This window comes from Phyllobacterium sp. SYP-B3895 (assembly GCF_009647635.1).
GTDB classification, from domain to species: domain Bacteria; phylum Pseudomonadota; class Alphaproteobacteria; order Rhizobiales; family Rhizobiaceae; genus Phyllobacterium; species Phyllobacterium pellucidum.
The window spans coordinates 173,015-214,687 of the sequence record NZ_WJIG01000005.1; the positions used below are offsets into that span (position 1 = coordinate 173,015).

General features: G+C 59.6%; 35 protein-coding genes, 1 tRNA gene and 1 riboswitch (1 of these 37 running past the window's edge). Of the genes, 9 read left to right on the top strand and 27 right to left on the bottom strand.

Translation table 11 applies throughout. From position 1 onward, the window contains the following. The 3 genes in view from GF108_RS21845 to GF108_RS21855 are tightly spaced (at most 3 nt apart) and all read left to right on the top strand, a layout consistent with a single transcriptional unit that may run on beyond the window. A protein-coding gene (locus GF108_RS21845) for an amino acid ABC transporter ATP-binding protein (RefSeq protein ID WP_153670426.1) crosses the window boundary here: on the top strand, nt 1–251 show its 3' end. 484 nt of this gene lie to the left of the window's left edge; only the last 251 of its 735 coding nucleotides appear in the window; the start codon falls outside the window, past its left edge; it ends in the stop codon at nt 249–251. A gap of 3 nt (nt 252–254) precedes the next feature. Continuing rightward, nucleotides 255–1,205, top strand: a complete 951-nt coding sequence (locus tag GF108_RS21850; protein ID WP_153670427.1) for an isoaspartyl peptidase/L-asparaginase — start codon at nt 255–257, stop codon at nt 1,203–1,205. Then, the gene (locus GF108_RS21855; protein ID WP_153670428.1) at nt 1,202–1,999 is read left to right on the top strand and encodes a transporter substrate-binding domain-containing protein; all 798 of its coding nucleotides are present in this window, start codon (nt 1,202–1,204) and stop codon (nt 1,997–1,999) included. The genes GF108_RS21850 and GF108_RS21855 overlap by 4 nt, the downstream gene beginning before the upstream one ends. 40 nt (nt 2,000–2,039) lie before the next feature. Here GF108_RS21855 and GF108_RS21860 read toward each other — a convergent pair whose 3' ends face one another. From GF108_RS21860 to GF108_RS21920, 13 genes are all read right to left on the bottom strand, one after another. After that, a complete protein-coding gene (locus tag GF108_RS21860; protein ID WP_153670429.1) occupies nt 2,040–3,038 on the bottom strand; it encodes a LacI family DNA-binding transcriptional regulator in 999 nt (332 codons plus the stop codon). A gap of 149 nt (nt 3,039–3,187) precedes the next feature. After that, nucleotides 3,188–4,207, bottom strand: a complete 1,020-nt coding sequence (galE, locus tag GF108_RS21865) for a UDP-glucose 4-epimerase GalE (protein WP_153670430.1) — start codon at nt 4,205–4,207, stop codon at nt 3,188–3,190. A gap of 57 nt (nt 4,208–4,264) precedes the next feature. Beyond that, complete coding sequence (locus GF108_RS21870; RefSeq protein WP_153670431.1) at nt 4,265–5,482, bottom strand: hypothetical protein; 1,218 nt, start codon at nt 5,480–5,482, stop codon at nt 4,265–4,267. Further along, a complete protein-coding gene (locus GF108_RS21875; protein WP_091924550.1) occupies nt 5,482–6,669 on the bottom strand; it encodes a polysaccharide pyruvyl transferase family protein in 1,188 nt (395 codons plus the stop codon). The genes GF108_RS21870 and GF108_RS21875 overlap by 1 nt, the downstream gene beginning before the upstream one ends. 45 nt (nt 6,670–6,714) lie before the next feature. Beyond that, a complete protein-coding gene (locus GF108_RS21880) occupies nt 6,715–8,043 on the bottom strand; it encodes a glycosyltransferase family 4 protein (RefSeq protein ID WP_091924546.1) in 1,329 nt (442 codons plus the stop codon). Beyond that, entirely contained in the window at nt 8,044–10,281 is a 2,238-nt protein-coding gene (locus tag GF108_RS21885) for a glycosyltransferase family 2 protein (protein WP_027232968.1), read from the bottom strand. It lies immediately after the preceding gene. Between the two features lie 16 nt (nt 10,282–10,297). Continuing rightward, nucleotides 10,298–11,074, bottom strand: coding sequence for a hypothetical protein (locus tag GF108_RS21890; protein ID WP_153670432.1), 777 nt, complete (start codon nt 11,072–11,074; stop codon nt 10,298–10,300). A gap of 11 nt (nt 11,075–11,085) precedes the next feature. Further along, nucleotides 11,086–12,342: a glycosyltransferase family 4 protein gene (locus tag GF108_RS21895; RefSeq protein ID WP_153670433.1), complete on the bottom strand. Its 1,257-nt coding sequence runs from the start codon at nt 12,340–12,342 to the stop codon at nt 11,086–11,088. Next, nucleotides 12,339–13,184 carry a class I SAM-dependent methyltransferase gene (locus GF108_RS21900; protein WP_153670434.1) on the bottom strand — a complete coding sequence of 282 codons (846 nt, stop codon included), beginning with the start codon at nt 13,182–13,184 and terminating at the stop codon, nt 12,339–12,341. The genes GF108_RS21895 and GF108_RS21900 overlap by 4 nt, the downstream gene beginning before the upstream one ends. Beyond that, a complete protein-coding gene (locus GF108_RS21905) occupies nt 13,181–15,442 on the bottom strand; it encodes a glycosyltransferase family 2 protein (protein WP_153670435.1) in 2,262 nt (753 codons plus the stop codon). The genes GF108_RS21900 and GF108_RS21905 overlap by 4 nt, the downstream gene beginning before the upstream one ends. Before the next feature lie 72 nt (nt 15,443–15,514). Then, a complete protein-coding gene (locus GF108_RS21910) occupies nt 15,515–16,174 on the bottom strand; it encodes a calcium-binding protein (protein WP_027232973.1) in 660 nt (219 codons plus the stop codon). Nucleotides 16,175–16,466: 292 nt separating this feature from the next. Continuing rightward, complete coding sequence (locus tag GF108_RS21915; protein ID WP_091951917.1) at nt 16,467–17,885, bottom strand: HlyD family type I secretion periplasmic adaptor subunit; 1,419 nt, start codon at nt 17,883–17,885, stop codon at nt 16,467–16,469. Further along, nucleotides 17,882–19,651, bottom strand: coding sequence for a type I secretion system permease/ATPase (locus tag GF108_RS21920; protein ID WP_153670436.1), 1,770 nt, complete (start codon nt 19,649–19,651; stop codon nt 17,882–17,884). The genes GF108_RS21915 and GF108_RS21920 overlap by 4 nt, the downstream gene beginning before the upstream one ends. Nucleotides 19,652–19,849: 198 nt before the next feature. Here GF108_RS21920 and GF108_RS21925 point away from each other — a divergent pair, with 198 nt between their 5' ends. Beyond that, complete coding sequence (locus GF108_RS21925) at nt 19,850–20,419, top strand: MarR family transcriptional regulator (protein WP_370462281.1); 570 nt, start codon at nt 19,850–19,852, stop codon at nt 20,417–20,419. Between the two features lie 71 nt (nt 20,420–20,490). Beyond that, the gene (locus GF108_RS21930) at nt 20,491–21,711 is read left to right on the top strand and encodes a glycosyltransferase family 4 protein (protein WP_153670438.1); all 1,221 of its coding nucleotides are present in this window, start codon (nt 20,491–20,493) and stop codon (nt 21,709–21,711) included. 5 nt (nt 21,712–21,716) lie between these two features. On the opposite strand, the gene GF108_RS21935 is transcribed toward GF108_RS21930, so the two are convergent. From GF108_RS21935 to GF108_RS21975, 9 genes are all read right to left on the bottom strand, one after another. Next, nucleotides 21,717–22,883 (bottom strand): type IV secretion system protein, encoded by a 1,167-nt coding sequence (locus tag GF108_RS21935; RefSeq protein WP_153670439.1) that lies wholly within the window; start codon nt 22,881–22,883, stop codon nt 21,717–21,719. Nucleotides 22,884–23,081: 198 nt separating this feature from the next. After that, nucleotides 23,082–25,511, bottom strand: a complete 2,430-nt coding sequence (locus GF108_RS21940; RefSeq protein WP_153670440.1) for a VirB4 family type IV secretion system protein — start codon at nt 25,509–25,511, stop codon at nt 23,082–23,084. Continuing rightward, on the bottom strand, nt 25,508–25,807 hold the full coding sequence (locus tag GF108_RS21945) for a type IV secretion system protein VirB3 (protein WP_153670441.1): 300 nt from the start codon (nt 25,805–25,807) through the stop codon (nt 25,508–25,510). Before GF108_RS21945 ends, GF108_RS21940 begins: the two co-directional genes overlap by 4 nt. Nucleotides 25,808–25,956: 149 nt before the next feature. Further along, a complete protein-coding gene (locus GF108_RS21950) occupies nt 25,957–26,256 on the bottom strand; it encodes a TrbC/VirB2 family protein (RefSeq protein ID WP_027232981.1) in 300 nt (99 codons plus the stop codon). A 5-nt stretch (nt 26,257–26,261) separates the two neighbouring features. Beyond that, the gene (locus GF108_RS21955) at nt 26,262–26,933 is read right to left on the bottom strand and encodes a lytic transglycosylase domain-containing protein (RefSeq protein ID WP_153670442.1); all 672 of its coding nucleotides are present in this window, start codon (nt 26,931–26,933) and stop codon (nt 26,262–26,264) included. Then, the gene (gene virB11, locus GF108_RS21960) at nt 26,930–28,027 is read right to left on the bottom strand and encodes a P-type DNA transfer ATPase VirB11 (protein ID WP_153670443.1); all 1,098 of its coding nucleotides are present in this window, start codon (nt 28,025–28,027) and stop codon (nt 26,930–26,932) included. Before virB11 ends, GF108_RS21955 begins: the two co-directional genes overlap by 4 nt. Before the next feature lie 33 nt (nt 28,028–28,060). Then, a complete protein-coding gene (locus GF108_RS21965; protein WP_153670444.1) occupies nt 28,061–29,398 on the bottom strand; it encodes a TrbI/VirB10 family protein in 1,338 nt (445 codons plus the stop codon). Nucleotides 29,399–29,402: 4 nt separating this feature from the next. Next, a complete protein-coding gene (virB9, locus tag GF108_RS21970; protein ID WP_153670445.1) occupies nt 29,403–30,206 on the bottom strand; it encodes a P-type conjugative transfer protein VirB9 in 804 nt (267 codons plus the stop codon). A 2-nt stretch (nt 30,207–30,208) separates the two neighbouring features. Next, nucleotides 30,209–30,931 carry a virB8 family protein gene (locus GF108_RS21975; RefSeq protein WP_153670446.1) on the bottom strand — a complete coding sequence of 241 codons (723 nt, stop codon included), beginning with the start codon at nt 30,929–30,931 and terminating at the stop codon, nt 30,209–30,211. A 439-nt stretch (nt 30,932–31,370) separates the two neighbouring features. Here GF108_RS21975 and GF108_RS21980 point away from each other — a divergent pair, with 439 nt between their 5' ends. Both GF108_RS21980 and GF108_RS21985 read left to right on the top strand, forming a co-directional pair. Next, nucleotides 31,371–32,606, top strand: coding sequence for an adenylate/guanylate cyclase domain-containing protein (locus tag GF108_RS21980; protein WP_370462278.1), 1,236 nt, complete (start codon nt 31,371–31,373; stop codon nt 32,604–32,606). 411 nt (nt 32,607–33,017) lie between these two features. After that, nucleotides 33,018–34,073, top strand: a complete 1,056-nt coding sequence (locus tag GF108_RS21985) for a nucleotidyltransferase domain-containing protein (protein WP_153670447.1) — start codon at nt 33,018–33,020, stop codon at nt 34,071–34,073. A 57-nt stretch (nt 34,074–34,130) separates the two neighbouring features. On the opposite strand, the gene gcvP is transcribed toward GF108_RS21985, so the two are convergent. Genes gcvP through gcvT form a run of 3 tightly spaced genes read right to left on the bottom strand, consistent with a single transcriptional unit; the run spans nt 34,131 to nt 38,430 of the window. Continuing rightward, nucleotides 34,131–36,932: an aminomethyl-transferring glycine dehydrogenase gene (gene gcvP, locus GF108_RS21990; RefSeq protein WP_153670448.1), complete on the bottom strand. Its 2,802-nt coding sequence runs from the start codon at nt 36,930–36,932 to the stop codon at nt 34,131–34,133. Nucleotides 36,933–36,937: 5 nt separating this feature from the next. Next, nucleotides 36,938–37,306, bottom strand: a complete 369-nt coding sequence (gcvH, locus tag GF108_RS21995) for a glycine cleavage system protein GcvH (RefSeq protein WP_027232989.1) — start codon at nt 37,304–37,306, stop codon at nt 36,938–36,940. Nucleotides 37,307–37,311: 5 nt separating this feature from the next. Further along, nucleotides 37,312–38,430 (bottom strand): glycine cleavage system aminomethyltransferase GcvT, encoded by a 1,119-nt coding sequence (gene gcvT / locus GF108_RS22000; protein ID WP_153670449.1) that lies wholly within the window; start codon nt 38,428–38,430, stop codon nt 37,312–37,314. A 154-nt stretch (nt 38,431–38,584) separates the two neighbouring features. Beyond that, a riboswitch (glycine riboswitch) is annotated at nt 38,585–38,682 on the bottom strand. Between the two features lie 183 nt (nt 38,683–38,865). Between gcvT and GF108_RS22005 the strand changes: the two genes are divergently transcribed. Then, nucleotides 38,866–39,105, top strand: coding sequence for a type II toxin-antitoxin system Phd/YefM family antitoxin (locus GF108_RS22005; protein WP_153670450.1), 240 nt, complete (start codon nt 38,866–38,868; stop codon nt 39,103–39,105). 128 nt (nt 39,106–39,233) lie between these two features. Here GF108_RS22005 and GF108_RS22010 read toward each other — a convergent pair whose 3' ends face one another. Next, on the bottom strand, nt 39,234–40,280 hold the full coding sequence (locus GF108_RS22010) for an adenylate/guanylate cyclase domain-containing protein (protein WP_246664078.1): 1,047 nt from the start codon (nt 40,278–40,280) through the stop codon (nt 39,234–39,236). 93 nt (nt 40,281–40,373) lie between these two features. Here GF108_RS22010 and GF108_RS22015 point away from each other — a divergent pair, with 93 nt between their 5' ends. Beyond that, nucleotides 40,374–41,312: a threonine/serine dehydratase gene (locus tag GF108_RS22015; protein WP_153670452.1), complete on the top strand. Its 939-nt coding sequence runs from the start codon at nt 40,374–40,376 to the stop codon at nt 41,310–41,312. 70 nt (nt 41,313–41,382) lie between these two features. Here the strand turns inward: GF108_RS22015 and GF108_RS22020 are convergent. Continuing rightward, nucleotides 41,383–41,459: transfer RNA gene (locus tag GF108_RS22020), tRNA-Met, on the bottom strand. Nucleotides 41,460–41,673 lie beyond the last annotated feature (214 nt).

Sequence of the window (41,673 nt, forward strand, 5' to 3'; positions counted from 1 at the left end):
TCACCAGTGCGCTCGACCCCGAGATGACCGCCGAGGTGCTCAATATTCTCGCGCGGCTTGCGCGTACGGGCACGACGATGGTGTTCGTCACCCATGAGATCGAATTCGCGCGGACGATTTCCTCGCGCATCGTCTTTCTCGACAAGGGACGCCTCGTGGTCGACCTGCCGACGGACCGCTTTTTTGCGGGCGATGGCGGAATGGCCAATCCCCGTATCGCCCAGTTCCTCTCCAAAATGCGCAAAGAATAGAACATGATCCTCATCGCAAATTCCGAGGCCTGGCCCGGTTTCGAAAAATCCGTCGAACTCTTGCAGCAGAATGCGCACGGCATCGATGCAATGGTCGCCGGCATCACCGAAGTGGAGCGCGAGGTCAAGGTGCGCAGCGTCGGCTATGGCGGCTGGCCGAACATGCTCGGCAAGATGGAACTTGACGCCGGCGTCATGGACGGCACAACGCGCGATGTCGGCGCGGTAGGTGCCGTGCCGGACACATTGCCCGTGGCCGCGCTCGCCCGCGAAGTCATGCGGCGGCTGCCACATGTGATGCTGACAGGCGACGGTGCGCGACGCTTTGCAACCGAGATCGGATTTCCGTTCGACAACGTTCTTTTCGACGACAGCAAGCGTGTCTGGTGGGAAAGGCTCGAAAAGGAGCTCTCCCGAGAACAGCTATCGGCGTTCCCCGACATAGCGCTCGCCGCCCTCAGCCGCGCCATCACCGACCCGGAACGGGTGCGCGACACCACAGTGTTCCTGTCGAAGGATATGGCAAGTGGCATCCATGCCGCCACCTCGACTTCGGGTTGGGCCTGGAAATATCCGGGCCGCCTCGGCGATTCGCCAATTGCCGGCGCAGGGTTCTATGCGGATAGCCGCTATGGCGCAGCCGCCTGCACCCACACGGGCGAAATGACGATACGCTGCGGCACGGCGCGCAGCATCGTGCTTTCCCTTCGCTTCGGCTACTCATTGCGAGAAGCGGTCGATATGGCGATCGACGATCTTGCCGAACTTGACACCGGTTTCCTGGCCGGGGTCGTCGTTCATGCAATCGATGCGGCGGGCAATCATGAAGTCGCAAGTTTCCGCTGCCCGGGAGAGATCAAATATTGGTTCTGGGAGCCACAATTATCCAAACCTGAGCTGCGGATTGCGAGGCAATACGATCCACGGCCCACAACACAAAGGGGAAATGCATGAAAACCATGATTGCAAGGATTGCCGCCGTTGCCCTGACCGCGGCAGTGGCATTTACCGGGGCCGCGCAGGCCGGCAAGCTCGAAGAGATACGCGACCGCGGCACGGTGCGCATCGGCGTTTCGCTCGGCGGCGAGCCGATCGGCTTCCGCGACGAAAAGAACAATCCAGTCGGATATGACGTCGATGTTGCGACGCAACTTGCCGCCAAGCTTGGCGTGCCGGTCGAATTCACCGACGTCTCCGGCGATGCGCGCATTTCCATGCTTGTTTCCGGCCAGCTCGACATCGTTGTCGCCAATACGTCCGCGACGCTTGAGCGGGCGAAGACGGTCAACTTCTCCATTCCCTATAACCGCGCCGGCCTGCGCGTGATCGTCCAGAAGGACGCTGGCATTGCTTCGCTTAAGGACCTTGCCGGAAAGAAGGTTGTCGTTGGCCGCGGAACGACCGGCGAAAGCTTTCTGAAAAAAGCCGTTCCGGATGCGGAGCTGGTCTATACCGATAATTTCTCGCCGGATGGCGTCCTTCTGCTGCAGCAGAAGCGTGCCGATGCAGCGATCGAGGATTCTTCGCTCCTCGATTACCTCGCGACCAAAAACGACAACCTCGTTACCCTTCCTGGCCTCTTTTCCAACGACCCGATCGGCATCGCCGTCGCGAAGGGCGACCCGGAATTTGTGCGCTGGCTCGACATGTTCGTTTCGGACTACATCCAGTCCGGCGCCTATGAGGCCAACTACAAGAAATGGTGGGGCGAAAAGGCCAACCCGCCGACGCTGAATCCGCTCTGGTAAAGACAGGGATGGGCCGGCTTGCCGGCCCAATTCATTTCGTTCAGGAACTGTCGCGCGCAACGAAATAGGTCGGAACCCGCACCAGAGTTCCGCCTAACCGAAAGTCTTTCGGGTGCGTCAGGAACCGCAGGATCTCCTTGATATAGATCGACTTGTCATAGCCTATGGACGAAATCGGATAGGCCTCATACTCGGCCAATGTCACGTCGTCGAAGCCATAGAGCCGAAAGGCTTTGGGACGGGTCTGCAGGACCCTGTCTCTGTGAACATCGAGCACGCCCATGGCCATCGCATCCGAAGTGCAGAATACGGCGTCCACCTCCTTCCAGTCCGGTGACGCCGCAAGGCGTCGCCCGCTCTGGTAGGAATAGTCGCCGCGCAACTCGCCGGCGAGCGCGATTTCGTTGCGTTGAAGTTCCGACCTGTAGTGTGCGACCCGTGCCTGCTCGACGGCCGATGCCGCACGCCCTGTCACGAGAAGAGCGGTGCGAACGCCTTTGCCGGCAGCATCCGCAACTGCGGCCGTGATTCCGGCCAATTCGTCGGGAATAATGGCGGGCGCGGCGTCGTCGCGCATGCCGTTCAGCATCAGCACGCTGTCATTGCGAAACATCTTGCGCACCGTGGCGGCATCGGCAAAATCTGAGAAAACCAGCGCAGCGTCGACGTGATAGGCAATGCCGTTGCGCAGGAACTCCTCGATCCCTTGCGAGGACCCGACCCGAACGAAAATCACCTGCTTGCCGATGGACTGGATCTCGCTGATCAGGAGATCGAACAGGTCGAGATCCGAAAGGTCGTGGATATGATTGACCACCACCGCAACGAGATTGACGGTCTTCGTCGTCAGGCTTCGTGCGAGGAGGTTCGGCTTGTAGCCGAGCGTCTGCGCCGCCTTGAGCACGCGTTCGCGCTTGTCGGCCGAGACCGGCCTCGGCTCGCTCGAAAGCGCGCGCGATGCGATTGCACGCGAAACGCCCGCAAGCTCGGCGACGTCGGCAATCGTCGGCTGTCCAGTACCCTTGCGCGGCTCGATCATGCAACAGCCCCCCTTACGGTCCAGGCTGCCCCCCATGTCGATCGGTGTGGGGTGGCGTCAGACCACCCTCCTGCTTAACCGGTTCGCCGCATGGGGTTCAATGATAAAAGCGTGATCGTCAGCCGCCCAGGCCTCGATTGGACACTCGTCTAGACGTTGGCGAGCGTCTTTTCACGCTGTTTGGCTTCCCGCGCCTGCAGTTGCCGTTCCCATGCAAGCGCGTCTCCGACGATCAGATCGAGATCGTCGCGTTTTGGGGCGAAGCCGAGCAGGCTGCACACACGCTCGTTGCCCGCCACCAGGATTGCCGGATCGCCCGCTCGGCGCGCCGCGAGTTTGACCGCAAAATCCACGCCGGAAACGCGCTTCACCGCATCGATGATCTCGAGCACTGAGTAGCCATAGCCGTAACCGCAATTGGCTGCGGTGCTGCGCCCGCCATCCTCGAGATAGTTGAGGGCGCATAGATGAGCCTGCGCGAGATCGCTGACATGGATATAGTCGCGCACACAAGTCCCATCCGGTGTCGGATAATCCGTTCCGTAGACTTCCATATGCGAGCGTTCACCCGTAGCGGCCTGGCTCGCGATCTTGATGAGGTGCGTGGCCCGCGGAAACGATTGACCGGACCGCAATTGCGGATCAGCCCCGGCAACATTGAAATAACGCAAGGCAACATAGTTGAAATCGGGATAAGCGGCGGCTGCGTCGCGCAACATCCATTCGGTCATCAGCTTGGACGTGCCATAAGGCGAGATCGGCTGATGCGGCATGTCTTCTGTAATCGGCGTCGTCTCGGGCTCGCCGTATACTGCAGCTGTGGACGAGAAGATGAAGTTCTTGATCCCTTCACCTATGGCGGTCTCGATCAGGTTTCGGGACTGGACCGTATTGTTGCGATAGTAGAAGAGCGGATCACGCACCGAATCGGGCACGACGATCGACCCGGCAAAATGGAGGATCGCTGTGATTCCATAGCTGCGAATGACATCGCGAACCAATGCCTGATCGCCGATATCGCCGCGCACCAGCGGCACGTCGCTTGGCACCAGCCATGGAAAACCGCAGCTGAGATCGTCGAGAACCACAACGGAACGGCCGGCATCCTTGAGCGCCAGCGTCATGTGGCTGCCGATGTAGCCTGCGCCACCGGTAACAAGAACAGTCATGGGAAGTACTCCTGAAGGATTGAGAAAGGTTTGGGGATAGACACGTCTGCCAATCGATTACTGCGCCGTTCCTCCTCCCTGTCCCTTCGCTGTTCCTCCCATTGAAATCGTGACCGGCACGCGCACGAGATCCCTGTCCCAGGTGACCTTGCATCCGGTCAACCGATAGCGTGTGAAATAGATGAAGGCATTGTCCCCGGTATCCTGGAAAGACGGTGCCTTTGCGTTGGGGTCGAGCAAGGCAGGGTAGAACACCCTGCCATCGGCCCCGCAACTCTTCTCCCACAGCAGCGGCGCTTCAAAAATGAGCCTTGGCTCCGACCAGTCCACCAGATCCTTCGAGGTCGATGCATAGATTCCGGAGGCGGTCTTGCCGGCCTCGGTGCGCCGGTCGCCGAAGACAGCAATGACTTCACCGCTGCCGCGATATTCGGATATCGAACCGATCATGCGGCCGATTTTATTTGTAGATACGGGCGCACAGACATGATCCTTAGCGTTTGCCGTCTGCTGGCGGAACGGATCGATGAATTGAACCGAGAATTCCTTGCCGTCCCAGGCGCGCCACGAAGACGGATCGCCAAGGTCGCGCGTGCGCAACACGCAGTTGCCGCGCTTCTGGTCGCGATAGCCATCCGCGAAGACCATGGCGTAATACCAGCCGTCACGCTGAATTATGTTTGTCGGATTGGCATAGCCGACGCGTGCATTGCGATCGTTCGGGAAAGGGTAGGGGAGGTTCGCCACCATCGGGCCGGCACCCGGGCCAGTTTCCGGTGCAAAGTTCTTGCCGCCATCGCGCGACACCAGGGCCGTGACCGTATTCAACAGACAGGAACTATAGGATTTGCTGCTGCAAAGACCAGGCGCGCGATTGCCGCGCAGCTCCATATGCGCCAGCGCATAGACGGTCTTGCCGTCGCCGGTCCACAGGCCGCTGATCCAGCCCATATCGTCATACTGGCCGAGGACATTGGATTTCCTCGCCTGGTAGATGACCGTACATTCGGGCTGCAGGTGATTGAGATCGGGGCCGCTGAAGCGGCGATTGTCATTGTGGCTGGCGATCAGGTGAACGTTGCCGTCAGAGTCGCGAAAGGCACGTGCCGGCGCATCGGGCACGTGCGACTTGACGCAGGCCTGCTTTGCCCAATCGAATACCGTTTCCTCCGGGCCGGAAACGCCGAGCGTGACGCTCGGCGTCTCCTGGCCAAGAGCAGGCCCAGCCACCGCCAGCACGAGTGCGGCGGCGGCTATGGCGAAGCAATTGCGCATCAGGCAACCTTGCGGACAGGTTCTTTAATACGCTTGCTCGTGTCGGTCATCTTGTGGTCGACACCGTTTTCGGTGAGGAAGCGATGCATCTCACCATAAGTCTGGTACCAGGCGCGATTGTACTTGTCGAAGAGCGACTGATCCCAATAGTCCTCGAGCTTGAATTCCTTGTTGCTGAAGACGTCGAAGCTTGGAATCTGGTAGGTCTCGGCAAACTCAACCGTACGGCTGTCATAGGTGAAGTAGATCGACGGGGTGCCGTTCGACAAGGCCATCAGGTTGCCGTGCAGGCGGTAGCCAAGGACGAGATCTTTGGACTGAACGAGATCCTCGTAGTCGGCAACCACGTCCGAATAGAACATGCGCTCGCGATAGAGCTTCTCGACAGTCTCGTCGAGGAACCAGTCAGAGACCCACTTGTTGGCCTTCAACGCTGCGATGGCTTCCTCTTTCTGCTCTTCCGTGCCGAAGACGAGCTTCTTTTCCTCGACTTCGCCCTGCGACATCAGCACAGCGTCGAAGCGTCCGGCAAGTTCCTTGACGAGGTCACGATGGAACGTCAGGTAGCGCTTGATATCCTGCGCATAGGTCGGCGAGACTTCGCGTCGCATGGTGATGCCGATGTTCTGGACATCATCGAGCGCCGGCAACTTGATGCGCATTTCGGGATCGTTGCGGCGGAACGCCGTCGGGCAGCCGACGATGCGCACATTGCGGATACCGATATCCCACAGCACCTGCGCCGAATAGGCGCCGCGCACGCCGATAGACGCGGTGGAATCGGCCATCATGTGGAGGACGGTCTTGGTTTCCTCGGACAGCTCGAGCTTGCCCTTGACCGGGGCCTGCGCGCCGATGCCGAAGGCGATGACCGGCAGGCCGAGACGCTTCAGAACCGGGATGGTCTGGCTCCAGCCCATCGACTGATGAACATAATTGGAGCCGCGCAGGAAGACGTAGTCATATTCCTCCCGAAGGCGGTCGATGTCTTCCATCTTGGGTTCAGCAATCGGCAGTACGCCGAGCTTGTCGTAATTCATCAGCTTAAGCGACGAGTCGAATACGAAAGCATCGCCAATATTGTGATAGTGGTTGATGCTGCGCTGGACATCCTTGTAGTTATACCAGCGAACACTGTCGTGATCGTACACTTCGCCTGAGGGGATCATTACGAGTACGCGTGCCATAGAAATTACCTCCGTTTGGCTTTCGGACTTAACGGTGTTTCAGCGTCAACTCGCTTGCGAGAGAACGATGTCCGCATTTGTCGTGACATTTATCGGTTGGTTGCGTGTCGATTTCAGTAGTCGTTCGTAGAGTTCCAGGTGCGCCTCGGCACACTCGATGTGGTTGGTCGGTTGGCGGATAGTTTGGTGCAGGCGCTCCCAGATCGTCTGGTCGCTGAGAACCTCGGTGAAGCGGTCGGCAAGGTCTTCGGCGCTGCGGACGCGGAAATGCAGACCATCCTCGCCGTCGCGGACCTTTTCGGCCATGCCGCCGATATTGGAGCAGATGATCGGCCGGCGATGGTGCAGCGCCTCCTGAATGACGATGGGGGAATTTTCCCACCACACGGAAGGCATGACCACCCAGTCTACCGACTGCATCAGGCGCGGCATTTCTGAATTCTGGTAGGCACCGTAGAAACGCACGCGTGATCCTGCGTCCTCGATGAGCTTTTCCATGCGATCCTGGAAATCGCGCGGCTGCTTTTCGAGATTGCCGCCGAAGATCATCAGGCGCGAATCCTCGCCCCAGACATCTTCAGGAACACGCGAGACCGCGTCGATCAGCACATCGACGCCCTTGAACGGCGTCATCTGGCCGAAATAGGCGAAGCGGCCGCGCCGGGGCTTTGGTCCGGTCAGTTCGCGTGGCGGCGTAACACCATCAATGAAGATGCCGTTTTCGATCACGCTAAGTTTTTCGGGATCAAGGCCCCATTCGGCATATTTGCGCGCAAGGAACATGCTTGGGGAAACGAACCCGTCGGCGAGTTCGAGCATGCCGCGGACGAAGCGCTCGCGCTTGAGGAAGCGCGCCGGCGGAATGTCGGGGAAACAGCCGTGGCAATCAATGGGCGAGGCCTCGTTGCAGAGCTTGGCCGATCCCGCCTTCACCATCTGCCCGTGATTGTGGCAGATCGACAGGAACTCATGGAACGTGACGAGGATCGCCGTATCGGGCAGTGCCTCGCGAATTGCGTAAAGCGCCTCAAGTCCAAGACCGAGGACATGGTGGAAGTGCACCACGTGTGGATTAAGGTCGCCAACGAAGCGCAGGAGATCGCGGCGGATCTCGTCTGTATTGTTGTTGGACAGATAGAAGTGATCGTACTCGTCGGCGTGAAACAGGATCTCGTCGCTGCTGCGCCTAAGGCTCATCAAGGCCGTCGTTCCATGGCGCGGGATCGGATGGCCGGCGCGCGCGAGATAGACGGACTGGACGCCCGGGAGCGTATTCAGGCCCTTGTGAAGATTATAGGAGGCGATTTCTGCGCCACCCAGGGAAATGCTCGGGTGTGCGTGCGAGACCACGAGTACCCGAAGTTGTTCAGTCATCTATTTGACCTCCGATGGCATGCCATCTTTCGTTAGAATCTTAGCCCAGCGGGAATCGAATACCTGGCGGTCGATGCGCTCGATCAAGGCAATCGTCGAAGCCTTGTCGGAGACGGATATGTCGTCCGTTCCGAGCATCTGCGCCGAAGGCAGCCAATAGGACTTGAGGCCGGACTGCTTGAGTTTGAGGCCGAGATCGAGGCCCTTCTCATGCGTGCCGAGATAGCCGCGGGTGAAGCCACCCACGGAAAAGAGAGCGTCCCTCGGCAGAACGCAACATTCGAAGGTGGCCGTGGCGACTTCCGTCGTACCCATGCCGGTGACGGCATCGATCGGGTAGCCGGCGTAGCGGCTGATGAGCGCCCGGTCGGACTGTGAGCCGGCAACCCAGGTGCCTGCCCAGCGGATGGAGTCATCCTCATAGGCAAGGGTCGGCGACAGCACGCAGGCCTCGCGGTCATGATAGGCCGCAAGCAGCTTGTGGAACCAGCCATTGTTGCGCGGCAACAGCGACGCGGCGAGGAACACCACGGTCTCGGTGGAAACGGCGCGTGCGCCGACTTCGAGCGCATCGTAAAGGTCTTCCGAACCGCTCGCCGACACGAGCCGCAGGCGCAAGCCATAGAAATTGGCCAGCCGGCGCACATGGACGCCGATACGGTCGATCAATTCCGCTGCAGCGGCAATAACGATCGGCGCGCGGCGTGTTTCAGGGTCGAGCGCAAGAAGCGTCAGGAGCGGAGCGATTTCCTCAACACGTTCGTCGACGCCGATGACAATGGCCGGTCCTTCGGCTTCCTCGAAGGCGCCGACATCGACAACACCGAAGATTTCGGGTGCCGGACGGCTGACGACTCGCAGCAGAGGTACGAGCTGCTGATCGACGATATGGCGCAGCGCCCAGGCATTTGGATCGATAGCACGGATCTGCCGGACAACGGCATCGCGCGAGGTGATGCGGGTCGGCGTCAGCGGCATGAAGGCACGGCGCGTATCGCTCAAGGTGAGTTCCAGATAGAACGGCGCCGTGCTGTCGCCCTCGAGCTCTGGTGCAAAAGCAACAAAGCCATGAGCATGCCGGTTCGGGTTGAGGCCTGCATTGAACGGCGGCTGGTTGTCGAAGCCGCGGGTAACGTCAGGCCGGTCGATGCGCGTCCAGTTGCCGTCGAGCTGCGCTTCGCCGCGATGCCGCCGCAACTTGACGGCTTCGACGTGACTGTCAGGATCGAGCAGCCAGCCCGCGATCAAAAGGCCGCTGCCCTCGACGCGGTAGGCGTTGTCGATGCCCATGCGCACGGGAAATGGCAGGCTCGAAACCGTCTCGGCGCCGTCAAAGCGGTTGGCGGCGGAGCGCATACGCAAGAGGATTTCCGTCGAACTGCGAACACGCGGCAGGATCGCCCGGACGTGGCCGGGCGTCTCGCGGTTGCCGGCGATGACACGGCGGTCATAGACTTCGGTGAAGCGCCATCCGCGACGTCCGCGGAACAGCAACCGCTCGATATCATTGGGCTCGACCGCTTCGCTGGCAAGGAGAAGACCCGCAAATCCCGATGCCTGGTCCTGAAGATCCGGGCGGGCGAAGACACTGATCGAGCACTCGGCGATCGACGGGGTTTTGCCGCTGATCAGGAGACGGGTCACCGAAGGCGTCAGGTCCTGCGCCCATCCCTGGACGAAGATTTCGCCTTCATCGCTGCCGCCGATAAGTTCGACACAGCCATCCGAGCGCGCGCCTGCCTGCAGCAGCGCGGTGATCGCTGAAAGTTTCTTGCGGCCGATCGGACCGGATATGAGCCCTTCCACAAGTCCGTCGATAACGACGGGCAGATCAGCGCCCGCAAGGTCGGTCACCATGGCGACGAGGTCGCCGATGGCGGCGGCGCGGCCTGCGAAGGCATAGCGGGTCGCCTGCGCCTTGTGCTGGAAGAGCACGGTCTTCAGCGAACGGCGGCGCAAGATATTCGTCGGCACGATGGCAACGAAGCCATGGGTACCAGCAGGCGAGGGCTCCTTCAGGTGCCAGCTGACAAGCGGCACTTTCAGGCTCATCGCAGGATCACCGTTCAGGAATACCGTGACCTGTTCGGAGGTCAGGCCACCAATGCCGAGAACGAGAATGAGCGTGTCATCAATAGGGCATCCGACCACCATCTCGCCTTCCATCACCATCGGGTGACGTTCGGGCGCTTTGCCGGATCGGGACGCCGGCGTATGTTCTTTTTCGTCGGGAAGCACTTGCTACTCCATGATCTCAAGAAAAGGCAAACATCGCGACGGCGGCGCCGGCTGCGATGCCAACCAAAGTGAACAGCAGCAGAAGCAACGGTTTGGCCTCGCCGCCCGAACGCTTCTGCAGCGACTCGATGCGAGTCTCGAGACCAGCAACCACACCGTCCATACGCATGAGGTGAACGTCGAGTTCGGTCAGGCGCTGGTTGATATCGCCGCGCAGCGTCTCAATTGAACCGCTGATATCAACGAGATCGACCGTCGGGCTGTTGCCGGCACCGTCGATGACCGTCGTCGCGTGGCGCTGGATCGAGCGCTGATTGACCTGAAGCTGGCGCTGCGACGCCATCAGGACGTCGAGCTTGTCGAGGATCCGCGCCATCGGCGCCGCAATCAACGCCTCAGCAGCCTGTTCGTCGGGTCGTGGCACGCGCAGCGGATGCTGCTTGCCGCCAGTCGTAATGGCGACAACGCTGAGTTCGCCGGCGCGTCGTACCGCAAATTCCGGCAACATCACGTCGAAGGCGTGAAGGCCATCGCCGATGCCGTTGCGCTTCAAGTCCGGCCGGTCGCGGTCGGCCACGGCCTCGGCGATCGGCTTACCGTCCAAAAGCACGCGGATGGTCAGGCGATTGGCGGGCGTTGCCGGATCGAAGGCCCAGCCGAAGAGCCGGCTGTTGTCGATTGCGTCGACACGGCCCTTGATGCCCTGCTGGCTATTATCCTGTTCAGGCGTGGCGCTTGGCGCGGCTTGAGCTTGCGCTGGAGCCTGCGGCGCCACTTTTGTCACGATGGACATGGCGTACTCCTCTAGGCTGCGACACGCGCAGGACGCAGGCTCTCGATGAGTGCGAGATAGCGAAGTGCTGTCGTGTCTATCGTTTCGGGGTGACGCGCCCCATGGCTCAGGATCTCGCGCAGATCCGGGTCCTCCACTATGCGCCGCATGGCTGCGGCCAGCGCCGTCGGGTCATTCGGCGGAACAGTCAGGCCGTTGACGCCGTCCTCGATCATCTCGGCCATGCCGCCAATATTGCTGGTAATGACAGGACAGTTCTGGCCTTGGGCTTCCTGGATGACCAGGGGCGCATTTTCCCACCAGATCGACGGCATGACCATGCAATCCACGGAACGGATTAGGCCAGCAATGTCGTCGCGGCGGTAGGCTCCCCGCCGTTGCACCACCGGCGCCGTTTCGGCGAACAGCTTGTCGATCGCCTCGACGAAATTTTCGCTCTGGAAGGGAGCGGCGCCATGAACCCGCAGCTCGAAATCGAGACCTTCGGCAATGAGTTGCTTGGCCGCTTCGAGCAGGACCGTGCCACCCTTCCATGGGTTGAGATTACCGAAATATCCAAACACCGGCTTGCGGCGCGCCGGCGCGTCTGCCTGCGCCGGAGCCGGGCGTTCGGGCTGGCCGTTCGGAATAAGGTTGATCCTCTCTTCCGGCAGGCCCCATTCGACATAGCGCTGCTTGAGGAAGGCGCTCGGAGCGACGTAGCCATCGACAACGCTCAGGAGCGATTTCAGATGGCGCTCGCGCAGGACGAATTTATCAAGCGGAATATCCTTGAAACAGGCATGGCAACGGTCGGGGCTTGCGCCGTAGCAGAGTTCCTTTTCCTTCGTGCGGACCATCAGACCGTCGTGGTGGCAGATCGGATAGTAGTCATGCAGGGTCATGACGATCCGGCAGTCCGGCAGCGTACGGCGTACGATGTGCGGAAATTCTGCGCCGAGCAGCAACAGGTGATGCAGGTGCACGATATCGGGGCGGAAATCCTGCAAGAGTTCAACAATATCCGGAACGACACCGTAAAGGTCGATCTGGCTCATGAAGAACCGGTCGAAATGGCCGGACCACAACAGGACCTCGTCGCCACTCGAGCCGATGCTCTGAAAACTCGTGCCCGGACGCTCCTGACGATGGATCTGGTTGGTGGCGCCGAGAAACAGGGCCTCGCAGCCCGCCCTCTGGTAGGCGCGAAAAAGATCGTGCGCAAAGATTTCAGTCCCGCCCGGATGAAGGGCGGGATGGTTATGGGCAGCAACGAGAACGCGCGTCATCGGCCGTCCTCCCTGTATTCTGCAATGAAGACGTCCTGGTAGTGGTCGGCGGGCACGCCGCGCCAATGACCAAGCGACTTCGTAACGATCGAAAGCCCGGCGCGGGTCAATGCGCGATCGAGGAAGCCATCATCGAAGCCAACCGCCGCAAGCGGCGGCATTTCCGGCACGAACCAGCATGGACCTTCGTCATAGCGCTGGAACCCGAGACGCGCGTCACGCTTCTTCAATCTATTTTCTTGTGCGGACTGATCGACGACGAATGCAGTCATGAACACGCGCCCGCCAGGAGCAAGCACGCGTTCGACTTCGCGAAGATAGGCGGTGACTTCTTCGTCGGGCAGATGGGTGACGACCGAAGTCATGATGATGAAATCGAACTGGCGGCTGTCGTAAGGCAGCTTCAGTTCGAGACCGTTGATCTCGCCCTTCGGATTATAGAGCGAGTGGGCAATATCCACCTGTCGGAACTCGAAGTTCGGGTAGGCGGGGCTGACCATGCGCTGGCACCAGTTGATGCCCCCGGCAACGGGGTCCATGCCGCAATAGCTTCCATTATCGCCGTCAAGATATTGCGTAAGCGGGACCGCCATGCGGCCGATGCCGCAGCCGATGTCGAGTATGCGGCTTTGCGGCTGCAGGCCGCCCATGCGAATGAAGTGGCCAAGAAATTCGGCGCCCACAGCCTGGAAATCGCCATCGCCTACAAAGATGCTGTCAGGGTCAGGGCGCGGAAGGAAGCGGTTGCGCAACACGGCATCCGTCAACCAGCGGACATGATCTTCGTTGAAGGGGAGGTGACGCTCGGCCCGAGCCTGCTTCAGTGCGATTACCTCGTTCAAGCTGCACTCCTTTTCGACTTCTCGGCGACGAAGTCGGTCACGGTTTCGTCCGCAGCCTCGTCCACGTAAGTCGTCATCAATTCGGTGATATCTTTGTTCCAGCGCTTGGTGTGCAGCCAGGAATTGTACTGGCTGGCCAGCCCGCGCATGTAGTCCGGGCTGCGGCGGATCGAGCGCCGCTCGAAATGATAAAGCGAAACCGCCGGCTGATAGGCAATCTGAAAACCGATCTGGCGGATCTTCATGCACAGATCGCTGTCTTCGTAGTCACCGATGATATAGTCCTCGGTAAATCCGCCGACGAGATCGTAAATATCCTTGCGGGTGACGAGACAGGCGCCCGTAACCGCCGGGACAGTGCGCGCGATCTGTGCCGGCGCATAATTGCCGGGCATGCCCTTGTGGAAATGGTGGTTGAGCCAGACATTGCGCCGGTCGGGGGCGAAATAGAGCCCGGCGTGCTGCAGCGACCCATCCTCGAAGAGCAGCTTCGGGCCGATGGCGCCGAGCTTCTTTTCTTCCAGCAAGGGCTCGACCAGTGGCCCGAGCCAGCCTGCTTCGGTTGGCACGACGTCGGAATTCAGCATGACGAGCACGGTGCCGCTTGCAAGGCTAGCGCCGGCATTGCAGGCGCGGGCATAGCCGCCATTGCGGTTCATGATCGCGAGCTTCATCGGCAGGCCGTGGAGCAGATGCAGGCCGCCGAGAAGGTGCTCCGTATCCTCCTGGATTTCGGGCGAATCGAGAACGTAGATGAGTTCCGCATTGGCAACGAGCCAAGGATCGGTCGCCATCGCGGAAAGCTGGAAACGCAGGAAGTCGAGGTTGCGGTAGAGCGGTACAACGATCGAAACGAGGGGGGCAGCCGACATCACGCCGAACTCCTTCGTATCGGCGATGCGAACCGTCTTGCCGAGCTTGCGCTCGACCTCGGTGAGGGCAGGCGCAAGGATATTCTCAAAGACCTCACTGCGCGCATGCTGCGGCGGGACGGCGCGCAGGATCCGGTTGCGCTGCGCTGCGGGCTCGAATGGCTGCAGCGGCGGAATAAGCGGTGCGGTCGCCCCGGAGGTCAGCCGCATCTGGAATCGCGGCTGCAGCACCGGACCTGCAGAGGAGGTTTGCGGCACCCAGGCGACAAACCCGGTGACATCCGCGCCCAACCCGTCTTCACGCGCCTCGGTCTTGCCTGCGAACTTGTAGAAATTAGGCTTGAGCGGCAGGATACGGCCTTCTTCGGTCAGATATTCGATACCTGCAAGCATGGAGGAAGGATCATGCGTCCAGCCGCCAACGAGCAAGCCGCCGTTGAGCGCAAGGGCAAGGTCGATCTCCGCGGCGGGATGGGTCTGCGACTTGGCGATCTGCTTGGCTGTGAGCGGCATGCGCATCTGCATGTCGATCGCCGTTGCAATGCCCGCAGCTGGAATCTGGGCAAGCTGGCGCACGAGGAACTCGCGGAGCTCGGGATGTGCCTGGTTCTTGCTCCACCACTTCTGGAAATCGCCGGGGGCAGCCTCCCGATCCGTCAACTCGCGTATGGCGACGCCGTTCTTGCCGGTGAGAATGATATGGAAGGATTGCGGAAGCGTTTTCGCCGACTCGACGAGCAAGTGGCATGGTTGCCAGCCCTTGCGGACGCGGTTGCCGATGACGAACTTCGAAGGCAAAGCTGAAACAGAATTGGGTCCAATCGCATAGATCGAGGTAACGTCGCCAAGTTCGGGATCGATTGCCGTTTCAAGCAGATGCTGGCCCTCGAGCGGTTGCGCACAAACGCGAATCTTGCGCGGCTCGGGAGCGAGCGCTAGCGCGACTTCACGCACCACGCTGGCAAAGACCTGATTCTGCGACAGCCGGAACATGCTGCGCCAGGTGCTCAGGAGATTTGTGAGCAGCTTGATATGGCCCGCTGCCGAAAGGTTGTTTACCGCCCGATCGACGTCGAGATGCGGCAACTCGGCCGCCGGATAAAGCAGCGTCTGTTCTGTCGGTCCAAGCGAACCCGCGGAAAGCGTCAGGCCAATCGGTTCGTCCTTGGTACGCATGGCCCAAAGGACGCGGTGGCCGCCGGTTTCAAGAGGAATATTGAGGCTGACCAGCGGAACAGGCTGCTCCTTCGATTCAAGCACGCATTTGGTTGACGCCCGCATTGCGCCGGGCAGATCCCAGATCAGGACAGCAATGTCCGCGCAGAGCCGGGAGACATAAATACTCTCAGTATCGCCTTCAATGTCCGTCGAATGGTCGAGGTTCAATACACGGCCCTTTCATTCATAGCGGAAGGAACGCGCCCCGCATGGAGCGGAGCGCGCAATTCGATTTCACGATCAATGAACGGTGAAATAGTTGTCCGGATGAGCCTGCACGTCTTCCGAGCTGGTGTTGACCAGCGTGACGGAATCGCCGTGACCGAGGTCCACGACAACATTGTTGCCGACCTGGGTAACGCGCGACGCGAGGTCGTCCGCGGAATGGATGTCCTGGCCGTTGATACCGCTGGAGATCTGGAGGATGTCTTCCCCAGGGGTAAAATCGAGCACGACATCGTTGCCGCCACCACCGGTGAACTGGAACACGTCGTTACCGGCACCACCGATAAGGACGTCATCGCCAGCGCCACCTGCAATGAAGTCATTTCCGGCGCCGCCGAGAAGAACGTCGCTCCCGGCACCACCAAACAGCGTATCGTTGCCTGCTCCACCCTGGAGGACATCGTCGCCCTTGTCGCCGAAGAGAACGTCATCGCCGTTGCCGCCGCTCAGGACGTCATCACCATTTCCACCGAACAGAACGTCCGTTCCCTCGCCGCCGAACAGAGCGTCATCGCCCTTGTCGCCGAACAGGAGATCGTCCCCCTCATCACCAAAAATCGTGTCATGACCATTTCCGCCAAAGACAACATCATCACCGCCATGGGCGCGGATGAAGTCGTCGAAACGCGAGCCAAACAAAACGTCGTCGTAGGCGCCGCCTTCTAAAGTGGCCATCTGCTTCTCCTTCTGTCCTGCTTTGAGTTTACAAAATGCCGGAGCTGTTCCGACGTTTATGCTTTAACGATTGTGCACTGCACCAAATCGAAATGCAACCTAGTCATGGAATATAAATGTGGCAACACATAGTAACAATTTATTACACGAATGTATTATGACATGTAATAATTCGTGAAAGTAATTTATATTTTACGAGATACTACTTTGGATCTGGATATTAATTGGAACTACTTTATTTCTAAATTTGAAGTAGTCTAGAAACATGGGGCCGTAAGGGGCAATATGCCCCTTAATCCTCGCGGAACGCCCTATTAAAGCTGTCGGCAATCGGAGAGGTTATGTACTCGATAGCCTTACGCGACTTGTGGACGATGACGACCTCGGCCGGCATGCCAGGATAGAGCTTCACCTGCGGATTGGCCGCAAGCGATTGCGGCGTGATTTCGGCGCGCGCGACAAAGTAGGCAGCGTCCGTCTTTTCGTCGACGAGCTGGTCGGCGGCAAGATAGGTGATCTTGCCGTCCAGTGGAGCCTGGGCACGCTGGTTGTAGGCCGTGAGCCGGACCTGGGCAGGGGAGCCGACCGTCACGCTGTCGATATCCCGCGGGCCGATCTTCATCTCGACGACGAGCGGCTCGTTTTCCGGTACGATATCAAGGAGTGGCTCGCCGGCAGCGACGACGCCGCCAGGCGTGCGCAATCGGATATTGGCAACGATACCTGCCTGAGGCGACTTGATCTCTACGCGGCGCATCACATCCTTCGCCGCAACGATCCGTTCTTCGACATCTGCGAGTTCGACCTGGCTCGTGGTTATTTCGCCGGCGATCTCCGCCTGCATGTCGCTTTCGATGCCGGTGAGCGCAAATTCTGCGCCGGCCTTGGCCTGTTCCGCCTTGGCCTTGTCGCCGGCATACTCGCCGCGATCACCCGCAAGCTCGCTAAGACGCGTGTCGATCTCGATGAGTTTCGAGCGCTGGGCAAATCCCTTGGCGACCAGACTTGCAATGGCCTTGCGCTGTTCGTCGATCAGTTCGATCTGGCGATCGGTCGCCCTGGTCTGGACGTCGAGCGCCTTTGCCTGTTCGGTATATTGCTCGATCGTCTTCTTCTGAATATCGATCTTGCTCTCTTTTTGCGTCTGGCGCTTGGTAAAGAAGACCTGCTCGGCCTTCTTGGCGCTGTCGGCGGAAATATCGCCCACCTCGCCGAAATTGGCAGGGAACGTAATTTCGGTGTTGCCGGCTTGTTCGGCGCGCAGGCGTGCAAGCTTGGCGATAAGACCGACGCGGCGGCTCTGCAGCGACTGCAGATCCGAGCGTGCGCGCGTATCATCAAGCCTGATCAGCGGCTGGCCTACTTTTACCTCATCGCCTTCCTGGACGAGAACGCGGTCCAGAATGCCACCCTCTAGGTGGCTCACCGTCTTGCGCTTCGAATCGACGATGACGCTACCAATGGCCACCGCGGCACTGCCGAGTTCGGCCGAATAGGCCCAGCCGAAGAAGCCGCCGAAAGCTATGGTGATAGTCAGAACCCCGGCGATGATCAGCCGCCGCAGCGGCGGGTGGTCGGAATCATGTTCGAGTTCCGTATACCAGACAGGTCTGGCGATCGGCCGGTGCGCCGCGAGCTGACTGCCGACCGTTTTCATTGGAAGCGAAGCGTCGGCCCGAACCGGCAAATTCTTCTTGATCTTGTCAATCATGCTCCGGCAGCCCCCATCTTCGAATTGACCGGCGTAATCGATGCGACCACATCCGTACGCGGCCCGAACTGGGTGATCCGGCCGTTTTCAAGAACCAGGAGTTTGTCAGCCACCTGCATTATTGTCGGTCGATGCGCGATCATGATGACGATGGCGCCGTCGTCGCGCGCCTGTTCGATCGCCCGCATCAGCGCCCGTTCACCTACCGAATCGAGATTGGCGTTTGGCTCATCGAGAACGATCAGCCTCGGGTTGTTATAAAGGCAACGGGCAAGGCCAATGCGTTGCCGCTGTCCGCCCGAAAGCGTCAGGCGGCCATCGCCGACCGGTGTGTCATAGCCGAGCGGCAGGCGCCCGATCATCTCATGCACATCAGCGAGGCGGGCCGCTTCTAGCACACGCTGTGGCTCGCTATCGGTCATGCGGGCGATGTTGTCGCGAATCGTTCCTTCAAGGAGAGCGACCGATTGCGGTAGATAGCCGGCGATCTCGCCAAAGGAGCCACGCTCCCAGAGATAAACATTGTTGCCGTCGAGGAAGACGCCGCCGGCAGTCGGCCGCACGATGCCGATGAGCAAGCGCGCCAGAGTGGACTTGCCGGCCGCAGAAGGTCCGACAATGCCGAGCACTTCGCCCGGCGAAAGCGAGAAGGAAATGCCCTTGATGATCGGCACGTCGACACCCGGCACGGCATAGACGAGCTTGTCGATGACAAGATCACCGTGAGGGCGCGGGGTCGGCATTGTCTGCCGCACCGCGAGATTCTGCGACAGCAGCGATTGAATGCGTTGCCAGTTGCCGACGGCCTGCACCCAAAGACGCCAGTTATCGACGACATGATCGAATGGGAGCAGCAACCTTCCGACGAGGATACTGGCGGCAATCATCGCACCCGGCGTAATCTGGCGATCCATTGCGAGGAGCGTACCTGCGGCGAGCACGGCGATCTGGACCATGAAGCGCATGGTGCGCGCGATTGTCGCCATGGCACGGCTGCGGCTGCCGCCGAGATCGAGGAGGCCGATCGCATTCATCTGCAGCGATCGCCAGCGGCGGGCGAGGGCGGGCAACATGCCCATGGCCTCAATTACCTCGGCATGGCGGAGCGTGGAGCCGATCTTCGAAATGGCTTCGATATTGGCCTGGTTTGCATCCTTGACGAGGCTGCGGGTCATAAGATCCGTGATGACGCCGCAGCAGACAAGGACAATCACAGCGATGACGCCGATGATGCCGTAGACCGGGTGCATTAGGAAAAGGGCAGCGAGGAAAATCGGCGACCAGGCCGCATCAAGCGGCGCACTGACCGCCGAGGAGGTCAAAAAGCTGCGCAATTCTGTCAGATCACGGAGTGACTGCGTCGCCTTCGGCAGGCCCTGGTCGATCGAAGCCTCGACCGCAGCCGACAGGACCGGAAGGTTCAGCCGGCGCACAAGCGCGCTGCCCATGGCCTGGAAGGACATGGCGCGAATGAACTCAAGAACACCAAAAACTATAAGAGCGCTCACCGCCAGGATGGTGAGCATGACCAGTGTGTCCTTGCTCTGGCTGTTCAGAACCCTGTCATGCACCTGTAGCATGTACAAGGGTACTGTAAGTTGCAAAAGGCTGATGCAGGCACTGAGCAGAGCGGCATAAAGCAGGCCCGCCATGAATATCTTACGGGCCCGTAAAACCAGCGCTTTTGGCTCGGCGTTCGCGGCCGAAAGCGCTTTTTTACCAGCATGGCTCTTGCCATTTGGATTGATTTGACGAGTATCTGTCATATGTGATCTGCCTTGGAAATGACACAGCCCTTGGTTAGCCCTGAGGCGTCAGTCTAATGCAATAGACTTATAGAGTATTACTGCAGAGAATGTGACAGAAAAAAGTTCTTTTGGTGGGGAAATCAACGAGGGAGACCCGAAAACATACTTGTAACTTACTTCAAAATTTGAAGTAAAATTGACTAGGAGAGAAGGATGATACAAAAACTTCTACACGAAGGAGTGGAAGTCGAAACATCTATCGACGGCTTCGCGGCCGCCGATTTCCCTGAAATATCAGCCGACAACAGGAAGGCGAAGCCCGCAAACCATGCGGTTGTCGTTACACACTTCGAACTGGCGCGCATGATAGAACGCGTCAATCGTCGCTTTGCTGGCGTGCTGCGCAATGAGATGACGAAACTCGGAATCGAAGATGTGGGGCCGGCCCAGGCGATGGTTCTTTTGGCGATAGGGGATGTCGAACTTTCGGTTGGAGAACTCTTGGATCGCGGCCACTATGTCGGTTCCAATATCTCGTACTATCTGAAGCAACTGGCTGACGGGGGCTATATCGACAGGGTTGCTTCGCAGCGGGACAAGCGCTCGGCGCGTATCAGACTGACTGAAAAGGGCGAGCAATTGTGTGCCGATCTGCGCAACGCAGGCGGAACCTACAACCGATTGCTCGCACGGGACGCAGAAGACCTCCGCAACCTGGAAATCGCCTTCCAAACCTTGCATCGACTCGAACTGGTTTGGGGCAATGCCACGCGTTACGGCCTATGATTTGCCTTTGAGCGATCCCAACCAAACGTCAGGCAACCATCGCTGTTCCTCTTGGGACCGTTTCTGACGTCATGCATGTGGCATTCGTTCATCGGCGTGGATTCGGGCAGTTTGCGGCATTGGCCTCCCACCTTGCCGAAACTGGCCACGATGTCAGCCTGATCAGTGAATCTGTCGACCGGCGTATTCCATCGGTCCGCGTCATTCGGCATCGAGTCGAGCCCGGTCCCCGGGCCGACAGCCAAATGGCGCGGCACCTCGGCATCCCGGATCACCATGTCCGCATCGGCCATCGCGTCGCGGAAACCCTCGACGCGATGGTTCGCCACGGCGAGCGGCCGGATATCGTCATCGGTCACATCGGCTGGGGTAGCATGATGTTCGTCAAGGATGTATTGCCGCAGGTTCCAGCAATCGGCTACTGCGAATTCTTCTATCGCGCTGAAGGCGCTGACGTCGGGTTTGCGCCTGACGACGTTCCCGATCTCGATACACGAAAGCGCTTGCGGCTGCGCAATGTGGCGCAGCTTCTCACGCTTGAGGCGATCGATGGGGGGGTGAGTCCGACCCGCTGGCAAAAGAGCCTTTATCCGGCGGCGGCCCAACGGCGGATAGCCGTGTGCCATGAAGGCGTCGACACGCAGCGCTTTCGTCCCGACCGCAACGCGACCCTGAAGTTTCCGGATGGGCGCGTACTAAAGCCCGGCGATCCGCCCATCGTCACATTCGTTTCCCGTGATCTCGAGCCCTACAGGGGATTTCCTCAGGCGCTCGCCGCGGCGGCAAAAGTCATCCGCAGCAATCCTGATGCCATTTTCGTCTTTGTCGGTGGTGATGGCGTCAGCTATGGCGCTCCTCCGCCGGGAGGCGGTTCGTGGAAAGATAAACTGCTGGCCGAGCACGATATCCCGGCGGACCGCATCGTCTTTCCCGGCGCCATCTCGCACGATCTTTTGCGCAAGCTCTACCAGGTCTCGGCGGCGCATATCTATCTCACCTACCCCTTCGTCCTTTCCTGGTCGGTTATAGAAGCCATGTCATGCGGCGCGTTGATCATCGGTTCCGACACAGCACCGGTCCAGGAGGTGATCCGCTCGGGACAGAACGGTCTGCTCGTTCCCTTTTACGACACCGACGCACTCGCCGGCACGATCCTCGACGTTCTCAAGGCGCCGGAGAAATTCATGCCATTGCGCGTTGCAGCGCGGCGCACCATCGAGCGCAATTTTAGGCTGATCGACTGCATCGGGCGCCAAAAGGCCCTGATCAATACGGTCTTGCAGGGCAACTGAGACCGCTATCTATTCCTGGTCTGCCGGTTGATTGCGGCATTGCGGTCCTGAACGTCACGCAGGCTTGTATCCGCCGAACCACCGGCAATCTGGCCACCGCCCGAGCCATAAGCGCCGCCGCCAGCCGGTCCGGCTATTCCGCCGCCGCCGCGCCGGCCACCGCCCACCATATTGGTAACGATGCGAACGATGCGATCGCTGCCGAAGGCATCGCTGATCCATTCCTGCGTGCTTGTCGCGATGCGCCCCGCAAAGGGCACGATCTGTGCCATGAGAAACATGCCGGCAATACAGATCAGCACGAAAGGCGCCACGTCCTTGATCATCAGCGGTGTATCGGGATTGCTGACGGCCTTGAACAGAACCATGATGTTGGCGCGGACGCCGAGAATATAAAAGCTCAGGAAAGTGCTGAGGAAGATCGGGACCAGCATGGCCTGGAGCGTACCCGTCAGCCAGCCGGAGAAGAAGCGCGACGGTATCTTGAACATCAGTAGGATGATGAAGATCGGTGCCAGCGCCAGCATGACCCATAACCCCATCTTGGCGAACAGCATCAGGAACATTGCATAGCCGACGAAGAGCGCGGCGGAGATCCAGACAATTGCCGACTGCAACGAGGTCGTCAGGACTGTCTCGAGCGGGTTCGTCGGCGGCTTGCGCGCCGGCGCGGCAGGTTGGGCTCCCGGGACAGGCTTGCCGTCTGGCCCTAAAACTTCCGGAGCGGCGGCTTGCAACGCCGTCGCTTCCCGTTCGATCTTCACCGACGCCCGGACAGCAATCGAATAGATCGTCGAAATATCGGTGGCGACTGTCCCGACTGTCATCGCCTTGCCGGTATCCGGATTGACGATGTTGTTGAGCATCACATTGTTGCTGACAAAAAGCGGCGCCATGGTCACAACCTGATAGACCGCAACCTGGAACGGCCCCCAACTGGTGGCAAGAAAGAAAATCACTGCGAGCCGAAGCATGCGGAATGCAGCAGTAACGACATTCGTGTCGCCGCGCCCCTGCCAGAACTGAAAGCCCCAGAAGACGAGGTAGAGCACCATCAGCCCGCTGAGCACCGGCGTCATATAGGCGGCGAGAACGCCGTAAGTGGTTGCCGTGAAACTCTTGCCGAGTGCATCGATGTTGGACGACAGGGCAGCAATGAAATTTGGCTCCATGCCGCCCGTCCTATAGTGGCTGCTGGACGATGATATTCGTCAGCGCTTCGTTGACCGGCAGCAGCGGCCCGCAGTCATCGACCGGTCCGAACGACAGCGCGGATGCGGGCAAATCACACGGGGTCTTCAATTTCTGCCGGCTCGCACAGCCTGAAGCAAGCAATGTGGCAAGCAGAATTACGCATACACAAGTTACTCTCACACCTTTACTCCTTGCCCGCAAAAGGCGGGCAACCATTGCTTGGGATCGTCGCCGAGCTTCTCCCTGAGGGCATTCAGTTCCAGTATTGTCTCCGCTCGTCCCGAAAGAACCTTGAGGAGGTCGTCCATTTCCGTCAGGCGCAGGCGGGCGATGACTGATTCCTGGCCGTGCTTGATCAGAAAGCAGCGGCTTGCCGGATCCGTCGACTTGATCCACTCCATTTCGCGCGCCGATAGGCCGAGCCCGCCGGCATGACTTTCGAGGTCGGCGCGTGGATTGGGGAAGAAAATATGCGTCGCACTCTGCTCGATCAGCGTATGGGCGATGTTCGAATTGACGATATCCGATGTGCTCTGCGTGCCGAAGCCGATGATCCCGTTGAACTTTCGAATCGTCTTCATCTTGTCCCTGATGAAGGCCGCAAACACCGGGTCCTCCAAGAGCCGCCAGCCTTCATCGAGGAAGATCTGGATCGGCGTCCCGTCGAGGAGTTCGTCGAGGCGGTGGAAGATGTACATCAACGCCGCGCTGCGGGTCTGCGGATCGTCGAGGATCTTGGTCATGTCGAAGCCCGCAACGTCTGACCAGGTAAAGCGATCGACAGGATTGTTGAAAAGCCAGCCGACCTGGTCCGGCCGCAGCCATTTTTCGAAGCGCGCCAGCAGATCGTTCTCACCGGCGCGAATACGTCCTCGCAGCAGCGTGGCAAAGGCCGGCAATGATCTCCCCTCAGGGGTCGTCGTGAGAATTTGGGCGATTGCCGAGCGGATGACGCTTTCTTCGCTTGCGGGCAAGGGCTGTCCGTCGGGCCGGCGCAGCATCAGCGAAAACAGCTGGAACAGGAATTCACGATTGGGACCGGTATCGCTGAGCTGCAGCGGATTGAACCCGGTCGGCTCGCCCGGCTGCAGTATCTCGTAAGTGCCGCCAAGCGCGCGGATGAAGATCTCGCCGCCGCGGTCCTTGTCGAAGAAGATGCAGCGGGGCGTCGGCTTGATGCGCTGCGACTGGGCCATCAGGAAAGATAGGGCAACGGTCTTGCCCGATCCCGAGGGACCGACCATGGTGAAATTACCAAGATCGCGCACGTGGAAATTGAAGAAATAGGCGCTCTGACTGGTTGTCTCCAGAAGCGAGATAGCGCTGCCCCAATGGTTGCCGTCGCGCTTGCCGCCCGGGAAATTATGCAAGGAAAGAAACCCGGCAAAATTTTTCGACGAGATCATCGCCGAGCGCGCCTGATAGGAGAAGTTTCCCGGAAGCTGCGCCCAGAATGCCGCCTCGCAGTTCAGATCTTCCCGCAACCAGATGATAGACTGGTCCGTGAGCGTCGCGCCGACCGAGCGGATGCAACGGTCCAGTTCGGCCTTGTCGTTGCCGAGGCACATGATCGACAGATGGTGCTCGCCATAGATGGAACGCGAACTCAAAAGTTCGTCTCGCGCGCCGACAAGCTGGTTGCCGATGATGGAGCCGGCTTCCTCAGCCATGGCGATCTGGCGTGAAACGCGCTCGATCTGGTTTTGTGCAACCGGCTTGTCGATAATGGAAAAACTTTGGCTGACGATGAATTCGTGCGGCACCTTCAACAGGCCATCAAGGAGGAGGGGGCCCGTATAGGAAGGATATTCGCGCACCGACAGCATGGCGCCGAGGCGGGAATCGGCAGGCGGCGTCGCGCCGACGAACTCGACGGCATTGCGGCCGAAATGCAGGCGCTTCATCGCCAGCGCGCCGTCAAGCGGCATGCGCGGCAGACGCATCTTGACCGGCTCGATCCCGTTCAAAATCTGGACGAGGAATTCGAGCGGCTCGGAATAGAAAATGCCAGGTTCAGTCTCGCGGATGCCGAGGAGCTTGACCTGATAATCCTGCAGGACCTCGCGCACACCGAGGACGGCATCGCGCAGTTCGCGCAATTCCTCGGCTTCGCCCTGCCGCGCGCCCTTGGGTTGGCCCTTGCCGCCGCGCGCAAAAATGCCCTTGGCGATGGTTTCAATCATGCCGACCTGGCCGCGCAGCGGCCGCCGGACGATGGTGATGTACATCTCGTTGACGAACATGCGCCGCTGCTCAAGCTGCGCCATATAGCGGCGGTTCAATTCGTCGGCGAAGGGGTTGGTGAACTCGCCATCGAGCTTCGGTTCGAGCCGTCGGCGGATCATGTGGCCATAGACGGCATACCGGCTGTTGCCGAGCGTGCGCAGGATGGTGTTGCGCCCTTCGAGCTTGCCGTTGATCTGCGCCATGTCGGCGGTTTCGAAGCAGAAGCCTTCGACCTTGAGTACGCTCAGGAGCAGGCCGTCCTTCGTGCGCAAGGTAGTATCGTCCACATGGCGCGTATAGGGCACGTTGGCGGCGACGGAGCGTTCGCGCGTCGCCTGGGCGCCGTAGCGCATTTCCTTGCGGACAGCGCGCGACATCATGTCGGATCTCCCGGCGCGTAGCTTTTGACACCCCAGAGGGTGGTGGACTGCGGCGGTGTCTTGGCGGCCTTGACCCGCAAAATATTGAATATCTGTTCGTCGCGCAGTGTCAGGAAATAGCCGAAACTGTGGATAGGGAGCACGAGGAAGAGCGTGAACAGGCTCTTCGTCGCCAGAAAAATGACCGCCGTCACCACCATGTTGAACATGGCATACATATACGGCACGCCGAACAGGGTCGGTGCGCGTGTCAATGCCTTGACCAACGAGATCATGTCCGGCGCTTCCTCAGTCATCTCATACCCTTTCCGGCGAAACCGGCCGCAATCGCAAACGCTGATCCGGCACGCTGCCGCCTGTCCGCACCGAAGATGCGGACCTGCACATCCAACCTTGCTCTCGTCACTTTAAGTCTCCGATCGGACGGGCCGATCCTGCCCCGGTCCTAGTGGCCCAATGCGCCCTGGAAGAACGAAACGATCTGTGTCGATCCGAAAACCAGGACGATGCCCATGATGACGGAGCCGGCGATACCCCAGGTAAACCGGCCGGTCCAGGCAAGGAAACCGCAGCTTATGACGGCAAGAATGGCCAGCATCGACGCGATCGGCCCCGTCAGAATGTTGATCATGGTCTGCAGAACAGAGGATACTGGCTGCAAGCTGGACTGTGCGAAGGCTTCGCCGGCAAAAAATGTAAGTGACAGAGCCAATGCAGCCCCGGAAATGCGCAATCTATTAAACATTCTGACTACTCCACATGTAATACAAATCCTTGAGTCCATTCCTCCGGCTTGGCAGGTTGGCCCTCGTTCTTCTTGCCCGCCGTCCGCTTTTCGCCGTCGGACGCTGGCACTCCAAGCGACTTCCACCCGTAGAGATCGGTAAGAATGGCCGAGACATAGCGAACGGTTTCGGGATAGAGCGGTATGCCGCGATTTTGGTCGACGGCACCCTCACCGGCATTATAGGCGGCGAGCACGTAAAGCGGGTTCTGGTAACGTTTCTGCAGGAAGCGCAGGTACCGTACCGCGCCGCGGACATTGTCTTCCGGGTCGCAGATATCGACGCTGAAGCGCTTCGCCGTGGCAGGCATCAGTTGCATCAGCCCCACGGCGCCCGCGCTCGAAACGGCATTCATGCGAAAGCCGCTTTCCTGCCTTGCGATGGCGAGGAGGAAGTCGAGGTCGAACGCTTCTTCGTCCGCTATCTTGCGGATGATGATTTCACCCTGTTTTGCATCCGGCACCTTGCTGAAATCGCAGCCGGCAGGTTTCGCGGCAATCGTTGCACTGGGCGGATTGACCGGCGCCGCTTCCTCGATGACCGTCACCTTGACCGGCGCATCTTCAGCGAGCGCCACGCTCACCGAACCGGCAGCAATCACGGCGAAGGAGGTCAGCAGGAGACAAATCCGGTTCATTGCTTGCGCCCCAGCGGAACGACACCGGGCTCCTGCATCTTTGAAAAGTCGTTATAGGCAGCTGGTCTTTGCCGTCCGGAGCGCACGAACGGGTCGTAGAAGATTTCGGTGACGACACCCGGCCGCCCATCGCGCCGGCCGAGCTGGACCACAAGCGGCACCGTCGCGCGCAACATCTCGACGATCTCGACCTTCGTAAGGCCAAGGCCGCCGCCGCTCCCTTGCATGACGAGCAATGCGAGACGCGTATAGGCAGCGCTCGGCGAATTGGCATGCACGGTCGACAGCGAACCGGGGTGGCCCGTGTTGATGGCCTGCAGGAAGTCGATTGCCTCGCCGCCGCGGATTTCGCCGAGCAGCAGCCGGTCTGGCCGCATGCGCAGCGATGCTTCAACAAGATGGCGCGGATCAACGCGGGCGACGTTCTGGTTGCCGCGCGTCGCAATGAGGCTGACGTGATTTTCCTGCGGCGGCGTCAGTTCCGGCGTGTCTTCAATCGTGATCAGGCGTTCGTAACCCGGAATCTCCTGCATCAGCGCGTTAAGGAACGTCGTCTTGCCCGAACCGGTACCACCCGAAATTAGCATCGATACGCGCCGGCACACGGCTTCGCGCAGGAAAGACTCGATGTTGCCGCGCGCAACCAGGTCGCAAAGCAGCGTTTCATCATCGGTCAATTGATAGGCGCTGTCGGTGACAAGGGTCGAGCGAAGTGCCCCAGAGGCCGCATAATCGTCGAGGACGAGTTGGCGTGTCACCTGACGGCGAATGACGATAGCGCCGCCCTTTGGTGCAGCCGGCGGCAGCACCACCTGGACACGCGCGCCATCAGGCAGGGTCGCCGAAAGAATAGGCTCTTCCTCGTTGATGAACTGGTGGCTTGCAGCGGCAACCCGCTCAGCCATGAACCGCATCCGCTCCGCTGTCAGCTCCGGCATGGCGTAGCGCATCATGCCCGGCTGGCCAACCCGTTCAACGAAGGCGATTCCCGGTTCATTGATGCAGATTTCGACGACATCGGGAGACTGGAGAAAGCCGCGCAGAGGTGCGAAGGCGAGATCGATGAGATCAGAGAGTGAGGCGGCGTAACTCATCGCGGACCACCTCCGAGCCTGACTTGAATGCCGTCAATATTTGCCATCCCAGCCTCGCCCACGTTTGAGTTCCTTGAGCTTCTCCTGAACAGGATCGGGATAAAGTTCGGAAAAATCGAGATCGCGCCGCACGAAGATCGCAACCGGTGTGCCCTGGTTGATGCTGATCGTCGGCTTGATGTTCATCGTGCTTTTGAGAACCTCTTGCCCGACCTGCGCGAGCCCCTGGGCAGCCGCGCCAAGTGCCTTGTTGCCAAGGTCTTGTCCGACATTGTTGTCGGGATAGATGGTGTTGACGGTCGTCTTGCCCGTAATCGGATCGGTAATCTGCGTCGTAATCGGACCGGTGTTGTAGGTGGTGGCACGTGAACCTGTGTCCGCGAACGCCTGCGCGCCAAGGCTGAGAAAGCTCAGCACAAAAGCCGAACCATACTTGGCGAGGTAGTGATTATTGACGTCGCCGGCCGAGCCGGAGACGCCAAGTTCATCCGTGCCGATGGAGCCAAGGTTGAGCGAGACACCATCGGCGCGAAGCAGCCGGTTCCACACGATAAAGGCGCGCTTCTGGTTCTGCTCGACTCCTGCATTATATTCGCCGATCATGCGCGAACCCGAGGGGATGAGCACGCGGCGCCCATCGAAGGACCACACATCCTCCGTCGTTACGGCGCGCACCATGCCGGGCAGGTCGGTCTGCACCGCCGTTTCGAGGACACCGCGGATCATCGTGCCTTGCGGCACCAGCGCGTCGATGCGCTTGGTCTGTTCAGCCGTCGCGACTTCCACCGGTTTGGCGGCCAAGGCCGAGAGGAACTGGTTGTTCGGGTTGGTGTCCTGGAAGGTTGCGGCGCTCTTTTCCTTTTCCGCCTGTTCCGGAGTCTTGCCTGCCTGAGCCAGCGGGTCGACCTGGCCGCCGGTCTCGGTCACGACCATGGGCGAACGGTAGCGCTCCCATCTCTTCTGGTCGTTTTCGGATTCGCGCGCCAACCGTTCGGCCTCGAGTGCCTTGCGCTCTTCGGCGAGGCGGCGCGCCTCTTCCTCGGCGGCCTGCTTTGCCCGCTCGAGTTCGGCGTCCGTCGCCGAGGTCCCGGTTGGCTGCATCGGCGCTGCCGCCGGCGCTTCCGGCTCCGGCGGCGGCACGTTCAGCTGCACTTTTGCTGGCGGTGCCAGGAATTCTTCGTTCTCATTTGATTCCACATTGTCCGGCGCCTTCGGCTGCGCCAACCAGAACGGCATCGCCAGAAGGGGAATCGAAACCATGCCAAAAAGTACGACGATGGCAGCCTTGCTCAAGCCGCGCTTCGGCTCCGACAGTTGCGACTGCGCGCTTTCCTCGAGTTCGACGCTTTGATGATAATTCGGATCAGGCATGGCGCTACCTCATCCGCTCATTGGAAGAAGTGGTCCTGGCCGCAACGGCCGATCCACCGATCTTCTGCATATTGAACAGGCACAGCGCGAGGTCGCCGCGCCGCAGCATCCACTGCCTGGCGATCTTGTCGACGACCAGATAATCGCCTTCGCGGCGGAAATTGGCCAAGATTTCCCGCTTGCCGCCTTCGACAATGAAGATCGAGGGAATGTCACCGTCAAACTTGAACCAGGTCTTCACCCCATCGTCGAAGGCGTAGGTCGGCTTCAACTCGCCGTCGCCGCGGAACTGGTAGTTCGTATTGGAATTCTCGAACTGGAAACTGGCGCGGTTGGGTTCGGAGACGAGGCGCTGCGCTTCCGCGAGCAGTCGCGAATCCGCCTCCTCGTCCGGATAGCGGAACTTGACCAGATAGGTCTGGTCGCCTTCAGATTCGGCATGGGCCCGCAGGATGAACGTGTAGACATGCTTGTCGCTGACGACGTTCATGTTCGTCGTCGTCTTCGCCTCGACCGGCTTCAGGAAGATGATGTTGCCACGCTTGTTGGGCTCGATCTTCCAGGACAGACTGTCACCCACCGCTACCGTTTCAATCTTCTCGGTATCGCCGAGGACGATCATCGTCGAGACGCCGTGGGTTGCGTCGACCGAGACGACATTGGCGGGATTGTAGTTGACGGTGCGTACACGCGCATCGGCCTGACCGCGCTTCGGCGCAATTTCGGCGAGGACCGGGCTTGCGGCGAGAACCCCGGCGCAAACGAGCGGCGCAATCAATTGCAATCGGCAAACGGAGAACAGCGTCATGATCAATGCCCCTGTTCCGATGCCGGCACGCTTTCCTGATCGCGGCGGTAGTCCTGGATCTGAAAGCCGAGCGGATTGTCGAACCGCCACTCATTGGTCATCGGTTCGCGCGAATAGCGGAAATGCATGAGCGCCACCCAATGCTCTTCGGGCCCCGTATCCTGACCGACGCGCTGCGTGGAAAAACGCACGATGGCGGTTTTGTTGTTGGGTATCTGAATTGACTTGATGGTCGGAAGCACGCGGGTCTGGCGGCCAAACCGATTGACAGGGTTGGTCGGGCTGGAGGGGCCGTAGAGGTTGAGAAGATCCCGCTGCGCATCCCCGGTCGAAAGGAGTTGCGCCAGATCGAAATTGTCCTGAACGGAAGCAGGATCATAGGTCTCGCGCGCCTTGACGTAGCGAACCACATCCATCCGGGTGATCGCTTCCGACTGCGTCAGGTCGCCCTCGGCGAGCGGCCGCTTGATCTCCATGAAGCCCGTCGTCTTGTCGACCTCGATGACATAGGGCTCGAAGCTTTTCAGCGGCAGGAGCAGGGCAAGGCAGGCCATGGCGAGGCCGGCGAGCAGGGCGCTGAACCCAGCGACGATCCAGGCAACGCGCCTTGACCGCTTCACCGTACGAATAACGTCGTTTTCCCAGCGCACCGCTTCGCTGAAATAGCGTGAATCGAGACCTTTGTCCGGCGTCAGGGTCGCCGTGTCGCCGCCACGCTCAACCATTGGAACACAGCAACCCGAAAGAATGAACGCAACGAGAAAATGCCGAACTCAAAATCAACCCGCCTGAAATAAATTGCAATATATTGCCAACCGTAAATTCGGTTCACTAAAAAGAAAAGCAAAAGTCGTCCATCGCCTTGCTTTTTTGATTCAAGCAAGATTTATCAACACTCGGATTCGTTGTATTCTCAAATTTATGCCACGTTATGCGTGTATTTAGTTGCGGGTCCTGTGTCAATGAGACTTTAGTACTATTCCAACCCGGTGATATGCTGATAGAAATGATTTTTTCCATGTATTATGAATGACTTGGAGCATTTCGCAACAGCCTGTGGATTTCTCGATCCCAATCTGGGACGGGCACTTGCCGCTGAGAATTCTTGGTCAAATGTGCAGGTCGTGCTACCTCTTTTGTCAGTTGCAGCATGGGTGAAGAACCGTGACCGAAGCCGAAATTGTCGAAATCGAAACCTGGCTCAATGCCCAAGGCATCTGCGGTGCAACCGAAACCGATCTCATGAACGGGTTCTGCGATCGATGCGTTGCAGCGGGCATCAAGCTCGAACGCGGGAATACATTCGTCGATACGCTCCATCCGATCTATGAGGGGAGGGTGTTTCTCTGGCGGCGCGAGGGGAAACTGGAACGCACCATCATCGAGTATGGCTCGTCGCAAAGCGGCGAGAGCGCCGAGAATTGGCAGGCATCGACTTTCTATCATTTGCTGGAGATCGGCGAAGTCGAAATGCGGCACAGGCTGACTGCCGACGAAACACCTTCGTTTCGCCAACTCGCTTCGATGCGAGACGAGGGCTGCACAGACTATTTTGCAATGATCGTCCCTTTCTCGAAGCAGGGCAGCATCGGCGAAATGGATGGATTCTACTCGTCCTGGGCCTGCGACCATGAAGAGGGTTTCAGCGATGCGGACATCGTCGCCCTGCGACGGCTGGTAAGCAGTCTTGCACTCGCGATGAAATGCGCTTCGCTGACGCGGATCGTAAGGACCCTGGCGGAGGTTTACCTTGGCCACGACGCCGCCAAACGGGTGCTTGCCGGCCGCATCAATCGCGGCGCCGCCGATCGCATCGAGGCCGTCCTCTGGTATTCGGATCTTCGTGATTACACGCGCATTTCCGACGCTGCAGCGCCCGACGCCATCATTCCCATGCTCAACGATTATGCAGAGGCCGTGATATCGTCGATCCAGGAGATGGGCGGCGACGTGCTCAAACTGATCGGTGACGGTACGCTCGCGATCTTTACCGATGGCGATTCCGCCGACGCAGCCACGGCCGCCTTGAAGGCCCAGGCGCTCCTGCGCAAGAAGCTGATCGTTCTCAACCGGCAACGGGTCGAAGCCGGACAACCCGCGACCAATGTCTATCTCGGCCTGCATATTGGCGAAGTGTTCTTCGGCAATATCGGCAGTGACACACGACTTGACTTCACGGTGGTCGGGCCTGCTGTAAACGAGGTCAGCCGTATCGCTTCGATGTGCCGGTCCGTCGACCAGGAGATCCTGATTTCGGAGCGCTATGCTGCCACGCTGCCGGATGCATTCCGCTTGAAACTGGTCTGCGTCGGCCGCTTCGCCTTGCGCGGGGTAGGGCGTGCCCAGGAACTCTTCACCATCGACCCCGCGATCATCCAGAAGGCCATGGCGTCAGTGTAAAGTTCTAACATCATTCATTTTAGTTCCTTCGGAGAGGTGAGCGCTGGTTCTCCCGCAAGTCGCACTTCAAACTTGAACCCACCTCCTGAACCCTTTGCGGCGTAATCTATCTTATGGAACTCCGCTGTTCGCCTGATCGATACGACAAGGTTTTGGAAAACCTGCACTATCTGTTGATTACTCCCCTGCAACATCGTGGCGGTGGGGCGGTCTCCGTCGCTGTCGCTGGGAAGTTATATTTTGCGCGCAGGAATGCCCATTGAGTGAGCCAGCGCTAGCCGTCATTGGATTATCCCTTTTCAGCTCTATTTAATACCAAATAGGGATAATCCTGTTCAATATCGCTTTATAACATCGCTCAACCGAGATATTATCCCCCATACGATGCATTTCTCGTTCTTGTGGGATAAGATGAATAATTTCAAAGAATTATCGTCAGATCAGATTCGCCAGCTTGTCGATACCGAGCAGGTTTATGAATCCTATAAGGCGAGTTCGAAGGAATACGACCAGCGCTTTTCCGGCTCCATGTCGTGGAAGACGAGCACGAATGCCAAGGAATACCTCTACAAGAAATCCGGCGGTATCTGGAAATCACTTGGTCCGCGTTCCACGGAAACCGAAACGACATACGGCCAGTTCCACGCCGGTCGCGAGACCTCGAAGGAGCGCGTGGGCAGCCTTGCGCAGCGTCTCGATGAGCTTGCTCCGGTCAACCGCGCCATGTCGCTCGGACGCGTACCGCTATTGACGGCCCGCATCATCCGCGCCCTGGACAAACTCGGGTTGATCGGCACCGCCATTGACATCGTCGGAACCAACGCCCTCTTCGTCTACGAGCGCCTTGCGGGGGTACACATCACGAGTGGCCTTCTCTCGACGCAAGACGTTGACCTTCTCATGGACTCGAGATTCAGCCTGCGCTTGATCAGCAAGACCTTTTCGCAGAAAGGGCTGATCGGAATCCTGCAAAAAGTCGACCATTCCTTCGTACCACTGGCGAAGAACAGCTACAGGGCAGCCAACCGCGACGGCTTTCTTGTCGATCTGATCAAGCCGACGCCGAAGAACATCATGTCGGGGGATGGCAGGTCAGGATTCAGCTCCGACGACCAAGACCTGCGCGCCGTTGAAATCGAAGGGCTCGCCTGGCTCGTCAACAGTCCCAAGGTTTCGGCCGTCGTGATCGACCAACGCGGCTATCCGCTCACCTTTTCCTGTCCGGATCCCCGGGCCTTCGCCCTTCATAAATTGTGGCTGTCGCGTCGTACGGACCGCGATGCTGCCAAACGCTCGCGTGACGGCATGCAAGCCCGGGTTGTTGCCGAACTCATCCGCACGCGGTTGCCCCACCTTCATTTCGGTTCCGAGGACCTTCGGGCCATGCCGGCGGCGCTTCGCCGGCTTGCCGAAGAATTCAACGTTTCGGATAGTACCGACGAAGGCAGTCTCACACCCAATTGGTGAAGAGCAACGGTGCAACACGAAGCGCCCCCTTCCCAAGGAGAAGGAGGCGCTTGGCACTTAGCTATAGGCCTGCATCGGCGGACATGAGCAGACAAGGTTGCGGTCTCCGGCCACGTTGTCGATGCGCGAGACCGGCGGCCAATATTTCGGGTTCTCCTCGCTCGGTCCGGCCGGCAGGCTGGCCTCGCTCCGGCTATAGGGATGCGCCCAATCGTCGGCCAGAACATCACCTGCCGGATGCGGCGCGTTGACGAGTGGATTGTCGTCCTTCGGCCACGCTCCGCTCGCAACCTTTGCCGCTTCACCGGCGATTGCGATCATGGCATCGCAGAACCGGTCGATCTCGCGTTTCGATTCCGATTCCGTCGGCTCGACCATCAGTGTCCCCGGAATTGGCCAGGACATGGTCGGCGCATGGAAGCCGTAGTCGATGAGCCGTTTTGCGATGTCTTCGACGGTCACGCCGGCGCTTTCTTTCAGCACCCTTGTATCAAGGATGCATTCATGCGCGACGCGGCCATTGCGGCCCTTGAACAGCACCGGATAGTGGTTCTCGAGCCGGCCTGCAATGTAGTTGGCGTTGAGGATGGCCATTTCCGTCGCGCGCTTCAGGCCGTTTGCGCCCATCATCCGGATGTACATCCAGGTGATCGGCAAGATCGATGCGCTGCCGAAGGGGGCCGCTGAAACAGCGTGGCCTGTATTGAGCTCGACATGTCCCGGCAGGAAGGGAGCAAGGTGGCTCTTGACACCGATCGGGCCGACGCCCGGTCCGCCGCCGCCATGCGGAATGCAGAAGGTCTTGTGCAGGTTCATATGGCATACGTCGGCACCGATATCACCGGGACGGGCCAGCCCGACGAGCGCATTGAGATTGGCGCCGTCGAAATAGACCTGCCCGCCATGCGCATGAATGATGGCGCAGATGTCCTTGACACCCTCCTCGAAGACGCCATGCGTCGAGGGATAGGTGATCATCAGCGCCGCCAGATTGGCACCATGCAGTTCCGCCTTGGCCTTCAGGTCGTCGAGGTCGATGTCGCCCGCTTCCTCGCAGGCGACGACAACGACGCGCATTCCCGCCATATGGGCGCTGGCGGGATTGGTGCCATGCGCCGATTCCGGAATGAGGCATATGTCGCGATGCGCATCGCCGCGATCGAGATGATAACGGCGAATGGCAAGGAGACCGGCATATTCGCCCTGACTGCCAGCATTCGGCTGCAGGGACACCGCATCGAAGCCCGTGATTTCCGCGAGCCATGTTTCGAGGTCATCCGTGAGCGCCTTATAGCCGAGCGCGTGATCGACCGGGGCAAACGGGTGAACATTGGCGACGCTCTGCCAGCTCACAGGCAGCATCTCGGCCGCCGCATTGAGCTTCATCGTGCAGGAGCCGAGCGGGATCATGGCCCGGTCGAGCGCAAGATCCTTGTCGGCGAGGCGACGAAGGAACCGCATCATTTCCGTCTCGGAGCGCTGCTGATGGAACACCTCCTGGGTCATGAACCCCTCTGCGCGGCGTTCGCTCGGCAGACGCATGTCCGTATCATCAGGCAAGATCGCGCCGAACAGGGCGGCGAGAGCCTGCAAATCCGCCTCGGTCGTGGTTTCGTCAAGCGTGAGGCCAAGCCGGTCCTGATCGATGATCCGAAGCAGGCGTCCATCCTTTTCCGCAGTGGCGGCAATCTCCCCCGCCGTGCCCGGCACATCGACGGTAAGCGTGTCGAAGAAGCGCTTGCCGGCAAGCCCGATGCCTGCGGCCTCCAAAGCAGCGGCAAGGCGGACCGCCTGGCTGTGTACGCGCGAAGCAATCGCCTGCAGCCCCTGTGGTCCATGCCAGATGGCGAAGGATACTGCCATGTTCGCCAGCAATGCCTGCGCCGTGCAGATGTTGGACGTCGCCTTGTCGCGGCGGATGTGCTGTTCGCGTGTTTGCAGGGCAAGCCGATAACCAGGGCGGCCCTTGCTGTCCACGGACTGGCCGACCAGCCTGCCCGGAATAAGACGCGTAAGAGAATCGGTCACGGCAAGATAGGCGGCGTGCGGACCGCCATAACCGACGGGCACGCCGAAGCGCTGCATCGATCCCGCGGCAATATCGGCGCCGAGCGATGCCGGAGGTGCGGTGATCGTCAACGCCAAAGGATCAGCGACCGCTATCACCAGAGCGCCGGATGCCTTTGCGTCCCGAATGGCGGCGGAGTGATCCCTGTAGACGCCATATGTATCCGGCCAGGGAACGATGATCGCTGCCACTTCAGCGTCGATTACACCGCCGTTGACGCTCATCCCGAGTGGTTCGGCGCGGGTGCGAACCACGTCGAGAATCTGCGGATGCACATCACCGGCGAGAACAATGCGGGTACGCTTCTCGCGATGATGCCGGTAGGCGATGCCGACCGCCTCGGCCACGGCCGTCGCCTCGTCAAGCAAGGACGCCGACGCGACCGGCAAGCCGGTCAATTCGGTCACGAGGGTCTGGAAATGGAATAGAAGCTCGAGCCTGCCCTGACTTATTTCTGATTGGTACGGCGTATAGGCCGTGTACCAGGCAGGGTTTTCGAAAAGGTTGCGCTGGATAACGGCGGGCACATGAGTCCCGTGATAGCCTTGCCCGATGAAGCTTTTGTGGGTCTTGTTCTGCGCCATCTTAGCCGAAAGTTCAGCGAGCGCTTCGGCCTCATTCACTGCTTCGGGAACGTCGAGGGGACGCTCGAGCCGGATGGATTTCGGTACCGCCTGGGAGATGAGCGTTTCGAGGGAGGGAATGCCAACTGCCGCCAGCATGGCACGCGAGCCCTGAAGGCTTGGTCCAATGTGGCGGTCGGTGAACGGAAAGATGCCCTTGTTCTGCATGATAATCAGCCGATAATTGCTTTGTAGCCGGCTTCATCGAGAAGGCCGGTCAATTGATTGGTATCCGCAAGCTTCATTTTCCACAGCCAGCCATCGCCGGCCGCCGAAGAATTGACCAGGGCCGGGTCGCTGGCCGCTGCCTCATTGACCTCTGTCACTTCGCCATCGACCGGCGCGTAGACGTCCGAAGCGGCCTTGACCGACTCGACGACGACGGCAGCATCGCCCTTCGCCAGCGTTTGCCCGACTTCCGGCAATTGCACGAAAACGAGGTCTCCCAATTGGTCCTGCGCATGGTCGGTAATGCCGACTGTCGCAATCCCGTCTTCAACGCGCAGCCATTCATGATCTTCAGTGAAATAAGTGACAGCCATTTCAATTATCCTTTGTGGTAACGATGTGTAACGAAGGGAAGCGGGTGGACATGCAGCGCGATGCGGCTGCCGCGTATCTCGGCAAAAACCTGTGAACCAGTCGGTGCGAGCGCCTTCTCGACATAGCCCATGGCAACCGGGTGGCCCGCCGACGGACCAAATCCCCCGGAGGTAACGATCCCGACAGGGTTGCCGCCGGCATCGACAAGCGTCACGCCGGACCTGACAGGTTGGCGCCCCTCGGGCTTCAGGCCGACGCGCTTGCGCCCTGACCCGGCGGCGAGCTTGGCCTGTAGCGCTTCAGATCCGATAAAACCGCCCTCACCCCGGACTTGCTTCGATATGGCCCAGGTAAGCCCCGCATCGACCGGATCGATCTCCGACGTAATGTCCTGGCCATGCAGGCAAAGGCCGGCCTCGAGCCGCAAACTGTCACGCGCGGCGAGCCCAATCCATGTCACGCGGTCGTCCGCGAGAAGCTTGGCGACAAGTGCGCGGGCGTCCGCTTCCAGAAGGCCGATCTCAAAACCATCTTCGCCCGTATAACCCGAGCGGCTCATGAACCAGCCAGGCTGCGGCTCGTACCCATGCATAAATTCAAGATCGGTACCGGCAATGCCTGCCTTGTGCAAAACATCTGCCGCTTGCGGGCCCTGGATTGCCAGGAACACGCGGTCAAGGGCATCGATGCTGGCATTGAAATCCTTGCCGAGTTCGCGCAAATGTGCCTCATCCACCGCGGCATTGCCGGCATTGGCGACTATCATGAAGCGTTCGTCGCCGAGCGGCGTGACGATGAGATCGTCGATAATCCCAGCCTGTTCATTGAGAAAGAACGTATATTTGGACTGGCCGGTCGCGAGCGAGCCCGCGTCGAGAGGACAGGCACGGGAGAGGAGCGCCGCGGCGCCCTGCCCGGCGATCTCGAAAAGCTGCATATGCGAGATATCGAACAAACCCGCCTTTTCGCGCGTATGCAGGTGTTCCTTCATCACGCCGAGCGGATAGGTGATCGGCATCGACCAGCCGGCAAAGCCGCCGAAGCGCGCATTTGCCGCTTCGTGCAGGTCGCCAAGCGGCAGCGATTTCAGTTCGTCGGTTTCAGAATTGACTTCAGCGCCCATTTTCACTCCAGAGACATGCAAAGACCTCCGCCACAGCGACGGAATGATGCTTTACCCCTCTGTCGGAAGCCTGAGAGACTCGCTCGCGGCGCCTTGGCACCGGCTGAACTTACACCTTCGGCGCGGGGTCTCCCCCGACTTTCCAGAGTTGCCTTATCGGCTTGCGGTTCCTGGTACCTGAGAGATTTCGGGCGATTTCCCCTTCGGTGGACCGGTGCATTCGCACACTGGCCACTCTCCCGCAAGCTGACAGGGCCTTGCTTTCTTGCAAATCACAAGGCCCTCGACGTTCCGAACATATCGCACCGCACATGGCCTGTCATCGCTCTAATAGCAATTTTGACGCTTTACGGACAGAATTTGTCTGTATGAGAACATTCCGCTTGGCCACGGCTTGACCAAGCTGGCCTCCCCGACCCGCAGCAAGGACACAAAATGACCATCAGAATGAAAGTCGGTGAAGCGAAAAAGCATCTTTCCGAGCTTTTGGCCAAGGTCGAAGCCGGAGAAGACGTTGTGATATCGCGTGGCGACCATCCTGTCGCGCGTCTGACGCGCATCCCCGGCAAATCTGACGTCGCCGCTGTGATACAGGAGATTCTGGCTGCACAAAGGGGCCGTCAACCTACGACAGCTGAGGAAATCAAGGCCTGGATCGAAGAAGGCCGCCGCTGAGATTGGCTTTGATTATCGATGCGTCGATGGCCTCAAGCTATCTCGCACTGGCGATCAATCAAAACATGCCCCTTGCCACGCTTGACAGGCGCCTTGCCGTTGCGGCCCGTGCGGAGAATATTGAGGTTCTAGGCCCGCTGCGCCATGAGTTCTGACTGCTCACCGCGCGGCCGCACAAGGGCCATGACGCCGAGGCTCTGGCCCTTTCCCCGAACTGCATGAGTACCGAGATTGTTGCTGCGAATACCGTCGGGCAGCGTCAGCCGCGCGGCAAGATCGCTGGAGATCAGCACCGGCGCGTTCAAACTGCGGCAAAGTTGTTCGAGCCGTGCCGTCGTGTTTACCGTATCGCCGAAATAGGTGATCTTGTGGTGGTCCACCCCGATCTCGGCGGTAACCACCGACCCGCCATGCAAGGCGGCGCGCAGACGCGGCACGCGGCCGAATTCACTCAGCCACTTTTCCGAGTTTGCCTCGATCACATCGATGATGTCGAAGAGACACGCGATGCAATCGGCATTGCGCAGACCCCGATGCATCGGCCAGGTAATGATCGCAGCATCGCCGACATAGTCATCGATGGTTCCGTTGTGCCGCCGAACGGGTCCGGCAAACGCGGCAAAGAGCGCACCAAGGAACTGCTGAGCCCGCAGATCGCCGAATTCTTCGGCAAAGGTCGTGGACCCGACCAGATCGACGAAGAGAAAGATGCGCTCCTCCTCGATCGGTTTGCGATAGCGCCCGATCAGGAGGTTGGCAAAGATGTCGCGCCCGAGAAGCTCGCGTACGCGCGATACAAAGCTCAGGACCGCCAGAATGACAAGCGTGTAAATCCATATGCTCGTCGGCAGGATTGCCTCCTGCCACCAGGCCCCGGGAATAAAGCCAAGGGCCCAGAGCATGGTGCCGCAAACGAAGTAGCCCATACCGATGAGCAAATAATTGGCAAGGAGCGAGCAAAAGATATAGCTCGGGGTCGGTAGTGCATTGATCCGGTCGAAAAGTCGCGGGAACAGGTTTCCCCGTTCGAAGAGCAGCGGGGGAATGCAAAGGAACAGGGCGAAGACCGCGCCAATCGCCGATATTTTTCCGTTGTAGAAGTAGCCGTAGAACACGCCGCTGGCTGCTGCGGCAAGAAGACTTAAGATCCAAAAAACGATCGAATTTCTGTTCATAGCTCTTTCCATGGCGAAGATCATCATCGATAGGCCGTTGTCGTCGCTCGATCGATCTTGCTTTTGTGCCTAGCCGCGAAATATGGTGCGATCATGCCCATCGATATCACGCCTGAACGTATCACTGCTGTCGAAGAAATCATCCGGCCGCATATCCGGCACACGCCCGTGCTCAATGTGGATCTTGACGATTTCGGTATGGCCGGTCTCCCCGTAGCGCTCAAACTCGAATGTTTGCAGCACTCGGGGTCATTCAAAGCCCGCGGGGCCTTTACCAATCTTTTGACACGGCCGGTTCCCGCGGCCGGTGTCGTTGCCGCCTCGGGCGGCAATCATGGCGCGGCGGTCGCCTATGCCGCCATGCGGCTCGGCGTGCCGGCCACCATCTTCGTGCCAAGCGTCACCTCGCCAGCGAAGGCCGACAAGATTCGCAGCTATGGTGCAAAGCTCGTGATCGGCGGCGAGCGCTACGCCGATGCCCTCGAGGCGAGTGACCTATTCGTTGCCGAGACAGACGCGCTCGCCGTGCACGCCTATGACCAGGTCGAGACGCTGCTCGGCCAGGCGACGCTCGGGCGTGAAATCGAAGCGGACCTTCCGGAAACAACCACGCTGCTGGTTGCAGTCGGAGGCGGTGGTCTCATTGGCGGTATTGCCTCGTGGCTGCGCGGCCGCATCAAGATTGTCGCGGTCGAGCCGGAAAGTGCTCCAACCCTCAATCATGCGCTCGCGGCCGGTAAGCCCGTCGATGCACCCGCCGGCGGGATCGCCGCCGATTCGCTGGCGCCGCGCCGCGTCGGCGATCTCATGTTTCCAATCGCGCAAGCCTTTGTCGGCGCGTCAGTGCTGGTCGCGGATGACGAGATCCGCAAGGCGCAGCAGGCCTTGTGGGACACCGTCCGGATCGTTGCCGAACCCGGCGGGGCTGCAGCAATGGCCGCACTGCTCTCGGGCCGCTATGTCCCTGAAAAAGACGAGCGTGTCGTCGTCCTCGTTTGTGGATCCAACACCGCAGCGGTTCGCTTCGATTGAACTTGCCGTATAAACGCACGAAAGCCCGGGGGATGGCCGGGCTTTTGTGTGGATTGTTGTTATGTGATGTTGGTTGCGGGGACAGGATTTGAACCTGTGACCTTCAGGTTATGAGCCTGACGAGCTACCGGGCTGCTCCACCCCGCGTCAATTGGGTGCGGCATGCGCTTGCGCTTTGGCCTTTGGTGCGCGGGCTTGCGCTTGCATGGAAAGGGCCGTTTGGTGCGGCGCTTATGTTTGTTGTTGTGTGTTTGTCGAGAAGCTTTGTTTGTTGCGTTTGGCAGACCTGGCAGCGACCTACTCTCCCGCGTCTTGAGACGAAGTACCATTGGCGCAGGGGCGTTTCACGGCCGAGTTCGGA

Excerpts from the sequence above, each read along its gene's own strand:
- GF108_RS21850 (WP_153670427.1), top strand. The coding sequence starts at position 255 with ATGATCCTCATCGCAAATTCCGAGGCCTGGCCCGGTTTCGAAAAATCC.
- GF108_RS21855 (WP_153670428.1), top strand. The coding sequence starts at position 1,202 with ATGAAAACCATGATTGCAAGGATTGCCGCCGTTGCCCTGACCGCGGCA.
- GF108_RS21860 (WP_153670429.1), bottom strand. The coding sequence starts at position 3,038 with ATGATCGAGCCGCGCAAGGGTACTGGACAGCCGACGATTGCCGACGTC.
- galE (WP_153670430.1), bottom strand. The coding sequence starts at position 4,207 with ATGACTGTTCTTGTTACCGGTGGCGCAGGCTACATCGGCAGCCACATG.
- GF108_RS21870 (WP_153670431.1), bottom strand. The coding sequence starts at position 5,482 with ATGCGCAATTGCTTCGCCATAGCCGCCGCCGCACTCGTGCTGGCGGTG.
- GF108_RS21875 (WP_091924550.1), bottom strand. The coding sequence starts at position 6,669 with ATGGCACGCGTACTCGTAATGATCCCCTCAGGCGAAGTGTACGATCAC.
- GF108_RS21880 (WP_091924546.1), bottom strand. The coding sequence starts at position 8,043 with ATGACTGAACAACTTCGGGTACTCGTGGTCTCGCACGCACACCCGAGC.
- GF108_RS21890 (WP_153670432.1), bottom strand. The coding sequence starts at position 11,074 with ATGTCCATCGTGACAAAAGTGGCGCCGCAGGCTCCAGCGCAAGCTCAA.
- GF108_RS21895 (WP_153670433.1), bottom strand. The coding sequence starts at position 12,342 with ATGACGCGCGTTCTCGTTGCTGCCCATAACCATCCCGCCCTTCATCCG.
- GF108_RS21910 (WP_027232973.1), bottom strand. The coding sequence starts at position 16,174 with ATGGCCACTTTAGAAGGCGGCGCCTACGACGACGTTTTGTTTGGCTCG.
- GF108_RS21915 (WP_091951917.1), bottom strand. The coding sequence starts at position 17,885 with ATGATTGACAAGATCAAGAAGAATTTGCCGGTTCGGGCCGACGCTTCG.
- GF108_RS21920 (WP_153670436.1), bottom strand. The coding sequence starts at position 19,651 with ATGACAGATACTCGTCAAATCAATCCAAATGGCAAGAGCCATGCTGGT.
- GF108_RS21930 (WP_153670438.1), top strand. The coding sequence starts at position 20,491 with ATGCATGTGGCATTCGTTCATCGGCGTGGATTCGGGCAGTTTGCGGCA.
- GF108_RS21935 (WP_153670439.1), bottom strand. The coding sequence starts at position 22,883 with ATGGAGCCAAATTTCATTGCTGCCCTGTCGTCCAACATCGATGCACTC.
- GF108_RS21940 (WP_153670440.1), bottom strand. The coding sequence starts at position 25,511 with ATGATGTCGCGCGCTGTCCGCAAGGAAATGCGCTACGGCGCCCAGGCG.
- GF108_RS21945 (WP_153670441.1), bottom strand. The coding sequence starts at position 25,807 with ATGACTGAGGAAGCGCCGGACATGATCTCGTTGGTCAAGGCATTGACA.
- GF108_RS21950 (WP_027232981.1), bottom strand. The coding sequence starts at position 26,256 with ATGTTTAATAGATTGCGCATTTCCGGGGCTGCATTGGCTCTGTCACTT.
- GF108_RS21955 (WP_153670442.1), bottom strand. The coding sequence starts at position 26,933 with ATGAACCGGATTTGTCTCCTGCTGACCTCCTTCGCCGTGATTGCTGCC.
- virB11 (WP_153670443.1), bottom strand. The coding sequence starts at position 28,027 with ATGAGTTACGCCGCCTCACTCTCTGATCTCATCGATCTCGCCTTCGCA.
- GF108_RS21965 (WP_153670444.1), bottom strand. The coding sequence starts at position 29,398 with ATGCCTGATCCGAATTATCATCAAAGCGTCGAACTCGAGGAAAGCGCG.
- virB9 (WP_153670445.1), bottom strand. The coding sequence starts at position 30,206 with ATGACGCTGTTCTCCGTTTGCCGATTGCAATTGATTGCGCCGCTCGTT.
- GF108_RS21975 (WP_153670446.1), bottom strand. The coding sequence starts at position 30,931 with ATGGTTGAGCGTGGCGGCGACACGGCGACCCTGACGCCGGACAAAGGT.
- GF108_RS21985 (WP_153670447.1), top strand. The coding sequence starts at position 33,018 with ATGAATAATTTCAAAGAATTATCGTCAGATCAGATTCGCCAGCTTGTC.
- gcvP (WP_153670448.1), bottom strand. The coding sequence starts at position 36,932 with ATGCAGAACAAGGGCATCTTTCCGTTCACCGACCGCCACATTGGACCA.
- gcvH (WP_027232989.1), bottom strand. The coding sequence starts at position 37,306 with ATGGCTGTCACTTATTTCACTGAAGATCATGAATGGCTGCGCGTTGAA.
- gcvT (WP_153670449.1), bottom strand. The coding sequence starts at position 38,430 with ATGGGCGCTGAAGTCAATTCTGAAACCGACGAACTGAAATCGCTGCCG.
- GF108_RS22005 (WP_153670450.1), top strand. The coding sequence starts at position 38,866 with ATGACCATCAGAATGAAAGTCGGTGAAGCGAAAAAGCATCTTTCCGAG.
- GF108_RS22010 (WP_246664078.1), bottom strand. The coding sequence starts at position 40,280 with ATGAACAGAAATTCGATCGTTTTTTGGATCTTAAGTCTTCTTGCCGCA.
- GF108_RS22015 (WP_153670452.1), top strand. The coding sequence starts at position 40,374 with ATGCCCATCGATATCACGCCTGAACGTATCACTGCTGTCGAAGAAATC.